A 56,911-nucleotide genomic window follows, 5' to 3' on the forward strand; every position below is an offset into this window, starting at 1 on the left:
CAGCCGCTGCGCATCATCATCGGGGATGATCCCACCCACCAGAACCGGCACATCGGCAAGCCCTGCAGCCCGCATCCGCTCCATCAGCTCCTCGACCAGAGGGATATGGCTGCCCGACAGGATCGAGACGCCCACCACATGCGCGCTTTCTTCCAGCGCGCGGGACACGATCTGTTCCGGCGTCAGGCGGATGCCCTCATAGGTGATATCCATGCCGCAATCGCGGGCGCGGAAAGCAATCTGTTCGGCACCATTGGAATGGCCATCCAGACCCGGCTTGCCCACGACAAACTTGAGCCGCCGCCCGAGTTTGCGCGAAGCCTGATCCACCGCCTCGCGGATATCATCCAGCCCCTCGGTCCGGTTGGAGGGGTTGGCCGCCACCCCCGTCGGGCCACGGTATTCGCCATGAACGGCGCGCATGACGCCCGCCCATTCGCCTGTGGTGACACCGGCCTTGGCGGCCTCGATCGAGGCGGGCATGACGTTTTCCCCTTTGGAGGCAGCTTGCCGCAAAGCCTCAAGCGCCGCGCTCACCCGCGCCTCGTCACGGCTGCTGCGCCAGTCGTTCAGACGCGCCACCTGATCGGCCTCCACCGCCGGATCGACGACCATGATGCCGCCATCGCCCGCCGTCAGCGGCGAGGATTCGCCCTGTTGCCAGCGGTTCACCCCCACCACGATGGTCTCTTCCGCCTCGATGCGGCCGATCCGCGCGGCATTGGCCTCGACCAGACGGGATTTCATATAGTCGATAGAGGCAATCGCCCCGCCCATCGTATCGATCTGCGCCAGTTCCGAACGCGCGCCTTCCTTCAGCGCCTCGACCTTGGCGGCCACTGCAGGGTTGCCGTCAAACAGATCGCCATATTCCAGAAGATCGGTCTCGTAGGCCATGATCTGCTGCATCCTGAGCGACCATTGCTGATCCCACGGGCGCGGCAGACCCAAAGCCTCGTTCCACGCGGGAAGCTGTACCGCACGGGCGCGCGCGTTCTTCGACAGGGTCACGGCCAACATCTCGATCAGGATGCGATAGACGTTGTTTTCCGGCTGCTGCTCGGTCAGGCCAAGGCTGTTGACCTGCACCCCATAGCGGAAGCGGCGGTATTTGGCCTCTTCGATGCCATAGCGGTCGCGGCAGATCTCGTCCCAAAGCTCGGTAAAGGCGCGCATCTTGCATAGCTCGGTTACAAAGCGGATGCCTGCATTCACAAAGAAGGAAATCCGCCCGACCATCGCGGGGAAGGCCGCTTCGGGCACCTTGTTCTTCAGGTCGTCCAGCACGGCAATGGCTGTGGCCAAAGCGAAGGCCAGCTCCTGCTCCGGTGTCGCCCCTGCCTCTTGCAGGTGGTAGGAACAGACATTCATCGGGTTCCATTTGGGCAGATGCTCGCGGGTATAGGCCGCCACATCGGTGATCATCGCAAGGCTGGGCTTCGGCGGGCAGATATAGGTCCCGCGCGAGAGATATTCCTTCACCAGATCATTCTGCACGGTACCCTGCAGCCGCGAGACATCGGCGCCCTGCTCTTCGGCCACCGCGATATACAAAGACAGCAACCAAGGCGCGGTGGCATTGATCGTCATCGAGGTATTCATCTGCTCGAGCGGGATTTCGTCAAACAGCGCGCGCATATCGCCTAAGTGGCAGACCGGCACGCCGACCTTGCCGACCTCGCCGCGCGCCAGAATATGGTCGCTGTCATAGCCCGTCTGGGTCGGCAGGTCGAAGGCCACCGAAAGCCCCGTCTGCCCCTTGGACAGGTTGGTGCGATACAGTTCGTTCGACTTTTTGGCGGTCGAGTGGCCAGCATAGGTCCGAAACAGCCACGGCTTATCGCGCGCGGGCTGAGCAGTTATGGGCAGATCAGATTTCGATACGGTCTCGGTCATGGGTGGCCTCCCCTCCACGAATCCACGGAACAGCAACATAATTCTCAAAAATAAATACAACACGCAATATTATAATAACAAGAAAATTCTGCATCGCAGAGATTTCTTGTGACTGCCGCGCCTTCGCCACGCAATCACAGGATGCATACTGACGGTTAAGCTCTTCTTGCATTTTACCGGAAAGTTACCGCGCCCGCCGCAAATCATGATATAAGACTTTCAGGAAAAGTCAGCCCTGCAAGGCCCGCCTGCACATTATGATAAAATCTTCCGCGCAGAAGACAGATCTTCTGCCCGCAGGAAGACGAATGCGTGAAAATTCAACGCGACACATAATTACAAAAAATAAATCACAATGGTTGCATTGTTGCGCGACCGATTGTAATCATACCCTATAGCCGCGTGATTCTGCGGCGCGGCATCTTAGGAGGAGGAAGATGGGGATGGCATTGGACAGCGAGAGCAACATGGTGCCCTATACGGCAGAAGAGAAAGAGCTCTACGAGATCGGGGAAATCCCGCCCTTGGGCTTTGTTCCGCCGAAAATGTACGCATGGGCAATCCGTCGGGAGCGGCATGGTGCCCCCGAGGAGTCGTTCCAGAAAGAGGTCGTGGATACCTGGGCCATCGACAGCAACGAGGTTCTGGTTCTCGTGATGGCGGCGGGCGTCAACTATAACGGCGTCTGGGCGGGCCTCGGCGTTCCGATCAGCCCCTTCGACGTGCACAAGGCCCCCTATCATATCGCGGGCTCCGATGCCGCAGGCATCGTCTGGGCCGTGGGCGACAAGGTCAAAAACTGGAAAGTGGGCGACGAGGTCGTGATCCACTGTAACCAGGATGATGGCAATGACGAGGAATGCAACGGCGGCGACCCGATGTTCTCGCCCAGCCAGCGGATCTGGGGCTACGAGACCCATGACGGCTCCTTCGCGCAATTCACCCGTGTGCAGGCGCAGCAGTTGATGCCGCGTCCGCAGCATCTGACCTGGGAAGAAAGCGCCTGCTACACGTTGACGCTGGCCACCGCCTACCGGATGCTGTTCGGGCATCACCCGCATGAGCTGAAGCCGGGCCAGAACGTGCTGGTCTGGGGCGCGTCTGGTGGCCTCGGATCCTATGCGATCCAGCTGGCCAATACGGCAGGTGCCAATGCCATTGGCGTGATCTCGGATGAATCCAAGCGGGAATTCGTCATGGCTCAGGGGGCCAAGGGCGTGATCAACCGCAAGGAATTCAAATGCTGGGGCCAACTGCCCACCGTGAACAGCCCCGAATATAACGACTGGCTCAAAGAGGCCCGCAAGTTCGGCAAGGCGATCTGGGATATCACCGGCAAGGGTGTGAATGTCGATATGGTCTTCGAACACCCGGGCGAAAGCACCTTCCCCGTCTCCACCCTCGTGGTGAAAAAAGGCGGCATGGTGGTGATCTGCGCGGGCACCTCGGGGTTCAACTGCACCTTCGACGTGCGCTATATGTGGATGCACCAGAAGCGCCTGCAAGGGTCGCATTTTGCAAACCTCAAACAGGCAGCCTCGGCCAACCGTCTGATGATCGAGCGGCGTCTGGACCCCTGCATGTCGGAAGTTTTCCCGTGGGAAGAAATCCCGCAAGCCCATACCAAAATGCTGCATAACCAGCATAAGCCGGGCAATATGGCTGTTCTGGTGCAAGCGCCTAAAACGGGCCTGCGCACCTTTGCCGATACGCTGGAAGCCAGCGGTCAGGCCTGAAAACCGCCCCGAGGCAGGGGCTAAACGGAAAAGGCCGCCAGAAGGCGGCCTTTTTTACGCGTGACTGGCCCTCTCTGCCCCCCTGTCAGGGCTGCGGCGGATGCCCTGCAAGCTGGCGCGGTGCGACACGCATCTTGCGCATCGACCAGATCTGCCCCCCCGCCTCCAGCGGCGAGACCACGCGGAACATATCGGCCAGCATGGCGGCATCGGCGCGCAGACCCGCCGCCCAACTGCCCAGTTTGGCATGTTTATAGGGGCTGTCGACATCGGGCCATTCGACCACCGCCAGACGGGCCCCTTTACGGATCAGCAGGCGGTTCATATGCACCTCCAGCCCGAAATGCGGCAGCGCCTCCAGCCCGTCCAGCAACCACGCGCGCGGCAATACCCGCTCGCCCGAAATGTAATCCAGCCCGATCATATGCCACAGCGCAGGGGCATTGCGCCGCAGGCTGATCGCCACATCGGCCGCCCCCGAGCGCACGGGGTCGAGTAATTGCGAGACATGCAGCCCCGTAAGCCCCAGAAGATCGCTATCGAGCAGCATGACATGGCTGCCCCGCGCCTCGCGGATCCCACGTGCGACCGCCGCCGTTTTACCGCCGTTCTGTGTCTGTCGGACCAGCTGGACCGATGGCAGCGCGCCCACGATTTCGGGCGTGCCATCCGTCGACCCGTCATCCACCACGATGACCTCCTCCACCGCCGGATGACAGAGCACCGCCTCAAGCACATTGCGAATGCGCGGTGCCTCGTTATAGGCGGGGATCACACAACTGACGCTTAGTCCTGCGGACATGACGATTGCCTCTTGTGATGGATATACCAGCCGATGCCGGCAAGGATCAGCACCCCCAGCAGGATGATGGAACCTTTCGAGATCCAGCCATCAATGCGGGTATAGGCCGAGCCCATGAAATAGCCCAAAGCCATCAGGGCAAGGGTTTTGGGAATGGATGCCAGCAGATTATACAGCAGGAACGGCAGCACCGGCATCCGCGAGATGCCCGCGGCCACCAGAATTGCGGCCCCTGCGGAATGGGTGATCTTGCCAACCAGAAGCGTGCGCCCGCCCTTGGCGCGGAAATGGCGCAGCATCTTGCGCAGGCGCTTGCCATCCAGCCCGAGACGATGGCGCCATTTCGCAGGGATAATCCCCAGCCCGCGCCGCCCAAGATAGTAAAACCCCAGATCGCCGATAAGATCACCCGCCAGCAGCACGAAAAACAGCGGCAGCAGATCGAACAGACCGTTAGAGGCCAGCCATGAGGCCAGCACCGTCACAATCGGCCCTTCGAGAATGGAGAGTGCGCCAACAAGAACCAGCCCGTGAGCGGCCAGCAGGGAAATGATTTGATCCAGTCCGAACATGATCTTTACTTTACGGCTTTCGGTGGGGTTAGGGAACCACCGCGATCCATGGCAGAACCGCGCCATTCAAAGCCGCGCCGCGTCCATGTGACCGCCCATAGCGCGGGCATCAGGATATCGCGCAGCACCATCGCCGCCACGTCGCGCGGGCCGTGCGGCCAGCCTGCAACGCGCGCCAGCCCCCATTCCGCAAGATACCACAGCCCCCAGAGGCCAGGCACCAGCGCCCCCTGCCCCATGCCAAGCAGAAGCAGCGCCGGAAGCCACGGGCCCAACAGGATCTCGGCGGCAAAAATGGCCAGAAACCCGTCACGGCGCACCCGCGCCCATCGCAGCTGGCGGTCCCAGACCGCGCGGAAGCTGCGCCGCCCCACAGGCTGGGTGAAGGGGTGGCGCACAAGACGCACCTTCAGGCCCTGCGCCCGCACCGCCTTGGTCGAGGCCACATCTTCGGCCAGATCCTGCCCCAAGGCCACCAGCCCGCCTGCCGCTGCCAGAACATCGCGCCGCCAGCACAAGGTCTTGCCCTGCGCGAAACCGTTGCCCAGCATATCCGCCGAAATCTGCCAGCGCGCCTGAAAACTGTTGAGGAAGGCCGCCTCGACCGCGCCCCAGAGATTTTCCGCACGCGTGCCGATGGGCGGGCTGGTCACAAGGCCGGTATCGGCCTGCACCACCTCGAGAATACGGGTGAAATAATCGGCAGGCAGCAGCAGGTTGGCATCCGCCATCGCCAGCCACTCTCCAACGGCGCGCTGCACGCCCTTCTCAAGATTGTTGAGCTTGGGATTGCCGGTAATCCGGTCATCGCCGATCAGGATCTGTGCCGGAACATGGGGATATTTCGCCACCAGCCCCTGCAAGACAGCCACGGCGGGGTCCTCCTGCTGCGCGGCACAGAAAATCACCTCGTAATCGGGATAGTCCAGCAAAAAGCTGCTTTCCAGCGTTTCTGCGTCAAAACGGTCCAGCCCGCAAACCGGACGCAGAAGGGTGAATTTCGGCTGCGACACAGGGGCCGAAACCTCTGTGCTTCGATAGCGCCACAGACAAAGCGCCACCGTCACAAGCTCTACGCCCAGCAGCACCGCCACAAGGGCAAGCAGCAAAAAGTCCAATGTCGTCACGCCTGTACCTCGGCCCCCTGCGGAAGCTTGCGGCCCTTGCGCTGCGCAGCGGGGCGCAGTTCAAGCAGTTCGAGCCGCCCGTCTTCGGTCTCAATCATGGCGGTATGGCTGTCAATCCAATCCCCACAGTTGGCGTAAACCACTCCTTCGATGGTGCGCAAGGCCGGCTTGTGGAAATGGCCGCAAATGACGCCATCCACCCCGCGCGAACGGGCCAGCTCGATCAGGCGCGCCTCGAACTTATTGCCCGCCGTCATCAGCATATTGGTTCCGGCGATCATCATCTCGACGAGATTACGCTCGGGGAGGCGATGGAACGACCGCAGCAGAACCCGCCGCGCCCATGCATCCACCTGCCGCAGCCCCGCATCACAACGCGACCCGAGCCGCGTCATGAAATGGAACCGGAACAGCCGCGCATCGCATTGATCGCCATGCAGCACAAGAAACTGCCGCCCGTCGGCGGCACGGTGGACCAGCTCGTCCACCAGTTCCATGCCCTGAAAGCGGCGGCCCAGCCGTTTGCGCAACTCCGCATCATGATTGCCGGGCAGATAGACCACCCGCACACCGGCACGGATGCGGCGGCGCAGCTCGTCCATCACCGCATCATGCGCCGGCGACCAGAACGGCGTGCCGCCATGCCAGATGTCGAGAATATCGCCGACCAGATAGATGGTCTCGGCATCGGTTTTCTTCAGGAATTCAAGAAACCGTCCCGCCTGACTGCCCCAAGCCCCAAGATGCAAATCCGATACGAAAAGCGTTCTGACGCGCCGTTGCCGGACAGGCGGGGCGAAGCTTTCGGTCATACCCTGATCCTCATACATCTCTTATCGTCTTTGGTGCCAAGCGGATACGAAGTTCCAGTGACACATAGATGAAGCATTCGTAACAGCGGACAAGTGCGCCACGATAACAAACGCGGGAACTTGTTCGGGCGCACGGGCGTTAGGCCTTTGATGACGGGTCCCGAACCGGCCCCGCTATGTATCTGTAACTGGAGCCCATGATGAAAAAAGTTCTTCTTGTCCTGCCGATGGTTGCTGCCCTTGCGGCCTGCCAGACCGCCAACCAGACCCGCACGGCTGGCGCGCTGACCGGTGCGGCCCTCGGGGCGAATATCGCGGATAACAACGACACGAATGCAATCTCGGGGGCAGCAGCAGGGGCAGCCGTAGGCCTGATTGCCGGTGAGGTCGTGGCCCAACGCACCAATCCCGATGCCAAAACCTGCCGCTATACGGACCGCTATGGCCGTTCCTATACGGCCGCCTGCCCCGCACGCTGAGCTCTGCGCAGCACTGCCGGTATCAGCCAAGGCCGTCCTTCCGGGGCGGCCTTGATGCATTGGCCGAACCATGCGTCCTATCTGCACGGCCATATGGCGCAGCCCCCCGTGACCACTTGACCAAATCCGTCGAAGGCCAAATCTGGCGAAGGCCAAATCCGGCGAAGGCTTGCGGATACGGCCCGCCGGACGCTATTGGGACCATCCGAAGGAGAGCCCCCGTGCCCATAGTGTCGCCCCGCCCGCCCAAGCTGCACCGCATTCTCGAAAGGGACGGCCTTGCGATCGACTATTGCGCGGGGCAAGGGGCCGATCTGGTGATCTCCTTCTCCTCGATCGGGCATGATCCCTCCCGCCTGCCCGCGCCGGAATTTGTGGCCAGCGCCACAGGACACAGGGCGCAAAGCACCCCCCGCCCTGCGCTGTTTGTCATGGACCACCATCGCAGATGGGGCAACGCGCCCGAATTCTCCACCAGCCTGCGCGATGCCTTTGCCTATGCGCAGACACAGGGACCGGTGCGGCATGTCACGGCGATGGGGCTGTCGATGGGGGCCTATTGCGCGCTGATCGCGACGCAGATCCTGCCGGTGCAGGCCGTGCTGGCCTTCGGCCCGCAAAGCTCGCTCCAACAGGCCGCAACCGGCTGCGCCCGCTGGCGGGACTGGATTGCGCCACTGAAAGACCCGCGCTGGCCGGTCGCTCCGCTGCCCCCTGCGACATGTCACACGGTGCTGGCGCATGGTCTGGAAGACGACCTTGTGCAGGCGCGTGGCTTCGGTCTGCACAGCTCTTGCGACCACCTGCTGTTTCCCACCCAAAGCCATGCCTCCCTTGTGCCCCATCTCAAGGCACGGGGATGCCTTGCAGGCCTTGTCACCGCATTGATTGCCGGAGACAGACGCCGCCTGCTGCGGATCCTGCAAGCGGCAGGTGGCCTGCGCCGCAAGACGGAAGACATCGCCCCACCCACCGCGTGACGGCACAACCGTGCCTGCCATCCGTCCCAGCCCAACTCCAGCCCCAGCCCAGTGCCAGCCACGAACAACCGGCCGCCCCTGCCGGCCCGACCGCCTGTCACAAAAGCAAAAGGGTTTCGCACTATCATCGGCGCATCCCCAAGACGGTCTTGGCAATGCGCAAGGAGACAAGGCATGCCCCAGCCGTGCGACAGCCCAGCATCCGCTGCCCCTCTGATCCGCGCGGCGCAATATGTCCGCATGTCTACGGACCATCAGCGGTATTCGACAGAAAACCAGAGCGAGGCGCTTCAGGCCTATGCAGCGCGGCGCGGGATGGACATCGTGCGCAGCTATACGGATGCGGGCAAAAGCGGCCTGCGCCTTGAAGGACGGGACGCGCTGAAAGCCCTGATCGAGACCATCACCACCGGTCAGGCGGATTTCACGGCCCTGCTGGTTTATGATGTCAGCCGCTGGGGACGCTTTCAGGATGCGGATGAAAGCGCCTATTACGAATATATCTGCCGTCGGTCCGGCGTGTCCATCCACTACTGCGCCGAGCCCTTCGAGAATGACGGCGGACCCATCGCCACCATTGTCAAAAGCGTGAAACGCGCGATGGCGGGCGAATATAGCCGCGAATTGTCCAACAAGGTCTTCACCGGACAATGCCGCCTGATCGAAAAGGGGTTCCGGCAAGGTGGCCCAGCCGGATTCGGCCTGCGCCGTCTGCTGATCGACCAGCACGGCCTACCCAAGGGCCCTTTGGCGCGCGGCGAGCATAAGTGCCTCCAGACCGACCGTGTCATCCTTGTGCCCGGCCCTGCGGAAGAGGTCGAAACGGTGCGCCGCATCTATCGCGATTTCGTTGAAAATGGCCTGAGCGAGACCGATATCGCCACCGCCCTCAACCGTCAGGGCCTAAAGACGGATCTGGGGCGGGCATGGACACGCGGGACCATCCACCAACTGTTGATCAACGAGAAATATATCGGCACGAATGTCTGGAACCGCGTGTCGTTCAAGCTGAAGAAAACCCGCATCCGTAACGATCCACAGCAGTGGGTCCGTGCCCCGAACAGTTTTCCCGCGCTTGTTGAGCCCTCCCAGTTTGCGGCTGCCGCGCACCGGATCGCCGCGCGCAGCGCGCGCCTGTCCGATCAGGACATGCTACAGGCGCTGGAGCGGTTGCTTACGGCACAAGGCGCGCTGTCCGGCCTGATCATTGACGAGGCCGAAGGGCTGCCCTCCAGCCATGCCTATGCCAGCCGGTTCGGCAGCCTGCTCAGGGCGTATCGCCTTGTCGGCTATCACCCGCGCAGGGATTATCGCTATATCGAGATCAACAAACGCCTGCGCGCGATGTATCCCGCGCTCGTCGACGCGATCGTCCAGGGCATCCGCGACGCCGGTGGGCAGATCCATGAAACCGCCGCCGGAGAGCTGCGCCTGAACCATGAACTGACGCTGTCACTGGTGATCGCGCGCTGCCATGCCCTGCCCAGTGGCCGGTTGCGTTGGCGGATACGGTTTGACACCAGCCGGATACCCGATCTGACCCTTGTGATCCGGATGGATCCACGCAACCGCCGCGCTCTGGATTACTTCCTGCTTCCCCTGATCGAGATCGGTACCGCCCAGCTCCGGCTGGAAGAAGAAAACGGCCTCGCTCTGGAGGCTTTTCGCAGCGACACGCCCGCCCCGCTCTTCCAGCTTGCCCGAAGACAGCCCCTAGAGGAGATCGCCTGATGGACACCGCCCCCGCACAGCGCGTGCAGATCATCCCGATCGCACGGATCGAGGTCATGAACCCGCGGGCCAGAAACCGCCAGATCCATCAGGAGATCGTCGAGAATATCGATATGATCGGGTTGAAGCGCCCCATCACGCTACGGCGTGCCGCAACGCAAAGCGACCGCTTCGAGCTGGTCTGCGGCGAGGGTCGTCTGGAGGCGTTCCGGATGCTGGGCCAGACAACGATCCCTGCGGTCATTATCGAAGCCGGTGACGCCGAATGCATGATCATGAGCCTCGTCGAGAATATCGCGCGCCGCCAGCACCGCCCCATCGAGCTGATGAACGAAATCGGCGCGCTGCGGCAGCGGGGCATGTCCGAGGCGGTGATCGCGGCCAAAATCGGCTGCGCCCCGAGCTGGGTACATCTGGTCTGCGCCATGCTGGCGAAAGGCGAAGACCGTCTTGTGGCCGCAGTCGAGACCGGGCTCATTCCGGTCACGCTGGCCGCCGAAATCGCGCAGGCCGAAGGGGACAATGTGCAGAACCTCCTGATGGATGCCTATGCCGAGGGGCATCTCAAGGGGAAGAAACTTGCGCAGATCCGTCGTCTCCTTGCCCAACGCAGCGCCCAGACAAACGCCGCCAAATCGCCGGGGGCCGGCCCCGCCCCTGACGCGAAAAGCCGCAAAAGGCGGCTTACCCAGAGCGACCTGCTGAAACTCTACCAGCGCGAGGCGGACCGCCAGCGGGTTCTGGTGCGCAAATCCGACATGACACAGGCGCGGCTGCTTTTCGTGATGCAGGCCCTGCGCGACCTCCTGTCCGAAACGGCCTTCCATGCGCTTTTGCGCCAGAAGGGCCTGCATGACCTGCCCAAGGCGCTGGCCGAGCGGCTGCAACCGGCCTCCGCACCATGACAGACACCCTACCCCCTCCGACCGTCAAACTCGGCTTCGAGCCGGAGACCCTTCTGCTGCGTCTGGACCAGATACTGACCCTGAAGCCGCTGCGGCCCGAGACCAAGGAGAGCAGCAAATACAAACAGATTCTGGGGTCTGTGAAGGCTGTAGGGCTAGTCGAGGCCCCCGTTGTGGCGCGTCACCCCAAGGATGGAAACCGCTTTTTCCTGCTGGACGGTGCCCTGCGTATCGAAGCCCTGAAAGATCTGGGACAGACCCGCGTTGAATGCCTGATCAGCACCGATGACGAAACCTATACCTATAACAAGCGCATCAATCGTCTGCCCCCGATACAGGAGCATAAGATGATCAAACGGGCCATCGCGCGCGGTGTCCCCGAGGCGGCCATTGCCACAGCACTGGGGCTGGATATCAAGTCGATCCTGCGCCGTTCCCGCCTGCTTGAGGGGATCTGCACAGAGGCGGCCGAGCTGCTACGTGCCGCGTCCTGTCCGATGGCAAGTTTCGATATCCTGCGCAAGATGGTGCCCCTTCGCCAGATCGAGGCGGCTGAACTGATGCTGGGGCAAAACAATTTCAGCTCGGGATTTGCCAAGGCCCTGCTTGCAGCGACGCCTGACCATCATCTGGCCCAGCGCCGCCGCAAGCCTGCGGGCTCCGACGGGCAGGCCATCACAGCAACGGCGCTTGCCCATATGGAACGCGAACTGCTCAATCTGCAAACGAAAATCCGGACATTCGAAGACAGTTTCGGCATGGACACCCTGCATCTGACCCTCGCCCGCGGATATCTGCGCAAGCTGCTGGCCACGCCCGAGATCGTGCAGTGGCTGGCACAGAACCGAAAAGAATATCTAAGCGAATTCCGCACCCTACTCGACGCGAACCGCATCTCGTAAACATAGCCCGCCCGCCACGCCGGACAGCCCTCTCCGGTCCCGGCATTGAGGAATGGGAAGCGGTACAAGGGTCTGTGGATGCCCCCGGACCCAGCCCGAATTGAACATGTGGCCCCTGTGACTTCGGCAGTCTCTCGAGAAGAGGCGCCGCTTTTCCAATGCTCGGAAGCGAACGCCTCGCCCGCAAACCAGACCGAGAGACAAGGCATCGTATGAAAGCGGCCTCAAGCATAAAGATCTCGCACCCATACAACGGTATGCAATCGTGACATGAGACGCAGTTCTTTGCTGGTGGAGATTGGGGGAAACTTCCGCGACAAACGGGTTGAGCGCAGGAAGCGCGTCAGTACGCATCCGGTAGCCTCGAATGCGACCCGGACAGGTAGACCGTATCCTGTCAGAGCCTGTATGAGACGGTCAAAATCTTCCAGCCGATTGAGAACCGTCAATCTTCTGCGGCGCGACTTGGCGATGTCGATTGCGGCCAAAACAGTCTTCGTGTGTGTAATACTCATCGTGGTCATAGTCGGTCTCCCTCGTGGTGTGGTTCGTACAAACCACTGTAGGGACCTGGCGTCGGCTATGATCACCTGCTGCGCGATTTGGGGGCTGCGCAGGCGATCATAGCATCTCCGACCGATGCGTTCCGAAGGTGTTACGGCTTGGTCTTCACCAGCCACCACTTCACAAAAATTGTCCGTAGTTACGGGCTGAAGCAGGAGTTCATAACCCCGCACTGCCCGCAACAGAACGGCATGGTTGAACGCTTCATCAGGACGCTGACGGAGCAATGTGTGCAGCGCCACCGTTTCGAGACAATCCAACACGCAATGCGTGTCATCGCCGACTGGATCGCTTTCTACAACAACCGCCGCCCTCATCAGGCCCTTGCAATGCGCACGCCTGTCGAGGCATTCAGATCAGCGGCTTAACCTGAGCAGATTCAGCTGGGTCAATACACGAGACCGCTACACCATCGGCCAGCAGGCCCTCATGGAGCGTCCGGATCAATTGCCGTCCTCCGTTCGGCAGTGGCCTCGGACCAGTGGCGGCCTACTGCCTCACCATGAGGGCCTGCAGCTTTTTTCGAGCGCGCAGTTCCAGCATCGCCTCACCACAGGCTTCCTGCAGATCCTTCAGCTGCTTCTCGTATTGCTCGCGAATGTCGAGCGGGTTCGCGCGCAGGGAGTTCTCCATGTCCCGCTTTGCATCCTCGACCCAGCCTTCGATCTCGGAAGGCGTCAGGTCGAACGATCGGCTGGCTTCGGCCACCGTCGTTTTGCCTTGAATGATCTCGATGACCAGCGCCGTCTTCCGCTTGGCCGTCCAACGTTTGATGCTGTCGTCCATTGTCATACTCATTGCCACGTTCTCCTTTGTAGCATGAGCAGGATTTCCGTGGGTCAATACACGCCCTGCTTCAGGATGAACGCCTTCTGCGCCTCCGTGAACTTCGATGACTTCATGCGTTTCCGCTCCTCTTCCAGCCAGGAAAATTTAGCGAAAAACTCCAACTTCAATCGATCCAGTTTTCAGGGGGCAGAGCACGTTCTCAGAGACACCCAACAATTTATGGATTCGAAAGCGAAACTTCACCATGGGCACATGTCAGTTCTTTTGATGAATAAAGACTATATACATCTAAATCTTTATCTTTTGATTCATTAATTTGGCCAACCAAATCAACCTTAGAATCGAACAAAAACAGTGAATCGTATACCCCCTCTTCTTTTTCAAATAAGTATGCGGTCCGAGGCTCCAGATACACCTCCAAAACCACATAATAGCCAAGTTGAGAGCAGAAATTAATTTCTCCAGCCCTCTTAACAGTCGTCCTATCAAATCTGTAGTAAGGAGATAGCCCAATACGTTTTTTCTTCGTATTCTTTTTATCAACCACTTCTAAAAAAGAGATGTCATCATCATAATTCGGCATCAAAGATGCCCTTATATTATTCGTCTCTACTTCAGATAACTCATCTGACTGGGTTATTAAGACCTGCCCTTCTCGGAGATCATGAGCGCAGACACAAATGGTGGAACAGATATAGAAAAACAAAATAATAATATATTTCATCTGGGTTCTCTAGCTTTCGCATTGCTTAATAACTTTGAGGTATTGAAGCAGACATCTTTAAAAACGCGCCGACTATAAATTTTATTAACGTTTTGGCGTCGCGGTATCACGTGATTCTTGATACCCTCCTTTTTATCAAACAGACCGCTGTTTATTACTCTAGTGATATCGTCTGTCACGTCATCAGACGCACCTCGGTCTGCTATATCATATAACTTTTTTCGAACCCAAAATGCCAATGCAGACCTAACAGCGTAAATCGGTTGGTCCACTAATTCAGGATTGGCTTCAAAATCTATTTTTTCGCCCCAAATTTTCTCATGGTCTCTGGTGAAATTTCGATAATTATCACGCCCGGTAAGTTGATGTAAGCCACGACCTCTATAGCGCCAACCATCCCCCGGTTGTGTGTTTCCAAGCTCAAATCCAGGTTTTCTATTTTCATCAGCCATCGCATTGTTCGCGATCGCCTCTACGTTGCGTGCATCTCTTTTACAACGATCTCTATGACCATTATAATAAGAATATCTGCTAGTGAATAACCCCTCTTCGTCATAATTCAGATTTTCGGCGAAAGCCAAGCTAGGCCCTGTTTCATGCTTCGCTTGAGCGATAAAATGCGTGAGCCGAAGCTCGTTATCAATTTTCCCATCATTGATATTTATGTTAAGACCTTCAGCAACAATACTTATTCTCTTTGCGTTTCCGTGAGGCCAAACAGCGCGAATCATTGCTTCAGTCACGAGTTGGCAGCATTTGCCGGATAAACACCCTGGATCTTCGCTTGACCCCTGCTGCTCGGCTGCGCGTTCTGCGCTTTTCACCGGGTCATCTTTAACTACAGGATCACTTGAAGCTGTACTTGATGACCCACTCCCCTCCGAAGTTGAGCTTGGCAATGATGCCGCTTTGACAGGTGAAGAGAAAATACTTTCGATTGCACCAGAAATTCCTTGGAAAAATTCCTTACTCATTTCATTTCTTTCCAAAAATTCGCAAAAATATCAAAAACAACAGCTCCGATTTGATGCCGACCTTTTTCAACATTAGGCTGTGCAATCGCCTGGGATGCCCATGGGAATAGCGGGTCGCCACCAAAATTTGATCCGAAATACATCGCAGCGACAACATAAGCAACGAGATCGCTGCCAGACAGGTTGAAGCGGTGTTGCGCCAAGCCGCCGGCTTGGCTAATGAACGCATTGACCTGCTCCACACCAAGGCGTTGACACCGTGTGGGCCAGATATTGCTTAAAATACCTCGAATATGGTCATAGGTCAGCTGATCCGAAGGGCTGGAATAGATCCTCTCGAACCCTAAGAGTATACGCTTGGGGCGCGCCAGATCTTTATGGATATCCGCAACATGCGCACTCACAACCTCGGTCAAGCCCGCCATGTAAGGCGCGTAAGCGCGCTCATTCTCAGAAAACCAGCCAATGGATGTCAAAGTAGTACGATATTGCGAATCATCCTCAAAATAGCATCCCAAAAACGCAACAGCGATCAAATATTTGAATTGGTCCTTCTCAGAAGCAATCCCTTTTGCCTTAGCTTTTTGACTGGCGATGCGGACCACCTGGCGGAGCGAGTCATCCGTTAACGCAGCGGCTTTCTGCGGAAACTGATCTCGGAAGAATGCCATGGCGCGCGTCTCATAGCGATAGGCCCTGAAACGCTCGAAACCGTCAAGTTCCACATCAGACAGCACTGGAATGCCCTTCGCTTTGACACCTACGAGGTTTTCAAAGCAAGGCCGGATCAGCCAAGCATTTTGCGACTCTGGTTGATCGCCTGCAATCAAGGCCACGCGCTGATCATCGCGCATATAGAGCCATTGAACAATCTTCTGGGGAAGATCCCTGATACTGTCAAAATAGCAAGGCGTGATTTGCGGGTCCCAATATCGAAAAAAGACCCATCTCTTGTCCTGCTCAACCTGGAGACGTGTAAATTTTCTTAAATGCGACCAAATTTCATCCATCGATGCAGTGGTTCGTAGCAGTATTCCAACATTCTTGCCCCAGTATTTTCGGAAGAAGTTGCGATGGAACGGCGACCCCGGCGCGGGTTCCTCACCAGACCGGTTCCCCAAGCTCATATCGACCAGATATGGGGCGCTCTTTTTAAGCTCTTCCGCTGCCCCGCCTTTGAACAAGCAGCGATAGGCCAATCCGCTTTGTTCAAGGATTTCTGGCAGATTGGGGACTTTGGCCGCGTCGAGAATAGCATAGGTCTTCAACTGAGGAACGGCATCGAGCGAACCAAATTTCTCGATTTCGGCCTCTGTGGGATCCGATTGACCAAAGAACGGCTCGTAAAGCACATCAGGAACCGTTTTCTTCGGCAATGTCCCGAACTGGCTGTCCAGCGGCTCTACATCTCGGATCTCTTCGATCCTGAGATAAGGCTGCTCTGCATCTGAATTTCCAGCAAAGGCGGGGTCCGCCCCAATGCCCAACCAATAGTCCTCGTCCAAACCGGCCTAACGTCAAAAAACTTGCTCAAAACTGCTGCGGACTATGCGACAGGATTAGGGCAAGAACAAGATCAATGCTATCAAAATGGAAAACAGGAAAGTCAGAGATTCTTCCGAGTTTCATAAGTTTTTTTGCGCTTATCTGGCTCCAAACCGCGGGGGTTATCGCCTTGATAACTACTCAATATAAGGGCGCAAATAATCCATCTCGCACCCCCCGCCACCGAGCTTAAATGGCGACATAACACCTGCCCTGATCTCAGTGCAATCTGGGCGGGAAAATACGCAATCTATGGCTAGGCTGCACGCCCTGAATTTACGACATCAAGAACTTTACAAGCGCGATCAAAACGAGCGTCGCGATCGCACCAACGGGAGCCATATACCAGCGGCTCTGCGCCTGAACGGCCGTGTCGGTTCTTTGAGAAGGTAGAGTGGTCAGGGACACGGTCGCTGAGGTCCAGGCGGCAGAACCACCGATACGCCAGGTTCAGATGCACCTCCTCGCACAGCCGCCGCTCTGACCGGATGCCGAAGCAATACCCTACCAGCAGCATTCGGATCAGCAGCTCTGGATCGACTGAGGGGCGCCCCGTGTGGCTGTAGAAATCGGCAAGGTAGGTTCGGATCCCGGAGAGGTCCACGAACCGATCAATGGAACGCAGCAGGTGGTTCTGCGGGACATGATCCTCCAGAGAAAACTCGTAGAACAGCGCCGGTTGCGCCTCCTGCCGCGGTCCCATCATCGCCGATCCTCCCGTCCCTTGCAGGAATTGAATCAGCCGATGGCCCTTCGATCAAGCACGAGTTTTTCAACAAAATAGGCGGAAAGCAGACATTCGCTGCGCCGCCTAAGAAAGACCTCAAGGGTTCCACGAGCGGACCTTGCCTGATAGGCAGCGCTCGAATGATGTGCGTTTTGAGGCCGACCAACCTGCGCCTAGTGGCGCAACTTGGAAGATTGCTCGTTTCCTCTCAATTGGGTCGTGTTAAACAAAACAGCCATCAATCCGGTTTGCCGCTATAGCGCCGCTTTCATTGCCAAGTACCGCGCGATATCAACCAGTACGCGCCTTTGCTCTTGGGAGATTCAATATGTACCTACAGCGCCTCGAATTAAAGAACACAGGCCCGATAGAGGAAGCCAATATCGAGTGCCGTTTCAATGAAGATCGCACTCCCAAGCCCATTATTTTTGTAGGGCAGAATGGTTCTGGAAAGAGCATTGCCACTGCTCACATCGTTAGCGCTTTGATTGCAGCACATGGAACTGTATTCGATGATTCTGACGTTGAGACTGGCAAAGTGTACAAGCTGCGAAGCCCGTCCTATGTACGAGCTGGCGCGGAATTCTCTGTTGGGGAAGTGTATTTCGATCATAATCTTTTTGTTTCCGAAGCTCAGTTTTTGAGGATGAAAAAAGATCACGCGATTCCCTATCCGGCCTACAGTAAATGGGGGGAGGTCGATGAGAATACAGCGTCGCACTATGATTCAAATTTCGTTAAGCAAAGCGCATATCTCAAAGACGCCTTGAGCAAGGCAACGCATTTGTTCTTTCCTCCAAATAGGTTTGAGGAACCAGCTTGGCTCAATGATCTAAATCTCCGTAACAAGGCAAGTTACGGATCTCTCAAGAAATTCGAAAACCTTTCAAATCGCCCGATAGTAAATTACGCACCAATGCGCGAACTACAAAGCTGGTTGCTTGATCTTGTGTACGATAGCTATGCAATAGAAAAAAAGAGCCAAATAATTCAGGTGCCCGGAGTTGGAGGGGCGCTGGTAAGGCCACAACTTGTTGAGGTGCGAAATGGTCGCGCGACAAGAATACTAGATTCCATTTCTACGTTTCTCACTACTCTATTTGATAAGCCGGGAACCGTTGAATGGAGCGTTGGTGCAAGGAATAATAGACAAATCGGCATCTCGATAAACAATAAGCATATCACCTCAAATCTTTTTCAGCTCTCAACAGGTCAAGCCGTTTTGCTCGATATGTTTTTGACGATTATTCGAGATTTTGACCTGAGCCGTGCGCCACTAAATGAGCTAGGTGATGTTGAAGGCTTAGTGGTGATCGATGAGATCGACCTTCACCTACATACAAATTTACAACACGACCTTTTGCCAAAACTGATAGGCCTCTTTCCAAAGGTGCAGTTTATTCTCACAACGCACTCCCCACTCTTCTTAATCGGCATGGGGAAAGCTTTTCCTATTAACGGGTTTCAAATTATCGAATTACCCAGCGGTCAAGAGATTGAAGTTGAGCGCTTCTCTGAGTTTGAAGTCGCTTACAAGCACATGCAAGAAAGCGCGCGTTTTCAAGAAGACGTTCGCAGCAAGGTCGAGGCTAGTCAGAAGCCGATGCTCTATGTCGAAGGTACAACTGACATAGATTATTTGAACAGGGCAGCAGAGTTACTGGAGAAAAAAGAAGTGCTAGACCAATTTGAGTTGGTCGACGCAGTGGGTATGCCCCACCTGAATATGATCTGGAAAACCTATAATTCGCATCTGAGCAACGTAATTCGGCAAAAGTGGATCCTTTTATATGACTGCGACGCGGACAAGCCGACAGACAATAATGGCAAGTTGTTTCGCCGAACCATTCCCAAACAAGACAGCAGGATCACTTCGGGTGTCGAAAATTTATTCTCAAATGCAACGATGCAACTCGCAATTGACCACAAGGCTGCCTTCGTAGACATTATTGGTGAACATGTAACCTCGGAGCGCGGAGTGCCTTCTACTGTGCCGGAGACTTGGAAAATCAATAAAGATGAAAAACGTAATCTTTGTGACTGGCTCTGTGAACATGGAAACGCGGAGGATTTCGAGCGGTTCAGTGAGGTATTCGAAATCTTGGAAGACGTTTTGGGCTTTGATGAAGCTGTCAGCGCAGAGTGACTTTCACTGAGGTGATCGTTAGCTACTCTCCAAGGATTGCTGAAGCCATCAAAGTGCTTTGAATGCAAACAGCGCGTCCATCGCTTGTTGCTGATTTTTCAATCGGTAGCGCTGAGCAGAGCACGTTCTGTGAGTTCAGCCCAGCATGTATGTCGCAGTTGCGGCGAATGTCCGGAAAACGAACTGCTACCGCAGTATCCCGACGAGGCGCAGGGCGGCGGCAATGGGCCGGAATTGCTGTGTTCGGGCTGCCTTGCTCTCAGCGGCGTCATAGAAGAGATTTAAAGCATGGCATTATCGCAAGTTCAGATTATTCAATCCCTAGCTGAAGCACTTTCTTGGTTTGAGAAAGAACTGAACTGGGGCGTACAGCAAGCCGAGTTGCGCCACTTATCTGGTCGGATCGGGGAGCTTTATGCAGCGATGATCACACGTGGACAAATGGCGTTGGCCGTCAATCAGCACGGGTATGATGTTGTGAGCGCCGATGGGGAGCGTATTTCTGTCAAAACGATCACGACATCATCTCAAGTTTCATTCAATTTGGACACATTCGATCAGGTGGACCGAGTAATTGTTCTTCGCTTGGTCGTCGAAGAAAATGAGGTTTCGATCGAAGAACTGCTCGATTGCACGAGTGCTGCAGCGCGCAGTGAAATGCGCGCTGCAGCGTCTAAATTGGTTTATACGCCTCAAAAGCTGTCCCGAGCGCGCGAACTTTCTGATTTACGCGTTACCGCGCAGGCGGTGTCTAGTGACATTCTCATCAAGCAACTCGAGAACGGCACTATTTTGGTTGAGCGCAACGGACAGCGAGAAACCCCTGCCATACCCGCACTTCGTGAAGTAGCCGTGGCAATCGGAGTCGACATTCTCAACTCCAATGGAAATCCGAAAAATACTCGATCGCTCGGTGCGGATATCTTGACCGTTTTATGCTCTCAATCCGTTTGATAAGAAATATAGATTACATACAGCTGTTAGAGGAGAGGGGTTCTGCGCATTGAGCTTGAACGACCGCTAAGATCGATGTCTATCAAGAATAACCAAACCCCGCCACTGTGCCTGATCCCGGCAGCTAATGTGCCGCATGACTGGCTCGAGCACAGCGGCCAATCATATTCGCAGTAGTTCGATTCCGGATAGTTTGATGCTAGTTGCGCTCAAGCTGTTTGACGATTTCATCCACGACAGCATAACTGGCCCGAGAGAGATGAGGACAAGTTATTAGCTTTCCACCGGTCCAGCCTTGAAGGTGCTTTGCAGCGGGAACACCATGCGCAATGATGACGCGCGGTTCGAATGTCGTCAAAAGGAGATCGAAGGCGTCTGTCGTGCTTGCCGGCATATTAGCCATTTCAGTCGATGGTGTCGCATGAATATTGGTTTCTAACACGCCCGACACCTTTGACGTGAGTCTATCAATACGTCGTCTCGTTGCCGATGGACCCTTACCGCGCGCCGCTCTTTCGGCATCGTAGTCTCGACGCCATAAGCCAAGGTCGAACCCCTTGTCAGACGTCCAGAACCGCCACCAGTTGCCACCAGTAGTCGCCGCGTTGTAACCAACGACCCATATCGAGCAGGTTGACGGATCACCATCGCAGACAAATGGTCTTTGTGATGAGGGTCGACCAATTGTTTCTGCAAGTTTCATTTCGAATTCGGTCATGAGATCATAGTTGCAGGTGATAGCAGGGTGCGCAACGTACTCGTTGCAGCGAATGTCCTCTTCGACGGGCCGCAGTGCAATATGGCCGAAGCTCTACGAAAGTCGGCTGAGGGCCGAACATTTTTCGGCCGCAAGTCGCCGAAACATTCAAATTTCATTGTTTAGAGCTTCAGAAATTCGACCAGGATTAACGTTAAATTCTTGCGCCAAGTCCCGTTGGTGTAGGCTTGGATGTTTTCTAGCATAACGACGAATTTTTTCGGCGAGCTTTGGGGTCAGCTTTACACTTCTGTTTGAAGCTCGCCTGACGGGGGATCGCCTATACATTTCATCCGCAAGGGCATGAAGCTCCTCAAGGCCATGCTCCTCAGCTAGCTCCCTAAGCCTTACGCGGATTTCTGGTATTGATCGCTTGTTTCTCTTCATCTGGCTGGAGACCTCCCTGCACTCCCAAAGCGCGCCATCACGAGAGAGTTTCAAACGTTAGGCAATTCGCGTCCAATGTTTTCCCGCTCAAATCTTCCGGCGTTTGGGCTCGATGAAGTTTGCGGCAGTCGCGATGGAGGTCTGCTTTGGGTTGTTGGGGAGATATGCAGTACCGCGCGCTGACCGGCAGCTAAGGGCCGGTAAATGCCATCACATGAGAAGCTGTTGGATGCGTGGGTGGTGACGTGTGGAATGATGCGCGGTCGCCCATTCTTCGGGCTCGATGGGCTTGCGCTCTTTTTTGGCGTCAGAAATTGCATCGGCGACGGCAGCGCCTGCATCGGCGATGTCAGTCACCGTTTCAATCGCAGCCCGCCGGAGCTGCTTATGGTACCCGACGGCGGTACAGATTACGATACCTGCCGCGAAATGGTGTTCAGGCGGGATGTTGAGTTTGTCGACAAGCCATCGCGAGCCGTAAGCTCCAATCAGGTTCTCGAACAAGGGTGCAAAGCTGAACATCGACTTCCTTCTCGACTTTAGGGAACTTAAGAAGATAGGGGCCTTCAGGTAGCAGTGTTCTAAAAAAAATCAGAGTCGTCGAGTCTTGAAAACGACGAGCCACCCCACCATTTGCTGCCGCACTTGCCTGGCCGACGATGCGCCTATTGTTCCAAGCTGGGCGGCATGCACGAGTGGCAGGCAGGTTTGTATTTGGCATAGTGGTTACTCCCATCCACCACGCCCACCGCGTCCTCGGCAGCTTGCCGACACCCGATCTACCACACTCGCCGCGCTTGAAGGCGATCAAGTCGAACAAAGCCTACTGCGCCGCCGCATGGCGGCTTTGAGCCCATCTTGCGCCTTGATCTCACCCCTGCCAGTAGGTCAACTGAGGGCATGATCATGCCCGAGAAAGCCTGTCCAATTGTGGTTCGTTTGAATTGCGGTCAGCCAGAGGTGTTGGCTTTTGCTCACCCTTCTGCTGGCAAGCAATTCGTCAAGGGCACCATTGAATCCGACGAGGACCCGGATGAAGCCGCGATCAGAGAAACTTGGGAAGAAAGCGGCATTCGCATTGTTAAACCCTTGTTTTATATTGGAGCCCACCAAATCGGGACAACCCGTCAGTGTTGGCATTTCTTCCAGCATCTCTCGTCTGGACTTCCGGAGACTTGGTATCACCACACGGTCAATGATTTCGGCCATACCTTCGCGTTTTTCTGGCATCCGCTGAGAGAACCACTGGATCAAAGTTGGCATTCGATCTTTCATGAAGCCTTTGCGTTTTTTGCGCCGCGTTGCTCACTCGATTGACCGCTTCGTCCCGCACTGCCGACCTTGGCGTGTCAGACCTTTCTGCACGATGCCACGGATGGCCGGTTTGGGGAAGCTGCGATGCAGCCGAGCCAGCCTAGTGAATGACCGTTAATGGGATGTACCGGCTGCTTCACCCAGCAGGTTAGGCTGAGCCTATGTCTGTAAGTTGGAGAAGTAGCATGGATAAGAAGACGTTCGATCAGCTGATGTCCATCGGAGTCGACATTGGCAAGGACACGTTCCACCTCGTCGGGTTTGACCGAGATGGTCAGTTGGTGTTGCGTAAGCAGATCAAGCGATTGGCACTCGTCACGACATTCGAGAAGCTGCCGCGATGCATCGTCGGCATGGAGGCTTGCCTGAGTGCTCATTTCGTCAGTCGGACCCTACGCCAGCTTGGTTTCGAGCCGCGCATCATCCCCGCGATTTATGTGAAGCCTTTCGTCAAGGGGCAGAAGAACGACTACAATGATGCCGAGGCCATCGCGGAAGCGGCGCTGCGCCCGAACTTACCAATCGTGCCGGAGAAGAGCCAGGACCAGCTCGACCTGCAGGCCCTTCACCGGGTGCGCTCGCGTCTGGTGTCGCGCCGGACCGCGACTATCAACCAGATCCGCGCCTTCCTGATCGAGCAAGGCATCACGGTGCGCAAAGGGCTTCGGGCTTTGAAGAACTCCTTCGAGGCCATCCTCGAGGAACGCAAAGACGAGATATCGCCGCGCATGCGGGCCATCCTGATCGGTCTATACGGCGACTGGCTCTGGCTGGATGACCGGATCGACGCGGTCTCAAAAGAGATCGAGCAGATCAGCCGCACCGAGGAGAACTGCGTCAACGTCATGACCATTCCTGGTATCGGACCGATGATTTCGACGGCGATGGTTGCCGCGATTGGCACGGGAGAGGCATTCGGGCGCGGACGGGATTTTGCGGCATGGGTCGGCTTGGTTCCCAGACAATACAGCACGGGTGGCCGAACGGTGCTCGGCCGCATTTCCAAACGTGGCAGTCGATACCTGAGGATGCTCTTCGTTCAGGCCGCCAAGGTCATTCTGATGCGTGCCAATCGATGGCCTGACTTCAGCTTTGGCGATTGGTTGATCCGCGCATCGGAGAGGATGAACAGAAACAAGCTGGCCGTGGCGCTGGCCAACAAACTGGCGCGCATGGCCTGGAGTATCCTCAGACACAGAACCGCGTTTGACGCACCGAGAGACGAGGTCACTGCCGGTATTTAGCCGGGGCGACCCAAAGGAGTTCGCGACAGATCGAAAGCATGGAACGGAACAATTACGCCCCCAGAATCTGACGGCCCTAACGGTCCTTGAGGACCTTTCCGCTAATTAGATCACGGCGCGTGCGTAACCCCAAAAAGGCCACGACCCGCGTGTCGATCAACAGGCCGGATACATATGAGCGACTTCCGAGATCATGCCAGAAATCATTTGCGAACAGCAGCCGGTACATACAAAAGGGCCGAGAGCTACAAGCCCACGTATTTCGCTATCGCCTAAAGAGTAAAACGACTAATCTTCGCTTCGCGCTCGGCCAACAAACCAGACATGACCAAGTCGGCGCGCCAATAGATGCGGCTTAGATCCGGTAGCATAGGAAGCGTTGCCACACCTGCGTTTCTCAAACGCGTGGATAGCGCCCCTGCAGGGCTCTGTGTGTGATCAGCGAGCTCGCCAAGGGACATGAACCTTTGACGGAAGGCCTCAAGGCTTTTGAGAGATATCTGTTGTGCGCCGCTGCGGGCCTCATTGTTGGAAGAGGCAAGGCTTAGAATGCCAGCATGCACTAGATAGCGGACGGTCTTATCAGTGATCCGCAAATAGCCTGACGCGTCAGCGATCAGATAGGCCACAACGCTCAGCTCATCCGCTTCACTCGGGTCTTCATCTGCCTCGGTCTGCTCCCCTAGTTCCCGCCCGAAGGCAGAAAGCATAGTCTCGGTGACAAAGCTTTTAGCGACGACCGTTCCATCCTCTTGCCTATATGCCAGCGCCCTGCGGACAAGCAGCGCTTGCTCTTTAAGGGAGAAACCCTCAATTGACGGAACAAGTGCCTCATTGCGCGCAGCAATACCCTCAGAGGGCACGCCAAAGACCTGAACGCCTTTGCGGATCGAGAAACGAGCAAAGATTTCTCGCCGCATCAAAGCACGTAGCGGCTCGACTTCATCTCCTAGCCCCCTGCCCTGAAGCCATGTCACCAGCGGCCCGTAAATACGCCCGAAGAAGCGCTTCTCGGCATGTTGCTCGGCCAGCTCCTGCAAGCAGGCCAAGAAGCCCAGTTCGCCCCCTTTGAGCACCTGATAACCTGCTTCTCCATACTGTCCCCAATCGTGCTCATCATGACCGCTGAGCGTGGCCTCTGGCCCCTTCTTTAGCAGCAAACCAAGGACCTCGCAGAGGCGCGCTGCGATATTGAGCTCGAACCGGTCGAGCCACGCATCGCCCCGCCCGTTGAGAATACGTCGCAAAAGATAGCGCTCGAATGAGCCCGTCTCTGCGGGAACAATGCCTTGCGACAACACCCAGCCAAAATGCTTACGAACTTGCGCCGCAAAATCCCGTCCATCCTTCGTGAATTTCTCGGGCAGCAATGTCACCAGCAGACAGCCATGATCGGCACAGCTTCGCACAGAGGTAAACTTCCACGGCAGCCTGCGGGGCATCCGCCATGCCTCCTCTGCAGATGGCACCTCTCGGCGCAGGCATACAGGGCAGATGCGTATGCGCGTGCGCTGCAGGCTATGCGTCATCGCGATCTCGTCGCGCAGGCGGAAGCGGCTATGGCCGAGATGACAGATGGAGACCCGTGCCAGTGTAGAAGCGTCACAGCCTGCAAGCTGCGCAAGCTGAGCGATTGCCAGAGGCTCTCCGCGGAACAGAGGGTCGACAGGAAAGGCCAGATCGGCGCAGAACTGGTAGACAGAGGGTGCACCATTGCGTGCTGCCAACCGCGTTAGCAGAGACGAGGCCGGCTCAAAGCGTTCGTGCTGCACGGTCAGCGGCAGCGGCGCGAAATCCGCTTCAGGATCTACAGATCGACTTTTTGCCACGCATGTCTTTCAGGATTGGGCATTGGATTCGCCCCGATCCTACGCCAGCCCAATCAATCGACCAACATGCCAAGAATGAGCCAAAAACACATTCGCGGACATCTATGTGAAAGAAAAGCCAGTTCCGTCTGACATTCGACAACTTCAGAAATGGCGGACCCGGAGCGATTCGAACGCCCGGCCCCTTGATTCGTAGTCAAGTGCTCTATCCAGCTGAGCTACGGGTCCGCAATATCTGCACCTGAATGATCAGGCTATGTCGTATCTGGCAGAGCCAGAAGTAGTGGCGGACCCGGAGCGATTCGAACGCCCGGCCCCTTGATTCGTAGTCAAGTGCTCTATCCAGCTGAGCTACGGGTCCGTCGTGGGGGGCTATCTATTGGGTAAGTCGGGGGGGCGCAAGAGGGAAAATGAAAGTTTTTCATTCCGCCCGCGATTCCCTACGCGACGAACCCCCCAAATGCCTTACATGGAAAGCTCCTGCGGCAGATGCAGCAGGAATTGTGTTCCGGTTTCATCGCTGCGCATCAGCTCCAGCCGCCCACCATGACCACGAATCAGCTCGGCAGAAATCGCCAGCCCCAGACCGGTGCCGCCTTTTCGCGAGCCGCCCGTAAAGGGCTGGAACAGATGCTCGCGGGTTTTCGCAGGCAGGCCCGGACCGGTATCCTGCACGCGGATCCACCACTCGTCACGGGTCTCCCCGGCCCCCACCTCGATCGTGCCATGTTCGCCCGTGGCCTCCAGCGCCTGCCGCGCATTGCGCACAAGATTGGAGATCACACGGTAGAGCTGTTCGCGGTCGGCGCGGATCGTCAGATTCGGCGCGATATCCACGATAAAATCGACAAGCCCCGCCCCTTCCAGCGACTGCTCGCTTTCCACCACCTCGGCCACCAGCGGCGCCAGCATGAAACGCGACAGCGAAGGCGGCGGCTCTTCGGCCTTCCCGAACGCCAGCGTCGTCTCGCAAAGATTGACCGCCCGCCCGATGGAATTGATCAGCTTCGGCGCGGCGCGCTTTACAACCGGATCCTCGGAAAATTCCATACGGTCGGCAAAGAGCTGCGCCGTCGTCAGGATATTGCGCAAATCATGGCTGATCTTGGCCACGGCCTGCCCAAGCTGGGCCAGCCGCTCTTTCTGGCGCAGGGCGGCGGTCAGCTGGGTCTGCATATCCGCCAAGGCATCCTCGGCCACGCGAAGCTCTTGGATGCGGGCATTGGGGGCAATGATACGGCGATTGTCTTCGGGAGCCTCGGAGTAAGACGCCATATGCGCCACCAGCCGCTTGATCGGGGCGACCATCAAACGCTGCACCAAAGCGAACAGAAGCACCGCCGTGATGCCCGATATCACCGCAGACAACGTCAAAAGACGCAGACCATATTCGATCATTCCGATCCGGATCGGACGCGTGTCGAGCGTGATCTCGATCACCTGCCCCCCCTGCTGCACCGGCTCGCCCACCACGCGGATGATATGGTTCTCGGGGTCGATCAGAATCTTCAGCGCATCCCTGATCCGCGTCCAATGCGACGCATCACGAATGTCGTAGGTGCCCGAGATGGCCTCGGGCAGCGGCGAAGACAGCACCAGCTGCCGCACCGCATCGCGGCGCAAAACGACGTTATAGACGCCCGCATTCGCCAGAAGTTCGTTTTCCAGATCCGGATCGATGGTCGACTGGTCGGTCGCCAGCAGCGACAGGGACGCGATCTGGGCGCGCTCCAGCCGTGTCAAAAGATAGTTTTCCCGATAGGTGGCAATCCCCGGCAAGAGAATCAACAACTCTGCCAGGACAACGAAGATCGTCGTCAGGATAAGAAATCGGCCAGAAAGCGAGTTGATCTTCATACCTGTCTCGGGTGACTCCGCGACGATTACACCAGGAAACGTCTGCAAATATTGTTGCTTTCTTGCGATAAATAGGGCGTGATTGCCAAAGACAAAAGAGACCAAGCCCCGAAATCTCGTGATTTCGTCATCAACTTCGCTGCTATCGGCAAAAAACTGCCCCGGGTGAATTGACTTGTGGTCCTATCCTGACTAAAGACCGAGCCTCGAATATGAGCGGCAGCCGAATCCGTTTGGCGTCGTGTTGCCCTACCGTATCAGAACCCGGAGTTAAGCGATGAAACGCACTTTTCAGCCCTCGAACCTCGTTCGCGCCCGTCGCCACGGGTTCCGTGCCCGCATGGCAACCAAAGGTGGCCGCAAGGTCCTGAATGCACGCCGTGCAAAAGGCCGGAAGTCGCTGTCGGCATAAGCCGCAGCGACTGGTAACAGGCTAATCCTATGACACCGTCGGACGCTTCCGTGACAGACCCCTCAGGTCAGCGCGCGGGCACAGCTCCGGCGGTTTCTTCATGCGTAGCCGATGCGCTTACCCCTGTGGCGATCCTGCGCAAACGGGCGGATTTCCTGCGTGCGGCGTCCGCACGGCGGCAGGGCATGGCCGCAGGCCTGCTTCAGGCGCGCGAGCGTGCGGAGGAGCCCGTCTCCCCCCTGTTGGCGCGCGTCGGATTTACCTGCTCCAAAAAGGTCGGCAATTCGGTTGCACGCAACCGCGCCAAGCGCAGGCTGCGCGAGATTGCCCGACTGGTGCTGCCGGTGCATGGCAAGCCCGGCTGGGATTATGTGCTGATCGGGCGTGCGGAAGCCACGGCAACCCATGATTTCCAAGCGATGCAGGACGACCTGATCCGCGCCCTCGCACGGGTCCATGCCGAAGATTACCGCCCGCCCAAGCCGCGTGGCCCGAAGCCCGATATCCCGCGCGGCCCGCGCCGCGGCAAAGGCAGATCCGCCTCCGGCCCGTCGACGACCGGTTCGGACGGATGAGCCCTCTGGCCCATCTCGTGGCGTTGCCGGTACGGGCCTATCGGCTGGTGGCCAGCCCGTGGGTCGGTAATGGCTGCCGGTATCAGCCGACCTGTTCCGCCTATATGCTGGACGCCCTCGCCCTGCATGGCGCGTTCAAGGGCAGCTATCTGGGCATCAGGCGTATCCTGCGCTGCCATCCGTGGGGCGGCTTCGGCTATGACCCCGTGCCGGGCGCTGACCCCGACCATGACGCAAAATGCCATTGTGCAAAGGAGCATGACCATGCTGGACGATGACGACGCCCCGATCCATCCGCTCTTTGCCGACGCCCCCTCGACGACGGCCTTCAAGAAGCTGCGCAAGCGTATCGTGCGCCAGACCCGCGAGGCGATCGAGCAGTACGGGATGATCGAACGCGGCGCACGCTGGCTGGTCTGCCTGTCGGGCGGCAAGGACAGCTACACCCTGCTGGCCGTGCTGCACGAGCTGCAATGGCGCGGGCTTCTGCCGGTCGAGATCCTTGCCTGCAACCTCGATCAGGGACAGCCGGGCTTTCCTGCGACTGTTCTGCCGGAATTCCTTGAAAAAATGGGGGTTCCGCACCGGATCGAATATCAGGACACCTATTCCGTGGTGATGGACAAGGTGCCGCAAGGCAAGACCTATTGCGCCCTGTGCTCGCGCCTGCGTCGCGGAAACCTGTACCGCATCGCGCGCGAGGAAGGCTGCTCGGCCGTTGTGCTGGGCCACCACCGCGACGATATTCTGGAAACCTTCTTCATGAACCTCTTCCACGGCGGGCGCCTTGCGACCATGCCGCCGAAACTGGTCAATGAGGAAGGCGATCTGTTCGTCTACCGCCCTCTGGCCTTTGTCGCCGAAGAGGATTGCGAGAAATTCGCCCGCGATATGAATTACCCGATCATCCCGTGCGACCTCTGCGGAAGTCAGGACGGGCTGCAACGTCAGCAGGTCAAGCAACTCCTTGATAGCTGGGAGAAAAATAGGCCCGGACGGCGTCAGGTGATGTTCCGGTCGTTGATGAATGCGCGCCCTTCCCACCTGCTGGACACGGGGCTTTTCGACTTTGCCGGATTGGCCCTCAAACCGCAGGATGGTTCAAATTTGAACGATAACATCCCCGATTTACGCCACCACGATTAACCGAACACTGACAAAACCGACCTAAGACTATGGCCATTAATTTATGCGCCGTTTGACGAGGTATGGTGATGTCGAAGGAACAGAATCGCAAGTCCGCCCCCAAAGGTGGCCCGATTCTCATGCGACGGGAAATGATGGCCTTTGCTCCGGCTATCCTTCTCGCAGGCTACTGGATCGGGCTTGAAGCGATGGTCCTGCTTGGCGTCACCGCTCTGGCTGTGGGCTGGATGACCCGCCCCATCACGCCCGGCGAGGAGATCGAGATGAACACGCTCGATCCGGCCACCGGCCTGCCGCTCCGCGAACTGGCCCTGCCGATGATGGACAAGATCATGACCGAAGCGCGGCAGAGCAACCGGCTGTCGACCTGCTTCGTGATCTGCGTGGACGAACCGCAAAATCTGGTTGCCAATACCAGCACCCGTGAATTCGACGATGTGATGCGCCGCTCAGCAGAGCGTTTGCGCTCGGTCTTGCGGGATTCGGATTACATCGCCCGCCTTGGCGGCGCGCGTTTCATGGTGATGCTGAAACCCACACCCAATCCGGATCTGGAAAGCATGATCCAGCTTTCGGTGCGCCTGCAAAGCACGCTCGAAGAACCGCTGTCGATTGCCGGTCGCAGCCTGTCACCGACATTCCATCTGGGCTTTTGCCAGATGAACCGCAGTCCCGGATCCGATGCCGTGTCGATCCTGGAAGCGGCCGAAACCGCTGCAGAGGAAGCCTCGCGCAACGGGCCTTCGGCAATCCGTGCCTATTCGAACGAGATCCGTCGCACGGCAGAAATCCGCACGGCTTTGTCGGCAGAGGTCGGGGATGCGCTCGAGAACGGTGAGATCGTTGCCTATTTCCAGCCACAGATCTGCACGGATACCGGCCTGATCTCCGGCATGCAGGCCATGCCGCGCTGGCTGCACCGCGAACGAGGCGTGCTGGGTGAGACCGATATCATGCCCGCCGTCATCGCCGCCAATCTGCGCACGCGCTTTTACGAAGTGATGATGTTTCAGGTGTTCCATGCCCTGAAAGAATGGAATGCCCGCGAGGAACTGGTGGGCATCATCTCCCTGCCGATCAATGAAGAGCTGCTGACCAATCCGAAAATGCCCGAACGCCTGCAATGGGAATTCGACCGTTTCGAACTGCCCGCCGACCAGATCCGTCTGGTGCTAGAACAGGACATCGTCTCGAAGCTCAATGACGACATGATCTCGCATACGCTCAGCGCCTGTCGCAAAATGGGGTGCAAGATCGAACTGGCCGGATTTGGCAATGGCCCCGCCTCGATCAATTCGGTACGCAATGCCTGCGCGGGCCGGATCCGCATCCATCGCAGCTTCGTCGCCCATGTGGATCACGACGCCGAACAGCAACGCCTTGTCGCCGCCATCATTTCGCTGGCCGAGGGGCTGGGCATCCAGACGATTGCCGAGGGTGTCAGTTCGATCGGCGAACATGCGATGCTCTCGCAACTGGGCTGCAACCATGTGCAGGGCCGCGGCATTGCCACCCCCATGCCGCTGGAAGACACCCATGACTGGATCAGTCGTCACATGGCCAAGCTGGAACAGACGCCGCGCCTGAATACCCGACGCGGCAGCTAAAAACCGGTGTCGTCATCACGAATTCCGTCTGGAAGTCACGGAACGGGGGGAAAGGGCTTGACCTTTTGCCCCCCCTTCTGTTGAACCGGAGCGACTTCCCGAAAGGCAGACGGATCCCATCGCCCATGGAAAACCAGAACAAGAACCTCATCATCGCAGCCGTGCTTTCTGCGCTCGTGCTGATCGGCTGGACAGTCTTCTTCCCACCGGAGCAGACGACAAATCCGGAGGGTGGTGAAACCGTCTCGGATCAGGCCGCCTCGGCCACCGCACCGAGCATCGCCCCCACGCCGGAGGCACTGGCGCAAGCGACGCAGGATGCCAATGCCGTGGCCACCGCCACCAGCGACCAGTTGGCCCAGATCCCGCGGATCGCCATCGAGACCCCCGACCTGAAGGGCTCGATCTCGCTGCTGGGTGGTCGTTTCGACGATCTCTCGCTTGAAAAGTATAAAGAAACACTCGACAAGAATTCGCCCGATGTGCGTCTTCTTGCACCGGTTGGCGGCGACGACACCAATGCTGCCAAACCCTATTACGTGGTCTATGGCTGGCTTCCCGCTGGCGGCTATTCCGCAGATAAGGTGCCCGGCCCGCGCACGGTATGGTCCGCTCCGGACGGAGCCAAGCTGACCCCCGAAACGCCTGTGACCCTGACATGGGATAACGGAGCCGGTCTTGTCTTCCACCGCACGATCTCGGTCGACAAGGATTACCTGTTCACCATCCAGCAATCGGTCGAGAACACCACCGATCAGGAGGTGCGTCTGGCGCCCTATGGCATCATCGCCCGCCACGGTCTGCCGCCGTCGAAATCCACCTATGTGCTGCATGAAGGTGCCGTGCGGATGAGCGATGGCAAGCTGGAAGAGATCAAATACAAGAAGTTCAAGGATCTCGAACAGAGCGCCGGTGAAGGTCAGGCAGAGCTGATCTCGGTCGCCGATAACGGCTGGACCGGCTTTACCGACAAATACTGGATGACGACGCTTGCCCCGAAAACCGGTCCTTTCACCTCGGTCGTGAAATATTCCGGCGAGCAGTCCGACATCTACCAGACCGAAACCCGCTTGCCGGTTATGACGGTTGCCGCCGGGGCCACCCAATCGGCAGATACCTATCTCTTTGCGGGCGCAAAGGAATATGAGGTCATCAAGCATTATCAGGACGATCTGGGGATCGTGAAGTTCATCGACTCCATCGATTGGGGCTGGTTCTACTTCCTGACCAAACCGATCTTCTGGCTGCTGCACTGGCTGCATGCCGCGATCGGCAATATGGGCTGGGCGATCATCGCACTGACCTGTATCATCAAGCTGATCGTCTTCCCGCTGGCGCGCAAATCCTACATCTCGATGGCGAAGATGAAGGAACTGCAACCCGAGATGGAAGCCCTGAAAGAGCGCGCAGGCGATGACCGCCAGAAGCTGCAGCAGGGCATGATGGAGCTTTACAAGAAGAACAAGGTCAATCCGGCAGCGGGCTGTCTGCCCATCCTGCTGCAGATCCCGATCTTCTTCTCGCTCTATAAGGTGATCTATGTCACGATCGAGCTGTATCACGCGCCGTGGATCGGCTGGATCCATGACCTCTCGGCCCCCGATCCGACCTCGATCCTGAACCTCTTCGGCCTTCTGCCGTGGGGCACGCCAGAGCCGGGTAACTTCCTCTTCATCCTCAGCCTCGGCATCCTGCCGATCCTCTTGGGCGTGTCGATGTGGTTCCAGCAAAAGCTGAACCCCGCCCCCGCCGACAAGAGCCAGGCGATGATCTTCGCGTGGATGCCGTGGATCTTCATGTTCATGCTGGGCAGCTTTGCCTCGGGCCTCGTGCTCTACTGGATCGCGAACAACACGATCACCTTCATCCAGCAATACACGATCATGTCGATGCACGGGAAACGCCCCGATATCTTCGGCAATATCAAGTCGAGCTTCGCGAAGAAGTCCGGCGGAAAGGCCAAATGATCGGCACTCTAAGCAACATATTCCGCCATCCGATCAAATCGATCGGGGCGGAAGCCATCAGCAGCGCGTCCCTCACCGAGGGGCGCGCTCTGCCTTTGGACAGGGTCTGGGGCGTGCTGCATGAAGGCTCAAAGATCGAGGCCCATGCGGGCCGGACGGATTGGGCGCGGAAGATGAACTTTCTCGTCGGGGTTTCCGCTCCCGATCTGATGGCCGTCACACATGAGACCCTTGAAAACCAGTTCTGCCTGCGCCATCCGGCAAAGCCAGAGATATGTTTCAATCCGGAAACACCCGAAGGACAGGCCGCGTTTCTGGCGTGGATCTCCGATCTCTGGCCCGAGCACCGTCCCCGCCCGACCGTTCTGGCCAAGGCCAAAGACCAGCCGCTGACCGACCAGAGCACGCCCGTGCTCTCGCTGATCGGGACCGCGTCGCTCAGGGAGGTCTCGGAGGCCTGTGGCTGCGATCTGGATATGCGTCGTTTCCGCGCCAATCTCTGGGTGTCGGACTGGGCCCCGATGTATGAGCAAACCCTGATCGGCCAACGGCTGCGCATGGGCGAAGCAGAGCTGGAAGTGGTCGAGCCTGTGGGCCGCTGCCGTGCCCCCGACGGCAATCCTGCAACCGGAGAACGCGACCAGGATCTTCTCAAACTGCTCAAAGACCAGTATGGGCATACCAATCTAGGGGTTTTCGTGCGTGTCACGAAATCCGGTGAAATCGCGACCGGCAGCACAATCGAGGTGATCTGATGCAAATCCAATTCAAGGAAGCCCCCGCCCCCGAGCAATTCGCGGCCGAGCGTGGCCGGTTGATGTTTGCCGCCCCCGTCGAGTTTCTCAAGGGCGTTGTGGCAATGTCGGGCATGCCACCTGCCGACCGGATCGAGGTCTGTTTTGCAGGGCGTTCCAACGTCGGGAAATCGTCTTTGATCAACGCGCTAACGGGTCGTAAGAACCTTGCGCGCGCCTCGAACACGCCGGGCCGGACGCAAGAAATCAACTTCTTCACCACGCAGGACGGCCCCTATCTGGTCGACCTTCCCGGCTATGGGTTCGCGCAAGCGCCGGTGCCGGTCGTGAAGAAATGGCAAGAGCTGCTGCGCGCCTATCTGGCGGGCCGCCCCACCCTGCGCCGCGTCTTCGTGCTGATCGATTCGCGTCATGGGGTGAAAGCGGTGGATGAAGAGATCCTGACGCTTCTGGATAGATCCGCCGTCACCTTCCAAGTGGTGCTGACCAAGGCCGATAAGATCAACGCCAAAGATCATGAGGCCCTGTTCCAACAGGTGTCGGGCGCTTTGGCCAAACATCCGGCGGCTCACCCCGAGATCATCCTGACATCGTCTGACAAAGGCGTGGGCATCGAGACCCTGCGCGCGATCATCGCAGGTCTAGATTAAAACGCGTCCTGCGCGATCTTGTTCAGCATGACTTCCGCCTGCCCGAGGATCGTTTCACGATCTTCGGGCTTTCGTTTGTCCCATGATCGATAAATGACAGCCATACGGGGGTTATTGGCAAATTTCTCTCGGTTTCTGTCGAGAAAGTGCCAATAGAGCAGATTGAACGGGCAAGCCCCCTCGCCCGTTTTTGCCTTCACCGAATAGGCGCAAGACCCGCAATAATCCGACATCCGGTCGACATAGGCGCCCGAGGATACATAGGGTTTGGAGGCAATCACGCCGCCATCGGCAAACTGGCTCATGCCTGCGGTATTGGGCGCCTCGACCCATTCGAACGCATCGATATAGACCGCCAGATACCATTCCTGCACCTGCGCGGGGTCCACCCCTGCCAGAAGCGCGAAATTTCCGGTGACCATAAGCCGCTGGATATGATGGGCATAGGCCAGATCGCGGGTCTGGGCCACGGCATGGGACAGGCAGTTCATCTTGGTTTCGCCGCCCCAATAGGCCCAAGGCAGCTTGCGGTGCTGGTCCAGATGGTTGCGCGAGGTATAATCGGGCCCCTCATGGAAATAAATGCCCCGCACATATTCGCGCCAGCCGATGATCTGCCGGATGAAGCCTTCCGCCGAATTGAGAGGCACTTTGCCGCCCGCATAGGCGCGCGCCGCTGCCTGACAGACCTCCAGCACCCCCAACAGCCCGAGGTTCATATAGGGCGACAGAAGCGAGTGATACAGCAGCGGGTCATCTTCAAGCATCGCATCCTGATAGGTCCCGAAATCCGCCAGATTATGCGCGATGAAATGATCCAGCGCCTCAAGCGCCCCTGCCCGATCCACCGCCCAGTTGAACCCTTCCAGCCGGCCGAAGTTATCCGCAAACTCCCGCGCCACCAGATCAAGCACCTCCTGCGTGGTCTTATCGGGGGCAAACTGCGGCGCCTTCACCCGGAACAGATCGGCCTGTGCGGGCTTGCGGTTCTCGGCGTCGTAATTCCACTTGCCGCCCTCGGGGGCATCGCCTTCCATCAAGAGGCCCGTCTTGCGGCGCATCTCGCGGTAGAAATACTCCATCCGCAGGGACTTGCGACCCTTGGCCCATTCGGCAAACTCGGCTTCGGAACAGAGGAAGCGGTCATCGGGCAGCTGCACCACAGGGATCGGGCCATCCTCCAGCGCCTGCCGCAAACGCCATTCTCCGGGCGCAATCGTCACCGCCGATTTCGCGCCAAACTCGTCGGCGCGGCGCAGAAGCTCGCCCGTGATCGAGCCGGAATTGCCCGCATCCTCCAGCGCCGTATAGGCGACCTGCCAGCCCTCCGCCCGCAGGGTTTCGGCAAAATGGCGCATGGCAGAAAAGACCAGCGCGATCTTCTGTTTGTGGTGGCCGACATAATCGGTCTCGGCGCGGACCTCGGCCATCACGACAACATCGCGCGCCTTGTCGGCGGCACGCAAGGCCGCGCCCTCAAGCGTCAACTGGTCCCCCAGCACCAGAACCAGACGCGGGTTATTCTTCATAGATCATCCGACGCGTCATACCACCATCGACCGGCAGAACCTGCCCTGTCACAAACCCCGCCCCTGCCAGATAGAGCACCGCCTCGGCGATATCGTCGGGCGTGCCCACACGGCCCGCCGGATGCTGCAGATGATCGCGCGCGGACAGAGGCTCGCCCACCGTATCGATCCAGCCCGGTGCGATGGCATTCACCCGCACATCCGGCCCCATGCCGACCGCCAGCGCATGGGTCAGCGCCACAACGCCCCCTTTGGCGGCAGCATAACCATAGGTCTGCGGCTGCGACTGGATGGCACGGGTGGAGGCCATATTCACCACAGCCCCCCGCGCCGCGCGCAAGGCGGGCGCACATTCGCGCACCATCAGGAAGGTGCCTGTCAGATGCGGTTCGATCCAGTGATCCCAATCGGCCAGCGTCATAGTTTCGATCGGGCCGGAAAACGGATCGGCGGGACCACCATTATTCACCAGCAGATCCAGCCGGTCGAACCCCGCCTGCTCCACCGCCGATTTCACCGACGCCTCATCGGCCAGATCGCAGGCAAAATCCCACAGCGCCATCTCATGTGGCAAGGTCGCAAGCGCGGCCTCGTCGATATCCAGCGCCGCAACCTGCCACCCCTCCTTGACCAGACGCAGCGCAATCGCCCGTCCGATCCCCGAGGCCGCCCCTGTCACGATCGCCGTCTTCATATGTTCACCACTCTACTGATTTGCCGGAATAATCCCAGAAACCACCGCTTTGTTCCGGCGTCAAACCCTGAAGCACCGAAAGCAGCCGTTCTGCCGCCTCATCCGGCGAAACCTTATCCATCGTGTAATTGCTGGTGAAGGCCGTGGCGACCGTACCGGGATGCAGCGCCGCCACCACGAGTTCGGGAAATTTGCGCCGCAATTCGATAGAGGCCGTGCGCACAAGCTGGTTAAGCGCCGCTTTGGAGGCACGATAGGAATACCACCCGCCCAGATAGTTATCGCCAATCGAGCCGACCCGCGCCGACAGGACTGCCAGATGGGCGCGACTGTCTTTCGGCAAGAGGCGGGTGACATGTTTCATCACCAAGGCAGGCCCCATCGCATTCACCGCGAAAAGGCGCATCATCTCGTCGGCTTTCAGCGTCGCAAGCGACTTTTCCGGTGTGCCCAGAATGCCCGACGCGATGACCACCATATCGAACGTGCCATCCAGCCCCGATATGACCGCCTCGATCTTGGCCTCTTCCGAGATGTCGAAACCGTCACGGGCGCGCGAAAGGCCCAAGACCTCGTGCCCGCCCCGCTCCAGACGGTCCCGCAGGGCCTCGCCTATCCCGCCCGTATCGCCGATGATCAATGCGCGCATCGCTGCCCCCTACTGCTCCCTACCTGAAATTGCCGCAGTGCAGCATGAATTCAACCCTAAAAAAAGGACCGATACGGCCATTTTTCGCTTTTCAATACGGATCTGATGCCTATAGTCCAGCCCATGATGACATGCAGCGCAAATACTCTCACCTCGCAGGTCGCCCAAGGGCGTGGCCCGACGGTTGGTGCCGGCGCGCTGCGCGGCCTTCTCCTTCTTCTTACGCGCCTCTGAGCGTGCCCTTGGGCGCGACCGCTCGGAGGTAGCCAGCGCCCAAGCCACCCGATGCCCAAGCGGATTGCTGGCCATCGGGGTCCAATCGCGTTAAGAGCCGTTTACGAGGAGACAACCATGGCTGCGAACATGACCGATAATTCCCAAGTTCTGATCTTTGACACCACCCTGCGCGACGGCGAGCAATCGCCGGGTGCGACGATGAGCCATAACGAAAAGCTCGAAATCGCCGGTTTGCTCGATGAAATGGGCGTGGATATTATCGAGGCAGGCTTCCCGATCGCGTCCGAAGGCGATTTCGCCGCTGTCAGCGACATTGCGAAAAACGCCAAGAATTCGGTGATCTGTGGCCTCAGCCGCGCCAATTACAAGGATATCGACCGCTGCTGGGAGGCCGTGAAACACGCCGCCCGCCCCCGTATCCATACCTTCATCGGCACCTCGCCCAGCCACCGCGAGATCACCAAGCTGAACCAGGACGAGATGGTCGAGCGCATCTTCGAGACCGTCACCCATGCCCGCAACCTCTGCGAGGACGTGCAATGGTCGGCGATGGATGCGATCCGCACCGAGCGGGACTATCTCTGCCGCGTGGTCGAAACCGCGATCAAGGCGGGCGCCACCACGATCAACATCCCCGATACCGTGGGCTACACCCTGCCCGACGAATCGGCAGAGATCATCCGCATGCTCTTGGAAAAGGTTCCGGGCGCGTCGGATGTGATCTTTGCGACCCATTGCCACAATGACCTCGGCATGGCGACGGCGAACAGCTTGGCCGCTGTCTCGGCAGGGGCCCGCCAGATCGAATGTACGATCAACGGCTTGGGCGAACGTGCGGGCAATACCGCGCTGGAAGAGGTCGTCATGGCGCTGCGCGTCCGCCGCGACCTGATGCCCTATCAGACCAAGATCGACACCACCAAGATCATGAACCTCTCGCGTCGTGTGAGTCAGGTTTCGGGCTTTGCGGTGCAGTTCAACAAGGCGATCGTCGGCAAGAACGCCTTCTTGCATGAATCGGGCATCCACCAGGATGGCGTGCTGAAAAACGTCGAGACCTTCGAGATCATGAAGCCCGCCGATATCGGCATCACCGAAACCAATATCGCGATGGGCAAGCATTCGGGCCGTGCCGCGCTGCGCTCGAAGCTGAAGGAACTGGGTTACGATCTGGCCGATAACCAGTTGCAGGACGTTTTCGTGCGCTTCAAGGCTTTGGCCGACCGCAAGAAAGAGGTCTATGACGAGGATCTGATCGCGCTGATGACCGATAGCGCCGCCAATACCGGCGAAGACCATCTGCAAGTGAAGAAACTGCGCGTGATCTGCGGGTCGGACGGCCAAGAGGCCGATCTGGTGATGACCGTGAATGGCGTTGAGAAAACCGCGCATTGCCAAGGCGACGGCCCCGTAGATGCCTGCTTCAACGCGGTCAAGCAGATCTTCCCGCATGGCGCGCGCCTGAAGCTCTATCAGGTGCAGGCCGTAACCGATGGCACCGATGCACAGGCCACCGTTTCGGTGCGTCTCGAAGAGGATGGCCGCATCGTGACCGGCTCGGCCGCCGATACCGACACCATTCTGGCCTCGGTCAAAGCCTATGTCGGCGCGCTCAACCGTCTGATCGTGCGCCGCACCAAGACAGCACCGGATGCCGATATGAAAACAGTGTCGTTCAAAGAGTGACCTGACCGATTACAACAACGGATGACGGCGCGGAGCTTTCCGCGCCGTTTGTCTTGCGCCCTAGCCCTCTAAAGCACGGGCACCGCCCGATTGATCCGGCGCAACAGCGGCACAGAGGCCAGAGATAGCGCGATCACCGCCACCCCCTTCGCCAGATAGGGCAGATCCGGCACGATCAGCGCCAGAATATCGATCCACAGCACATGCACCAGATAGATCCCCGTGGACCACGCGGAGGATACCTGCCCCCTTCCGCCCCAATTCCGGCTTTGCAGCGTCAGGAACAGGAACGGGATGAAGGCCGCGCTGGACAGGAAGATATCGAACGGACCAACGGCATTGAACAAAAAGTCGTTTACCCCGACTTCCAGCACGAACAAGCCCGCGGCAGCCCAGAAAATCACGCGTTTTCTTGTCTTTCCCAATCGGGCCCAAGCGCCCGAAAAACGCGCTGTCACATCTCCCAATGCCATGAACGGAAACGCGAAAAACAGGAAGTTACGCGCCAGCGCCCCGTCTGCCGAAATGGGCAAGCTGCCAAAGGCGGGGCTTTGGTCCACCCGCTGCCCATATTGCAGCACCGCCCCCAGCGCCAAAATCGCCAAGGCCAGCGCCAGCAGCATACGGGCGGAAAGCCCCCGCACAAGAGACAGCATGACCGCGCTGATCAGGGCGGCCAACAGATACCAGAGCTGCCAGTAGCCCACCACAAGATTGGTGACGAAAAGCTGCATATTGGCCTGCGGCAACCAGAACGGCATATAGACCAGCGTCCAGATCACATAAAGCCCCGCCATCCGGCGCAGCAATCCCGTGATCCCGCGTGCAACCTGCGTCTGGAAATAGAACCCCGTTACGAAGAAGAAAAAGGGCACACCCAGCCGTGCGAAATTATTCCCGATCAGGATATTCAGCGGGCGGGACAGGTCGGCAAATATCCCCGTATGCAGGCAGACAATCGACAGTGCGAAAGCGATTTTCGCCCATTCAATCGCAGCGATACGTCCGGTGGTGGCGGTGGCGGGCCGGATCTGCGCGGTCCCTGTCCAGATCATGCTATTGGTCATGTCCCCTCCTGCCCGACCCCAACCCGCAGCAAAAGCCCGAGGTCCGACACCATCGCGTGATTTTCAGGCATGTTCGGAAAGTGACAGTTTTCGCGCGGAATCCCGCCCTTTTACCGGCTGAATATCGCGTATAGGCCACTCGCAACCATGTGATGGGCGGATAGGTGCATCATTGCAATGTCGTGAGGGCAATTAGACTTTCCGCCCTCGTCATCCTTGACTATACGGGCTTGGGGGCGACCACCTGAGTCGCCAAGGCATTTACAGGGCAGTGCAGGACGAAACATGGTTAGCTTGGGCGGAATCTTTTCATCGGACATGGCGATCGACCTCGGGACGGCGAATACGCTTGTCTACGTGAAAGGGCGTGGCATCGTACTGAACGAGCCCTCCGTTGTAGCCTATCACGTCAAGGACGGCAAAAAGCAGGTTCTGGCCGTGGGCGAGGATGCCAAGCTGATGCTGGGCCGGACGCCGGGGTCCATTGAAGCCATCCGGCCGATGCGCGAAGGCGTCATTGCCGATTTCGACAGCGCCGAAGAGATGATCAAGTATTTCATCCGCAAGGTGCACCGCCGCTCGACCCTATCCAAACCGAAAATCATCTGCTGTGTGCCCCAAGGTGCAACCCCCGTTGAAAAACGCGCCATCCGTCAGTCGCTGATCTCCGCCGGTGCCCGCCGCGCCGGTCTGATTGCCGAACCGATTGCGGCGGCCATCGGCGCGGGCATGCCGATCACCGATCCCACCGGCTCGATGGTGGTCGATATCGGCGGTGGCACGACCGAAGTCGCAGTGCTCTCGCTGGGCGATATCGTCTATGCCCGCTCGGTGCGTGTGGGCGGCGACCGGATGGATGAGGCGGTCATCGCCTATCTGCGTCGCAATATGAACCTGCTTGTCGGGGAAGCCACCGCAGAGCGGATCAAGACCACCATCGGGTCGGCCCGCATGCCCGATGACGGGCGTGGCGCATCGCTTTCGGTGCGCGGGCGCGACATCCTGAACGGCGTGCCGAAAGAGGTAGAGATCACCCAGGCCCAGATCGCCGAAGCACTGGCCGAGCCGGTGCAGCAGATCTGTGATGCCGTGATGCAGGCGCTGGAGACCACCCCGCCGGATCTGGCAGCCGATATCGTGGACCGTGGCGTCATGCTCACGGGGGGCGGCGCGCTGCTGGGCGAACTGGATCTGGCGCTGCGGGAACAGACCGGCCTGTCGATCTCGATTGCCGACCAGTCGCTGAACTGTGTGGCCCTGGGCACCGGCAAGGCGCTGGAATATGAAAAACAACTGCGTCACGTGATCGACTTCGACAGCTAAGGCTGCCTCGCGTGCGAATGTGATCATGGGCGGGCGTCTGCTGCGTTGAGCGGGGCGCCCGTTTTCGTTATATACCTCGCCTGATCGGCATGAGATACGGCCAAGGCTCACCCAGCTTCCGGAGAAGGACGTGGCAAGACACCGCGACGAAGAGGACTATCTCGGCCCGCTGCGCCGGATTGTCATTGCCATTCTCGCACTCGCCCTTGTGGCGACGGTCATTCTGTGGCGCGTGGATAACCCGCGTGTCGAGCGGCTGCGTTCGGCCTTCATCGACAGATACGTTCCGACCTTTGACTGGGCGATGGTGCCGGTGACCAAGTTTCTGGATATGGTCGAGGGCTTCCAGTCCTACGCACGGCTTTACGACCAGAATCAGGAACTGCGCCGCGAGTTGCAGCAGATGAAGGCGTGGAAAGAGGCCGCCGTCCAGCTCCGGCAGGAAAACGACAAGCTTCTGGCACAGAACAATGTCCGGCTTGATCCAAAGCTGACCTCGGTGTCGGGCGTGGTGCTGGCCGATAGCGGCTCGCCCTTCCGGCAGTCGGTGCTGCTGAATATCGGCTCGCGCGACGGGATCGTGGATGGCTGGGCGACGATGGATGGTCTGGGGCTTGTGGGGCGTATCTCGGGCGTCGGCAAGACCACCTCGCGGGTGGTGCTGCTGACCGATTCCTCCTCGCGCATTCCGGTGACCTTGCAGCCTTCGGGCCAGAGAGCGATCATGTCGGGCGACAACTCGCCTTTCCCGCCGCTTGATTTCCTTGAACATCCCGACCGTATTCAGGCCGGTGACCGCGTGGTCAGCTCGGGCGATGGCGGTGTGTTCCCTGCCGGTCTGCTGGTCGGACAGGTTGTCGAGCGCAACGGTCGGCTGCGCGTCCGGCTGTCTGCCGATTACGAGCGCCTCGAATATCTCAAGGTGCTGCGGTCGCATCCGGCAGAGCAGCTGAAAGGCGTCGGGGCGCTGATCCCGCCCCCGATCGGCAAGATCGACAGCGAACAGCAGGCGCTGCCACCGGCCCCGCAGGCACAGAACGGGCAAAGCAATGGTTGACCCGCTGACCTCGCGGATATGGATGCACCGATGCCTGTTTCTGGTGATCGCCTCGGCCATCATCTTCATCCGGCTGCTGCCCGTTTCGCCCACCTATCACGGCATTCCCGGCCCCGACCTGACCCTTGCCTTCGCTCTGGCATGGGTTCAGCGCCGCCCCGATTATGTGCCCGCCCTGCTGATCATCGCGGTGTTTTTCGTGCAGGATCTGGTGTTCTGGCGGGTGCCGGGGCTGTGGACCCTGATCGTGCTTCTGGCCACCGAATGGCTGCGCAAGCGCGAATTGCGCCTGCGCGAGATGCCCTTTGCCGTCGAAATCGCGATGACTGCGGTTATTCTTGTGGCGATGGTCTTGCTGGAACGTCTGGTCATGACCGTGTTGATGCTTGACCAACCGCCGCTCGGGCGTGTCCTGCTGCAGGCCCTGACCACGCTGATCGCCTATCCGGTCGTGATCGGACTGTCGCGGCTGGCCTTCGGGCTCAAGCGGGCGGTTCCGGGCGAGGTTGATGATCTGGGCCATAGTGTCTAGCCCGCAAGGCCGCCTTCCCCCGGGCACGCGCCCCGTGCCCGCACCGATATTCCTGTCAGGATTTTCTGAAAAGGACAGCGCATGAAACAGACCGAAAAGACGATCCGGGAAAGTCAGGGCCGCATCACACGGCGCGGTCTCATGCTGGGCGGCATCCAGCTTGGTGTGATGGGCATTCTCACCATGCGGATGCGCAAGATGCAGCTGGAGGATTCCGAGAATTACCGGATGCTGGCCGAGGGCAACTCGGTCAAGTTCCGGCTGATCCCCCCCACGCGCGGTCTGATCTACGAACGGAATGGCCTGCTGATTGCCGGAAATGAACAGCTTTACCGGATCTCGATCACGCGCGAGGATGTCGATGACCTTGATCGGGTAATGGCAGATCTGCGCGAGCTGATCCCGATGACCGATGAACAGGTCACGGATATGCTGGCCGAATTGCGCAAACGTCCGCGCACCGTGCCGGTGACCGTGGCCGACCGTGTCAGCTGGCAGGAGTTTTCGCGCGTGGCGGTAAATGCGCCGGCCCTGTCGGGTGTCACCCCCGAGGTGGGGCTGTCGCGCATTTACCCCCGCCACGAGGATTTCGCACATATTCTGGGCTATGTCGGGCCGGTTTCCGACTATGACCTGTCCAAGATCGAGAACCCCGACCCCGTTCTGATGCTGCCGGGCTTCCAGCTTGGCAAACTGGGCGTTGAAGCCAAACTGGAAGACGAATTGCGCGGCAAAGCCGGTCAGCGTCAGGTCGAGGTCAATAGCGCGGGCCGCGAAATGCGCGAGCTTGGCCGCCGCGAGGGCACGCCGGGCGAGAATGTGCAACTGACGCTGGATTACAAATTGCAGAATTTCGCCCTGCAACGGATGGGCGATGAATCCGCCGCCTGCGTGGTGATCGACGTAACCAATGGCGATGTGCTGGCCTGCGCCTCGGCCCCGTCTTTCGATGCCAACCTCTTTGTGCGTGGCATCTCTGTCAATGATTACAAGACCCTGACCCAAGATGACCACCGCCCTCTGGCCGACAAGACCGTGCAGGGCCTCTACCCGCCGGGCTCCACCTACAAGATGGTCACGGCGCTGGCCGCGCTGGAGGCCGGTCTGGTGACGCCGGACGAGAAAATCTATTGCCGCGGCTTTACCGAAATTTCCGGTCGCCGTTTCCACTGCTGGAAACATGCGGGCCACGGCTATCTGAACATGATGCAGAGCCTCGAACAGTCCTGCGACTGCTATTATTACGAACTGGCCCAGCGGGTCGGGATCGACCGGATGTCGGCCATGGCCGAACGGCTTGGCTTCGGGCAGAAACCGGACCTGCCGATGTCGGCCGTCAAAGACGGTATCGCCCCGACGCGCGCCTGGAAACGCGACCGTTTCGGCAAGGACTGGCAGGTGGGCGATTCTGTCAACGCCTCGATCGGTCAGGGCTATGTGCTTGTCTCGCCGATGCAACTGGCCATCATGGCGGCGCGGATCGCCTCGGGCAAGGAAATCACGCCCCATATCATCAAGTCCAAGAACGGCATCGAAGTGCCCCGCCCCGAGCCCGCACATCTGAGCATGCCGGACGCCATGCTCAATAATGTCCGGCGCGGGATGGACGCGGTGGTCAATGGTGTCCATGCCACGGCGGCCAAATCCAAAGTGGTCAAGGCCGAATGGCGTATGGCGGGCAAAACCGGCACCAGTCAGGTGCGGAACATCACCGCCGCCGAACGGGCGCGCGGGGTGATCCGCAATGACCAGCTGCCGTGGAAGCGCCGCGATCACGGGCTGTTCGTATGCTACGCACCGGTCGATAATCCGCGCTATGCGGTCTCGGTGGTGGTCGAACACGGGATGGGCGGCTCGACCGCGGCAGCCCCGATTGCACGCGATGTCATGCTGTTTGCACTGGCAGGTGGCCTGCCGCCGCTGGATGCCTACCCCAAAAGCCAGCGCGCCCAGATCGAAGAGCGGTTCTCGAAGCTGAATCTGGTTGATCCCGATCTGGCCAAACCCTCCGGCACCAGCCGCGCCTGAGATGCGAGGACCATTGCATGAGCTATCTTGAATCCAATCTCAAAACCGTCCCCACGGGTCTGCGCAAGATCCTGTTCATCAACTGGCCGCTGGTGATCCTGCTTTCGGCGGTCGCTTCGGTGGGCTTTCTGATGCTTTATTCCGTGGCGGGCGGGGATATCCACACATGGGCCGAGCCGCAGATGGAACGTTTCGGCATCGGCATCGCGGCGATGTTCATCGTGGGCTTCACGCCGATCTGGTTCTGGCGCAATGTCTCGGCGCTGATCTATCTGGTGGCACTGCTGCTGCTTCTGGCGGTGGAGCTGTTCGGGGCGATCGGCATGGGGGCGCAGCGCTGGCTGGAAATCGGGCCGGTCCGTATCCAGCCTTCCGAGTTGATGAAGATCGCCGCTGTGATGCTGTTGGCGGCCTATTATGACTGGTTGGACGTCAAGAAGGTGTCGCGCCCGATCTGGGTGCTGATCCCCGTGATCCTGATCCTGTTGCCCACCTTTCTGGTGCTGACCCAACCCGATCTGGGCACCGCCGTCCTGCTGGTTGCGGGGGGCGGGCTGGTGATGTTCTGCGCCGGTGTCAGCCTTTGGTATTTCGGCACGGTCATCGCCCTTGTCTGCGCTCTTGTCTTTACCGTCATGGAAAGCCGCGGCACCGACTGGCAGCTTCTGCATGACTACCAGTATAAACGCATCGACACCTTCCTTGATCCGGGTGCCGACCCTCTGGGGGCGGGCTATAATATCATGCAGGCCCAGATTGCGCTGGGGTCGGGCGGGCTGCACGGGCGCGGCTATATGCAGGGCACGCAATCGCGGCTGAACTTCCTGCCCGAGAAACATACCGACTTTATCTTCACCACACTGGCCGAGGAATTCGGCTTTGTCGGTGCTTTCTCCCTGCTATGCCTTTATGCGGGGATCATCGGTTTTTCGGTGCATTCGGCCTTGCGGAACAAGGACAGGTTCTCCTCCTTGCTGACATTGGGGATCGCAGGCACCTTCTTCCTGTTCTTCGCCATCAATATGGCGATGGTGATGGGGCTGATGCCGGTGGTGGGTGTGCCGCTTCCGCTTGTATCTTATGGCGGAACCGCGATGATGATCCTGCTTGCCGCCTTCGGCCTTGTGCAAAGCGCCCATATCCATCGCCCCCGATAGGAGCCTTTCATGCCCCGCATCCTCTTTGCCGCCACCGAAGACGACTGGCACGATTACCGCCACTGCCTTCCGAAAGCCTTGCAGGACAAGGGTCTCCACGCCGAGCTCATCCCCTATCACGAAGGGCTGGACCCTGCTCTGGTGGAGTATATCGTCTATGCGCCCGCAGGCCCTTTGCAGGACTTCAGCCCCTATACCAAGGCCCGCGCCGTGCTATCGCTTTGGGCGGGGGTCGAGAAGATCGTGGGCAATACCACCCTCACACAGCCTCTGTGCCGGATGGTCGATGAGGGGCTGGAAAAGGGTATGGTGGAATGGGTGCTGGGCCATGTGATGCACCACCATCTGGGCTTGGGCTTCTTTGGTGCCCATCAGGATGGCGTCTGGCGCAATGACCGTGCGGCCCCTCTGGCATCAGACCGCAAAGTGACCGTTCTGGGCTTGGGAGCTTTGGGGCAGGCCTGTGCAAGAATGCTGGCGCAGGTGGGCTTTGATGTGACCGGCTGGAGCCGCAGTGCCAAGGCCATTGACGGCCTCACCTGCCTACATGGCGAGGCGGGTCTGACGCAGGCGCTCTCTAGCGCCGAGGTGCTGGTGACGATCCTGCCGCAAACGCCCGAGACCACCAATCTGCTGGATGCCGCGCGTCTGGCGCTTCTGCCCGAGGGGGCGGTGATCCTGAACCCCGGACGCGGCACGGTGCTGGTGGACGACGCCCTTCTGGCCGCGCTGGATGCAGGGCAGATCGGTCATGCGGTGCTGGATGTCTTCCGAGTGGAACCGCTGCCCGAGGCCCATCCCTTCTGGGCGCATCCCCGCGTGACCGTGACCCCGCATATCGCCGCAGCCACCCGCCCCGAGACGGCGTCAAAAATGGTGGCCGAAAACATCGCGCGGGCCGAGGCCGGACAGCCCCTGCTGCATCAGGTCGACCGGACACGCGGCTATTGAAAAAGGCGCCCTAGGGCGCCTTTCCTGTCACAGATCCTGCGTCTCGACCTGTAGCTGCGCCGCAAAGCGGGCGAAATTGTCAGAAACCGAACCCCAGTCCGCCAAGCGGGAGGCAAAGAGCGTTGCCTGCGACTGATGGATCATGCCGTCCGACAGGATCTTCAGGTGATTGGCCCGCAGCGTTTCGCCCGAAGAGGTGATATCGGCAATCGCCTCGGCGGTGAGGTTCTTCACCGTGCCCTCGGTCGCGCCTTGGCTATCGACCAACTGGTAATCCGCCACACCCTCGCGGGTCAGGAATTCGCGCACCAGACGGTGGTATTTCGTGGCAATCCGCAGCCGCATGCCGTGGGTCACGCGGAAAGCATGGGCCACGGCATCAAGGTCTTCCAGCGTATCGACATCGGCCCAGCAATCGGGCACGGCGATGATCAGATCGGCATGGCCAAAGCCCATCGGTGCCAGATCGACCACCTGCTTGTTCCAATCCACCAGCTTGTCGCGCACCAGATCAGAGCCCGTCACACCCAGATGGATACGCCCCGCCGCCAGTTCACGCGGGATCTCGGAGGCCGACAGCAGCACCAGTTCAACGCCCTCGGCCCCTTCGACAGCACCCGCATATTCGCGGTCGGACCCCGTGCGCTTCAGCGTCACGCCGCGTTCCGCGAACCACGCAAAGGTCTTTTCCATCAGCCGCCCCTTGGACGGCACACCCAGCTTGATCATGCTCATCGGCCTGCCTCCAGATCTGCCAATACGCCCGGACGGATGACGCCGCCCACGGCCGGAATCTCGGCACCCTGCCCCAGAATGCGGGTCAGCGCGTCATAGCGCCCGCCGGTGGCCACAGGCGGCATATCGGGGTTCTCGGTGGCAAAGCTGAACACGAAGCCGTCGTAATATTCCATCGTCGAGCGCCCGTGGCTTGCGTCAAAGCGCAAAGCGCCCAGATCAATCCGGCGGGCCTTGAGCGCCGCCAGACGCGTTTCCAGCCGCTCGATCGCCGGAGCAATCGCGGGGATATCAAGCGCACGCAGTGCGGCAGGCGCATCCGCGGCGGCGCAATTCAGCGCAAACAGCGCATCCAGCTTATCCACATCGGCGCGGGAAATTGGCGCGGCCTCGGCCTCTTCCTTCAGCACGGAAATCCGCAGCTCCATCTCGCCCGAAGACCGCAAGCCGATCCAAGGCGCTTCCGAGCGCATGCCACCCAGCGTCTCGCGACGCGTCTCGGGCACGGGCACAAGCCCCGCATAACGCTGAAGCAGTTTCTGGAACCGCGCGGGCCGCCAGATATGACGCGAGAGCGCCGCCTTGCGGGCGGGCATCGTGTCGAGCCCGTCCACCGCCGCGCGCAGAATGCCGAAATCACCGATGGTGGCCGTCAGACCCAGCCGCGACAGAAGCCCGTTGAACAGCGCGAAAACCTCGGCATCGGCGGTTTCTGGGTCCTCGCGGTCGAAAACCTCATAGCCCACCTGCTGGTATTCCACCGCGCGGGCGGACCCAAGATGATCCTGACGGCGGAAAACCTCTCCCAGATAGCAATAGCGCGCAGGCTCGGCGCCGCCTGCCATATGCGCCTGCACCACGGGCACGGTAAAATCGGGGCGCAGCATCATCTCGCCCTGACCGGGATCATGGGTGACATAGGCGCGGGCGCGGATATCTTCGCCGTAAAGGTCCAAGAGCACCTCGGCGGGTTGCAGAATATCGGGCTGGATCTCTTGCGCCCCTGCCGAGAGGAAGGATTGCAGGATGCGCTGGCCGGTGGCGCGGGCCTCGGTCTTGGTCGCCATTATTTCACCTCGTAGCGGGCCAGCATCTTGCGCGTCTCGGCCACCAGATCGGCGCGCGAGACCTCGACCTGAGCGGGCTGCGATTTCCATTCCTCAAGGCTGGCTTCCTGCGCAAGCTTCGCGCCAAGCACCAGATCCTTAAGCTGCAGCACGCCGCGATCCGCCTCATCCGAGCCTTGGATCACAGCCACGGGGCTTTCGCGTTTATCTGCGTATTTCAGCTGGTTACCGAAGTTCTTGGGGTTGCCCAGATAGACTTCGGCGCGGATACCGGCGGCGCGCAGCTCGGCGGCCATCAGCTGGTATTCACCCATCCGGTCGCGGTCCATCACGGTGATGACCACTGGGCCTTGGTGGCTGGCACCGATCCGGCCCTTGGCACGCAGCGCGGCCAGCAGGCGGTCCACGCCAATCGACACGCCCGTTGCAGGCACCTCTTGGCCGGTGAAACGTTTCACCAGATCATCATAGCGCCCGCCGCCCGAGACCGAGCCGAACTGGCGTTTGCGGCCCTTTTCGTCAAGGATTTCAAAGGTGAGTTCGGCTTCAAAAACGGGGCCGGTGTAATAGCCAAGACCGCGCACGACGGACGGATCAATCTCGATGCGGTCCGAGCCAAAGCCCTGAATATCCAGCAGTTCCGCGATCTGTTCGAGTTCATTCACGCCCTCGGTTCCGATCAGCGAGCCGCCGACCAATTCGCGCAGACGCGCCGCGGTGGCGGTGCCAGTCGCGCGTTTGGCGGACATGAAGCCCATCACGATATCGCATTGCTCGGGGGTCAGGCCTGCGCCTTTGGTGAAATCGCCCGAGTCGTCCAGACGCCCCGGCCCCATCAGAAGCCGCACGCCCTCTTCGCCGAATTTGTCGAATTTATCGATGGCGCGCAGGACGGTGCCGCGCTCTTCCTCGAAACGGGTCGGGTCGGAGGGATCCAGCACGCCCGCGACCTCCATCACGCCATTCAGCACCTTGCGGTTATTCACGCGCACAAGGTAGTCGCCGCGTGGAATACCCACAGCTTCGAGCGCGGTGGAGAGCATGCCGCAGATCTCGGCATCGGCGGCCACGGTGCCCGAACCAACCGTATCGGCATCGCATTGATAGAACTGGCGGAAACGGCCCGGGCCGGGTTTTTCATTGCGCCAGACGGGGCCCATCGTATAGCGACGATAGGGGCTGGGCAGGTCATTGCGGAATTGCGCTGCGACCCGCGCCAAGGGGGCGGTCATATCATAGCGCAGTGCCAGCCATTTGCCGTCGTCTTCTTCCTGCCATGCGAAAACGCCAGCATTGGGGCGGTCCACATCGGGAAGGAATTTGCCAAGCGCCTCGACGGTTTCCACAGCCGAGGTTTCCAGCGGGTCGAACCCATGAGAACGATAGACCTCGGCAATGGTTGCGAGCATTTCCTGACGCTCGGTCACTTCCGAACCGAAGTAATCGCGGAAGCCTTTCGGCGCTTCGGCCTTGGGGCGGGGCTGTTTCTTCTGCTTGGCCATGGTCTTTCCCAATACTGGTTGTGGCCAAGGCAATAGCGGCTTGCGCCAAAGGGGGCAAGGCTTTGGGGGGCGGTTGGAATGATGATTTCCCTTCGCGCGCAGGCATGGCATAAGCGCGCCAGACCTTTCGGGTGGCTCGGCCACCCTTGGCAGTGGAGAGCGGAATGGATCGCAGCACGCAACTGGAAGAGAAACTGGCCCATCTGACCCGCATGGTCGAGGACCTGTCGGATGTGGTGGCGCGTCAGGACGGGCAGATCACCAAGCTGGAGCATCGGGTGTCGATGCTTCTGGAGCGCGAGGCGCAGCGCGAATATGACGACAGCAGCGCGATTCCTCTGGCCGACCAGCGCCCCCCGCATTGGTGATTATTTCTGGGGGCCTCGGCGCATCGGGGCATCGAGCCCCTTGCGCCTCGCGAAGACCGCCCCTTTGGGCGGCTTCGGGCGCCCTGTTCAGACGTGCTGGCCGCCATTGACCTCGATCTCGGTGCCCGTGACATAGCTTGAGGCATCCGAACAGAGATAATAGATCAGATCGGCCACTTCGGAAGGCTGACCCAGACGGCGCATCGGGATATTCTCGACGATTTTCTCGGTGCCGGGCGACAGGATCGAGGTCTCGATCTCGCCCGGGGCGATGGCATTGACACGCACCCCCAGAGGCCCGAAATCATGGGCCATTTCACGGGTCAGCGCCTTGAGGGCTGCTTTGGATGTGGCATAGGCCGCCCCCGCAAAGGGATGCACCCGCGAACCCACGATCGAGGTCACATTGACCACCGAGCCTTTCGCCGCGCAGAGTTCCTCCTTCAGCCCGCGTGCCAGCACGATGGAGGCGAAGAAATTCACATGGAACACCTGCCCCCATGTCCGCAGATCGGTTTCCAGCGCGGAAAGCCGCCCGCCCTCTTTGGTTTTGGGCGAAATCCCCGCATTGTTGACCAGCGCATGTAGCTTGCCATCGAGACGGTTATGGATTTCGGCAATGGCATTCATCGTCTGCTGGGGGTCGGCCAGATCCAGCTGGATATGGTCATCCTCGCCGCCCCAGGGACAACGCGGGTCGAAAGGCTGCCGCGAGCAGGTCAGCACCCGCCAGCCTTCACGGTCGAACCGTTTCACGGTGGCATGGCCGATCCCGCGGCTGGCTCCGGTCAGTAGGATCACCTTGCGTTCGTCCATGATACGACTCTCCTGATAGATACAGACAAGACCTAGTAGTTCTGTCGGGAACCGCAAGGCCTCACGTTCTGTCGCATGCTCTTCACACTTCGCGCAGAACGTCCTAACAAGGTTCATCTTCACGGAGACAGCGCATGAGACCCCAGACCATGAAACAAGACTGGCCCGCCGCCGCCCGCACCCTTTCCGAAGCCCTGCCCTATCTGCAGCGCTATTCCGGAGCCGTCGTCGTTGTGAAATTTGGCGGCAACGCCATGGGCGATGATGACGCCATGGCGCAATTCGCCCGCGACATCGTGCTGATGCGACAGGTCGGCGTGAACCCCGTGGTGGTGCATGGCGGTGGTCCGATGATCAACGAGATGCTCGACAAGCTGGGCATCAAATCCGATTGGGTGCGCGGCAAGCGTGTCACCGACAAGGCCACGGTCGAAGTGGTCGAGATGGTGCTGACCGGCCTTGTGAACAAGCGCATCGTTCAGGCGATCATGGATGAGGGCGGCCGTGCCGTAGGGATCTCCGGCAAGGATGACGACCTGATGGTCTGCGAGGCCGATGACCCCGAGTTGGGGTTTGTGGGCCGCCCCGTCGAGATGAATGTGCAGGTGATCCGCGATCTGTATAATGCGGGCATCATTCCGGTGATCGCCCCTGTTGCCACCGGCATGAAGGATAACGAGACCTTCAACGTGAATGGCGATACCGCAGCCGGCGCCATTGCTGGCGCGCTGAAGGCCGACCGCCTGCTTCTGCTAACCGATGTGAAAGGCGTGAAAAACAAGGCCGGTGAGGTCGTCACGCAGATGACCCCCGAGGAAGTGCGGGCCATGATCGCCGATGGCACGATCGCGGGCGGCATGATCCCCAAGACCGAAACCGCGCTGGCCGCCGTGGAGGCAGGTGTGCGGGCGGTGGTCATTCTGGATGGACGTGTGGACAATGCCTGCCTGCTGGAGCTGTTTACCGAAGGCGGCGCCGGATCGATGATCCGCTCCAGCACGCCGCGCGTAAAGCCGCAAACGGCCTGACGCGCCGCGACGGAAATCGCAAGCTCCCTTCCGAGGGGGCTTGCCGCATCAGGGCAGGCTTGGCACAGTGAGCCTGTGATCCGGACTGCCAAGTGATCACAATTTCACCTTAGACAGAAGGGCTTGCCTTATGACGACTCCTGCCGGGTATCGCCGCCTGATCCTGACGCGACATGCCAAGTCCAGCTGGGACGACCCGACCCAAGATGATTTTGACCGGCCCCTCAATCAGCGAGGCCGCTTTGCGGCAACCGAGCTGGGGGATTTTCTGGCCTCGCGCGGGTTGGAGCCGGAAGAAGTGCTCTGCTCGCCTGCGGCGCGCACAAAAGAGACATGGGCGCGGGTCAAAGGCGCGGTTCTGGAGAGCCTGCCAGCCGAGCATTTCATCCCCGAACTCTATCAGGCCAATGCCGCACAGCTACTGGCCACGCTCCGGCAGGCACATATGCCGACGGTCATGATGCTGGCACATAATCCCGGCATTGCGGATTTTGCCGCGAGCCTGCCCGCGCGGGTGCCGCTCTCCTCGGATTTCCGCCGCTATGTGACCTGTGCAACGCTGGTGGTGGATTTCCAGATCGATAGCTGGGCCGAGCTGAAACCGGGCAGCGGGTCGGTGATCGATTTCTTCACCCCCAGCCGCCGCGGCTAAGCTGCCATATCAACTCTTCGGTGACCTCTTCGGGCCTGCAGGCCGAAGCCTCTGTCGCTGGCGGCTTCGGCAGGTTTCGGGGCGCTTTTCTTTCAGGCGATTGCCCGACCGAGATGGATTTACCCGCGGCGCCTGCCGCCTGCTGCCATGAGCGAGGGCATGGAAAAGGGCCGATGGGAACGCGCCCCACGGCCCTGAGGGTATCCGACAATGGGGGCCGGATCGGCCTGGGGCATTGAACCCCAAGCCGATCCGGTCGGGGGCGATGCCCCCTCCGCGCCCTAACCGACGCCAGTCTCAGTGATTGAGGATCTGGCTCAGGAACTGCTTGGTGCGTTCCGACTGCGGGTTGTGGAAGAAGTCATGCGGGTTGTTCTGCTCCACGATCTGACCATCGGCCATGAAGATCACGCGGTCAGCCACGGATTGCGCGAAGCCCATCTCGTGGGTCACGCAGAGCATGGTCATGCCCTCTTCCGCCAGTTCGATCATGGTGTCGAGCACCTCCTTGATCATCTCGGGGTCAAGCGCCGAGGTCGGCTCGTCGAACAGCATGATCTTCGGCATCATGCACAGCGAGCGGGCAATCGCCACACGCTGCTGCTGGCCGCCCGAAAGCATGCCCGGATATTTATGGGCCTGATCGGGGATCTTCACCTTTTCAAGGAAATGCATCGCGGTTTCTTCCGCCTGCTTCTTCGGGATCTTGCGGACCCAGATCGGTGCCAGCGTGCAGTTTTCCAGAATCGTCAGATGCGGGAAGAGGTTGAAGTGCTGGAACACCATCCCGACTTCCGAGCGCACCTTGTCGATGTTCTTCAGGTCATTGGTCAGCTCGGTGCCGTCCACGATGATCTTGCCCGACTGGTGTTCTTCCAGACGGTTGATGCAGCGGATCATGGTGGATTTCCCCGACCCCGAGGGCCCCGCGATCACGATCCGCTCGCCACGGGTGACGGTCAGATTGATGTCGCGCAGAACGTGGAACTGGCCGTACCACTTGTTCATGCCCTCGATACGGATTGCGACCTCGTCGGAAGCCTTCGGATTAGCAGCAGGTGCCATAGTCATATCAGCCATTAGTCTCTGGCCTCCTTATCGGTGGTCACGTTTCAGCTTGCGCTCGAGATACATCGAGTAGCGCGACATGCCGAAGTTGAAGAGGAAGAAAATCACCCCCACGAAGATGAAGGGTTCCCAGTAGATCCCCTTCCATTCGAAGTTGTTGCGGATTGCATCGGGGATGGATTTCAGCGGATCATAGAGGCCCACGAAGGTCACCAGCGTCGTATCCTTGAACATGCCAATGAAGGTCGACACGATACCCGGGATCGAGATCTTCAGCGCCTGCGGCAGGATGATCAGCCGTTGTGCTTTCCAGTAATCCAGACCCAGCGCATCGGCGGCCTCATATTGGCCACGCGGCAAGGCTGCCAGACCGCCACGGATAACCTCTGCGATATAGGCCGCCGAGAAGAGCGTCACCAGGATCATCACCCGCAGGATGATGTCGAAGCTGGTGCCCGGCGGCAGGAAGTAGTTCAGCAGGGTCGAGGCCACGAACAGCAGCGTGATCAGCGGAACGCCACGGATGAACTCGATGAAGATCACCGAGAGCGTCTTGATCAGGAACATATTCGACTGGCGGCCAAGCGCCAGCATGATCCCCAAGGGCAGCGACAGGCCGATGCCCCCTGCCCCGATCACGATGGCCAGCAGGAAGCCCCCGAACTGGTTCGAGCCTACCGGCGTGATGGCGACGGGCAGCACTGCGGACAGCGCGGCATCGACCGGATCGGTGGCATAGAGCCAGAACAGCACCGGCAGCACAATGGCCGCCGCCACCGCCAGGACCTTGTTCAGCGGCGTCACCAGACGCAGCGCGGCAAACCCCAGCGCAAAGCCCACGGCGATCATGATCACCGGCCAGAGAGAGCCGCCCCACAGCAGCCATAGGGCCAGCAGCGGATAGGCCACCGAGAAGGCCAGCAGCATCCGCGGCAACTGCGAGAACAGCACCGGCGCAATCGCGACGAAAAGCAGCACGAAGGTCAGGGTCGGACGCCAGTAGAGATCGCTCGGATAGAAGCCGAAGATGATCTGGTTCCAGCGATGCTTGATCACCGCCCAGCAGGCACCGTTCGCGCCCTCGCCCCATGTATCGGCAATGATCTTGCGACATTGCGACAGGCTATCGGCATTCCAGACGCCATGCAGGAACCACGCATAGAAATGCATGACAAACATATAGACGACGGCCAGCCCCAGAAGGGTCAGGACGGTGTTGCTCCAGCCGGAGAACAGGTTCTCGCGCAGCCATTTCACCGCGCCGGACTGGGCCGAAGGCGGCTCTTGCTGCGGCAACATGGTGTCGCGCACATAGGCCACGGTTTGTGCATGTGTATCGCTCATCTCACCGCTCCTTCAGCTTTACAGACCGGTTATAGAGGTTCATCACGCCGGAAATGGCCAGCGAGACAGCAAGATAGATCAGCATCATCAACAGGATGGCCTCGATCTCGCGACCGGTCTGGTTCATCGTGATCCCGCCCAGCGTTCCGCGCAGGTCCATATAGCCCACGGCAATCGCCAGCGAGGAGTTCTTGGTCAGGTTGAGATACTGCGAGATCAGCGGCGGCACGATCACCCGCAGCGCCTGCGGCAGGATCACCAGCTTCATCGTGCGGTTCGGACGCAGCCCGAGGGCAAATGCCGCCTCGGACTGCCCGCGCGACACCGACATGATGCCCGCACGGACGATTTCCGCGATGAAGGCACCGGTGTAGAGCGTCAGACCCAGCCACAGCGCGACCAGCGCGTTCGACACATCCACCCCGCCGGTAAAGTTGAACCGCTCGAGCACAGGCGGGTTCAGCGTTATGCCGAGCGCCGCCAGCAGGACGATGGCAGGCACGAACAGGATCAGAGCCGATTTCCACCATGTCGCAGGACGCAGACCCGTGGCGCT

The 56,911-nt window shown here is 59.2% G+C and carries 53 protein-coding genes, 2 tRNA genes and 2 pseudogenes (2 of these 57 only partly in view); 29 read left to right on the top strand and 28 right to left on the bottom strand.

Annotated elements, in window-relative coordinates:
* Window positions 1-1,896: the 5' portion of a protein meaA gene (locus WDB88_RS12510; protein WP_339108005.1), read on the bottom strand. Its footprint begins 105 nt before the window's first position; only the first 1,896 of its 2,001 coding nucleotides appear in the window; the start codon lies at window positions 1,894-1,896; its stop codon lies off the left edge, out of view.
* A 443-nt stretch (window positions 1,897-2,339) separates the two neighbouring features.
* Here WDB88_RS12510 and ccrA point away from each other — a divergent pair, with 443 nt between their 5' ends.
* Entirely contained in the window at window positions 2,340-3,632 is a 1,293-nt protein-coding gene (ccrA, locus tag WDB88_RS12515; RefSeq protein ID WP_339109536.1) for a crotonyl-CoA carboxylase/reductase, read from the top strand.
* 85 nt (window positions 3,633-3,717) lie between these two features.
* On the opposite strand, the gene WDB88_RS12520 is transcribed toward ccrA, so the two are convergent.
* Genes WDB88_RS12520 through WDB88_RS12535 form a run of 4 tightly spaced genes read right to left on the bottom strand, consistent with a single transcriptional unit; the run spans window position 3,718 to window position 6,945 of the window.
* On the bottom strand, window positions 3,718-4,434 hold the full coding sequence (locus WDB88_RS12520; RefSeq protein ID WP_339108006.1) for a glycosyltransferase family 2 protein: 717 nt from the start codon (window positions 4,432-4,434) through the stop codon (window positions 3,718-3,720).
* Window positions 4,419-5,006, bottom strand: coding sequence for a VTT domain-containing protein (locus WDB88_RS12525; protein ID WP_339108008.1), 588 nt, complete (start codon window positions 5,004-5,006; stop codon window positions 4,419-4,421). The genes WDB88_RS12520 and WDB88_RS12525 overlap by 16 nt, the downstream gene beginning before the upstream one ends.
* 5 nt (window positions 5,007-5,011) lie before the next feature.
* A complete protein-coding gene (locus tag WDB88_RS12530) occupies window positions 5,012-6,133 on the bottom strand; it encodes a ceramide glucosyltransferase (RefSeq protein ID WP_339108009.1) in 1,122 nt (373 codons plus the stop codon).
* Window positions 6,130-6,945 carry a UDP-2,3-diacylglucosamine diphosphatase gene (locus WDB88_RS12535; protein ID WP_339108010.1) on the bottom strand — a complete coding sequence of 272 codons (816 nt, stop codon included), beginning with the start codon at window positions 6,943-6,945 and terminating at the stop codon, window positions 6,130-6,132. The genes WDB88_RS12530 and WDB88_RS12535 overlap by 4 nt, the downstream gene beginning before the upstream one ends.
* 200 nt (window positions 6,946-7,145) lie before the next feature.
* Here WDB88_RS12535 and WDB88_RS12540 point away from each other — a divergent pair, with 200 nt between their 5' ends.
* The 5 genes from WDB88_RS12540 to WDB88_RS12560 all read left to right on the top strand — a co-directional run bounded on the left by WDB88_RS12540 (window position 7,146) and on the right by WDB88_RS12560 (window position 11,942).
* Window positions 7,146-7,424, top strand: coding sequence for a glycine zipper domain-containing protein (locus WDB88_RS12540; protein ID WP_339108011.1), 279 nt, complete (start codon window positions 7,146-7,148; stop codon window positions 7,422-7,424).
* Window positions 7,425-7,645: 221 nt separating this feature from the next.
* A complete protein-coding gene (locus WDB88_RS12545) occupies window positions 7,646-8,404 on the top strand; it encodes a hypothetical protein (RefSeq protein ID WP_339108012.1) in 759 nt (252 codons plus the stop codon).
* Window positions 8,405-8,578: 174 nt separating this feature from the next.
* Entirely contained in the window at window positions 8,579-10,135 is a 1,557-nt protein-coding gene (locus WDB88_RS12550; RefSeq protein WP_339108013.1) for a recombinase family protein, read from the top strand.
* Window positions 10,135-11,040, top strand: a complete 906-nt coding sequence (locus WDB88_RS12555; protein WP_339108014.1) for a plasmid partitioning protein RepB C-terminal domain-containing protein — start codon at window positions 10,135-10,137, stop codon at window positions 11,038-11,040. Before WDB88_RS12550 ends, WDB88_RS12555 begins: the two co-directional genes overlap by 1 nt.
* Window positions 11,037-11,942, top strand: coding sequence for a plasmid partitioning protein RepB C-terminal domain-containing protein (locus tag WDB88_RS12560; protein WP_339108015.1), 906 nt, complete (start codon window positions 11,037-11,039; stop codon window positions 11,940-11,942). Before WDB88_RS12555 ends, WDB88_RS12560 begins: the two co-directional genes overlap by 4 nt.
* 353 nt (window positions 11,943-12,295) lie before the next feature.
* Here the strand turns inward: WDB88_RS12560 and WDB88_RS12565 are convergent.
* Window positions 12,296-12,466, bottom strand: a pseudogene (locus tag WDB88_RS12565) (IS110 family transposase); the annotation flags it as partial.
* Window positions 12,467-12,604: 138 nt separating this feature from the next.
* Here WDB88_RS12565 and WDB88_RS12570 point away from each other — a divergent pair.
* Window positions 12,605-12,874 carry an integrase core domain-containing protein gene (locus tag WDB88_RS12570; RefSeq protein ID WP_339108016.1) on the top strand — a complete coding sequence of 90 codons (270 nt, stop codon included), beginning with the start codon at window positions 12,605-12,607 and terminating at the stop codon, window positions 12,872-12,874.
* A gap of 121 nt (window positions 12,875-12,995) precedes the next feature.
* Here the strand turns inward: WDB88_RS12570 and WDB88_RS12575 are convergent, their stop codons facing one another.
* From WDB88_RS12575 to WDB88_RS12595, 5 genes and pseudogenes are all read right to left on the bottom strand, one after another.
* A complete protein-coding gene (locus tag WDB88_RS12575) occupies window positions 12,996-13,304 on the bottom strand; it encodes a DUF1153 domain-containing protein (RefSeq protein ID WP_339108017.1) in 309 nt (102 codons plus the stop codon).
* 208 nt (window positions 13,305-13,512) lie between these two features.
* Window positions 13,513-14,019 (bottom strand): hypothetical protein, encoded by a 507-nt coding sequence (locus WDB88_RS12580; RefSeq protein ID WP_339108018.1) that lies wholly within the window; start codon window positions 14,017-14,019, stop codon window positions 13,513-13,515.
* A complete protein-coding gene (locus WDB88_RS12585) occupies window positions 14,016-14,993 on the bottom strand; it encodes a hypothetical protein (RefSeq protein ID WP_339108019.1) in 978 nt (325 codons plus the stop codon). The genes WDB88_RS12580 and WDB88_RS12585 overlap by 4 nt, the downstream gene beginning before the upstream one ends.
* A complete protein-coding gene (locus WDB88_RS12590; RefSeq protein ID WP_339108020.1) occupies window positions 14,990-16,498 on the bottom strand; it encodes a DUF4123 domain-containing protein in 1,509 nt (502 codons plus the stop codon). Before WDB88_RS12590 ends, WDB88_RS12585 begins: the two co-directional genes overlap by 4 nt.
* Window positions 16,499-16,902: 404 nt before the next feature.
* A pseudogene (locus WDB88_RS12595) lies at window positions 16,903-17,244 on the bottom strand (transposase); the annotation flags it as partial.
* Between the two features lie 349 nt (window positions 17,245-17,593).
* Here WDB88_RS12595 and WDB88_RS12600 point away from each other — a divergent pair.
* Complete coding sequence (locus WDB88_RS12600) at window positions 17,594-19,411, top strand: AAA family ATPase (protein WP_339108021.1); 1,818 nt, start codon at window positions 17,594-17,596, stop codon at window positions 19,409-19,411.
* Window positions 19,412-19,699: 288 nt separating this feature from the next.
* Window positions 19,700-20,365: a hypothetical protein gene (locus WDB88_RS12605; RefSeq protein WP_339108022.1), complete on the top strand. Its 666-nt coding sequence runs from the start codon at window positions 19,700-19,702 to the stop codon at window positions 20,363-20,365.
* A gap of 199 nt (window positions 20,366-20,564) precedes the next feature.
* On the opposite strand, the gene WDB88_RS12610 is transcribed toward WDB88_RS12605, so the two are convergent.
* Window positions 20,565-21,083 (bottom strand): hypothetical protein, encoded by a 519-nt coding sequence (locus tag WDB88_RS12610; protein ID WP_339108023.1) that lies wholly within the window; start codon window positions 21,081-21,083, stop codon window positions 20,565-20,567.
* A 636-nt stretch (window positions 21,084-21,719) separates the two neighbouring features.
* Entirely contained in the window at window positions 21,720-22,031 is a 312-nt protein-coding gene (locus tag WDB88_RS12615; protein ID WP_339108024.1) for a hypothetical protein, read from the bottom strand.
* Window positions 22,032-22,415: 384 nt separating this feature from the next.
* Here WDB88_RS12615 and WDB88_RS12620 point away from each other — a divergent pair, with 384 nt between their 5' ends.
* A complete protein-coding gene (locus WDB88_RS12620) occupies window positions 22,416-22,826 on the top strand; it encodes an NUDIX domain-containing protein (protein ID WP_339108025.1) in 411 nt (136 codons plus the stop codon).
* Window positions 22,827-23,008: 182 nt separating this feature from the next.
* Window positions 23,009-24,067: an IS110 family transposase gene (locus WDB88_RS12625; protein ID WP_339106982.1), complete on the top strand. Its 1,059-nt coding sequence runs from the start codon at window positions 23,009-23,011 to the stop codon at window positions 24,065-24,067.
* Between the two features lie 272 nt (window positions 24,068-24,339).
* Here the strand turns inward: WDB88_RS12625 and WDB88_RS12630 are convergent, their stop codons facing one another.
* From WDB88_RS12630 to WDB88_RS12645, 4 genes are all read right to left on the bottom strand, one after another.
* Complete coding sequence (locus WDB88_RS12630; protein ID WP_339108026.1) at window positions 24,340-25,896, bottom strand: TniQ family protein; 1,557 nt, start codon at window positions 25,894-25,896, stop codon at window positions 24,340-24,342.
* Window positions 25,897-26,047: 151 nt separating this feature from the next.
* A tRNA-Arg gene (locus tag WDB88_RS12635) sits at window positions 26,048-26,124 on the bottom strand.
* 56 nt (window positions 26,125-26,180) lie between these two features.
* Window positions 26,181-26,257, bottom strand: a tRNA-Arg gene (locus tag WDB88_RS12640).
* A 104-nt stretch (window positions 26,258-26,361) separates the two neighbouring features.
* The gene (locus WDB88_RS12645) at window positions 26,362-27,753 is read right to left on the bottom strand and encodes a HAMP domain-containing sensor histidine kinase (RefSeq protein WP_339108027.1); all 1,392 of its coding nucleotides are present in this window, start codon (window positions 27,751-27,753) and stop codon (window positions 26,362-26,364) included.
* Window positions 27,754-28,030: 277 nt separating this feature from the next.
* On the opposite strand from WDB88_RS12645, the gene rpmH reads away from it, so the two are divergent.
* The 8 genes from rpmH (at window position 28,031) to yihA (ending at window position 34,865) form a co-directional block, all read left to right on the top strand.
* A complete protein-coding gene (rpmH, locus tag WDB88_RS12650; protein ID WP_339108028.1) occupies window positions 28,031-28,165 on the top strand; it encodes a 50S ribosomal protein L34 in 135 nt (44 codons plus the stop codon).
* Between the two features lie 50 nt (window positions 28,166-28,215).
* Window positions 28,216-28,740: a ribonuclease P protein component gene (gene rnpA / locus WDB88_RS12655; RefSeq protein WP_339108029.1), complete on the top strand. Its 525-nt coding sequence runs from the start codon at window positions 28,216-28,218 to the stop codon at window positions 28,738-28,740.
* Window positions 28,737-29,018 (top strand): membrane protein insertion efficiency factor YidD, encoded by a 282-nt coding sequence (gene yidD / locus WDB88_RS12660; RefSeq protein ID WP_339108030.1) that lies wholly within the window; start codon window positions 28,737-28,739, stop codon window positions 29,016-29,018. The genes rnpA and yidD overlap by 4 nt, the downstream gene beginning before the upstream one ends.
* Window positions 29,005-29,886 (top strand): tRNA 2-thiocytidine(32) synthetase TtcA, encoded by an 882-nt coding sequence (gene ttcA / locus WDB88_RS12665; RefSeq protein WP_339108031.1) that lies wholly within the window; start codon window positions 29,005-29,007, stop codon window positions 29,884-29,886. Before yidD ends, ttcA begins: the two co-directional genes overlap by 14 nt.
* A 119-nt stretch (window positions 29,887-30,005) precedes the next feature.
* Entirely contained in the window at window positions 30,006-31,493 is a 1,488-nt protein-coding gene (locus tag WDB88_RS12670; RefSeq protein ID WP_339108032.1) for a GGDEF domain-containing phosphodiesterase, read from the top strand.
* Between the two features lie 125 nt (window positions 31,494-31,618).
* A complete protein-coding gene (gene yidC, locus WDB88_RS12675) occupies window positions 31,619-33,460 on the top strand; it encodes a membrane protein insertase YidC (protein WP_339108033.1) in 1,842 nt (613 codons plus the stop codon).
* On the top strand, window positions 33,457-34,215 hold the full coding sequence (locus tag WDB88_RS12680; protein WP_339108034.1) for an MOSC domain-containing protein: 759 nt from the start codon (window positions 33,457-33,459) through the stop codon (window positions 34,213-34,215). Before yidC ends, WDB88_RS12680 begins: the two co-directional genes overlap by 4 nt.
* The gene (gene yihA, locus WDB88_RS12685) at window positions 34,215-34,865 is read left to right on the top strand and encodes a ribosome biogenesis GTP-binding protein YihA/YsxC (protein ID WP_339108035.1); all 651 of its coding nucleotides are present in this window, start codon (window positions 34,215-34,217) and stop codon (window positions 34,863-34,865) included. Before WDB88_RS12680 ends, yihA begins: the two co-directional genes overlap by 1 nt.
* Here yihA and WDB88_RS12690 read toward each other — a convergent pair.
* Genes WDB88_RS12690 through WDB88_RS12700 form a run of 3 tightly spaced genes read right to left on the bottom strand, consistent with a single transcriptional unit; the run spans window position 34,862 to window position 37,737 of the window.
* Complete coding sequence (locus tag WDB88_RS12690; protein ID WP_339108036.1) at window positions 34,862-36,394, bottom strand: cryptochrome/photolyase family protein; 1,533 nt, start codon at window positions 36,392-36,394, stop codon at window positions 34,862-34,864. The two genes, yihA and WDB88_RS12690, sit on opposite strands and share 4 nt — an antisense overlap.
* Complete coding sequence (locus WDB88_RS12695) at window positions 36,384-37,088, bottom strand: SDR family oxidoreductase (RefSeq protein ID WP_339108037.1); 705 nt, start codon at window positions 37,086-37,088, stop codon at window positions 36,384-36,386. The genes WDB88_RS12690 and WDB88_RS12695 overlap by 11 nt, the downstream gene beginning before the upstream one ends.
* Window positions 37,089-37,092: 4 nt before the next feature.
* Window positions 37,093-37,737 carry an SDR family NAD(P)-dependent oxidoreductase gene (locus tag WDB88_RS12700; RefSeq protein WP_339108038.1) on the bottom strand — a complete coding sequence of 215 codons (645 nt, stop codon included), beginning with the start codon at window positions 37,735-37,737 and terminating at the stop codon, window positions 37,093-37,095.
* Window positions 37,738-38,100: 363 nt separating this feature from the next.
* On the opposite strand from WDB88_RS12700, the gene WDB88_RS12705 reads away from it, so the two are divergent.
* Window positions 38,101-39,660, top strand: a complete 1,560-nt coding sequence (locus WDB88_RS12705; protein WP_339109537.1) for a 2-isopropylmalate synthase — start codon at window positions 38,101-38,103, stop codon at window positions 39,658-39,660.
* Between the two features lie 68 nt (window positions 39,661-39,728).
* Here WDB88_RS12705 and WDB88_RS12710 read toward each other — a convergent pair whose 3' ends face one another.
* Window positions 39,729-40,727, bottom strand: coding sequence for an acyltransferase family protein (locus WDB88_RS12710; protein ID WP_339108039.1), 999 nt, complete (start codon window positions 40,725-40,727; stop codon window positions 39,729-39,731).
* Window positions 40,728-41,012: 285 nt separating this feature from the next.
* Here WDB88_RS12710 and WDB88_RS12715 point away from each other — a divergent pair, with 285 nt between their 5' ends.
* The 6 genes from WDB88_RS12715 (at window position 41,013) to WDB88_RS12740 (ending at window position 47,775) form a co-directional block, all read left to right on the top strand.
* A complete protein-coding gene (locus tag WDB88_RS12715; protein ID WP_339108040.1) occupies window positions 41,013-42,050 on the top strand; it encodes a rod shape-determining protein in 1,038 nt (345 codons plus the stop codon).
* Window positions 42,051-42,180: 130 nt separating this feature from the next.
* Window positions 42,181-43,107 carry a rod shape-determining protein MreC gene (gene mreC, locus WDB88_RS12720; protein WP_339108041.1) on the top strand — a complete coding sequence of 309 codons (927 nt, stop codon included), beginning with the start codon at window positions 42,181-42,183 and terminating at the stop codon, window positions 43,105-43,107.
* Complete coding sequence (locus WDB88_RS12725; RefSeq protein ID WP_339108042.1) at window positions 43,100-43,639, top strand: rod shape-determining protein MreD; 540 nt, start codon at window positions 43,100-43,102, stop codon at window positions 43,637-43,639. Before mreC ends, WDB88_RS12725 begins: the two co-directional genes overlap by 8 nt.
* Window positions 43,640-43,720: 81 nt before the next feature.
* Window positions 43,721-45,667: a penicillin-binding protein 2 gene (mrdA, locus tag WDB88_RS12730; protein ID WP_339108043.1), complete on the top strand. Its 1,947-nt coding sequence runs from the start codon at window positions 43,721-43,723 to the stop codon at window positions 45,665-45,667.
* A gap of 17 nt (window positions 45,668-45,684) precedes the next feature.
* Window positions 45,685-46,824: a rod shape-determining protein RodA gene (gene rodA / locus WDB88_RS12735; protein ID WP_339108044.1), complete on the top strand. Its 1,140-nt coding sequence runs from the start codon at window positions 45,685-45,687 to the stop codon at window positions 46,822-46,824.
* A 9-nt stretch (window positions 46,825-46,833) separates the two neighbouring features.
* Complete coding sequence (locus WDB88_RS12740; protein ID WP_339108045.1) at window positions 46,834-47,775, top strand: glyoxylate/hydroxypyruvate reductase A; 942 nt, start codon at window positions 46,834-46,836, stop codon at window positions 47,773-47,775.
* A 27-nt stretch (window positions 47,776-47,802) separates the two neighbouring features.
* Here WDB88_RS12740 and hisG read toward each other — a convergent pair whose 3' ends face one another.
* The 3 genes from hisG to hisS are packed head-to-tail and all read right to left on the bottom strand — an operon-like array spanning window position 47,803 to window position 51,079.
* Window positions 47,803-48,510: an ATP phosphoribosyltransferase gene (gene hisG / locus WDB88_RS12745; RefSeq protein WP_339108046.1), complete on the bottom strand. Its 708-nt coding sequence runs from the start codon at window positions 48,508-48,510 to the stop codon at window positions 47,803-47,805.
* The gene (locus WDB88_RS12750) at window positions 48,507-49,577 is read right to left on the bottom strand and encodes an ATP phosphoribosyltransferase regulatory subunit (RefSeq protein WP_339108047.1); all 1,071 of its coding nucleotides are present in this window, start codon (window positions 49,575-49,577) and stop codon (window positions 48,507-48,509) included. The genes hisG and WDB88_RS12750 overlap by 4 nt, the downstream gene beginning before the upstream one ends.
* The gene (gene hisS, locus WDB88_RS12755; RefSeq protein ID WP_339108048.1) at window positions 49,577-51,079 is read right to left on the bottom strand and encodes a histidine--tRNA ligase; all 1,503 of its coding nucleotides are present in this window, start codon (window positions 51,077-51,079) and stop codon (window positions 49,577-49,579) included. Before hisS ends, WDB88_RS12750 begins: the two co-directional genes overlap by 1 nt.
* A gap of 164 nt (window positions 51,080-51,243) precedes the next feature.
* Between hisS and WDB88_RS12760 the strand changes: the two genes are divergently transcribed.
* On the top strand, window positions 51,244-51,447 hold the full coding sequence (locus WDB88_RS12760; protein ID WP_339108049.1) for a SlyX family protein: 204 nt from the start codon (window positions 51,244-51,246) through the stop codon (window positions 51,445-51,447).
* A gap of 87 nt (window positions 51,448-51,534) precedes the next feature.
* Here WDB88_RS12760 and WDB88_RS12765 read toward each other — a convergent pair whose 3' ends face one another.
* Window positions 51,535-52,263, bottom strand: coding sequence for an SDR family oxidoreductase (locus tag WDB88_RS12765; RefSeq protein ID WP_339108050.1), 729 nt, complete (start codon window positions 52,261-52,263; stop codon window positions 51,535-51,537).
* Window positions 52,264-52,412: 149 nt separating this feature from the next.
* Here WDB88_RS12765 and argB point away from each other — a divergent pair, with 149 nt between their 5' ends.
* A complete protein-coding gene (gene argB, locus WDB88_RS12770) occupies window positions 52,413-53,291 on the top strand; it encodes an acetylglutamate kinase (RefSeq protein ID WP_339109538.1) in 879 nt (292 codons plus the stop codon).
* A gap of 130 nt (window positions 53,292-53,421) precedes the next feature.
* A complete protein-coding gene (locus WDB88_RS12775; RefSeq protein ID WP_339108051.1) occupies window positions 53,422-53,943 on the top strand; it encodes a histidine phosphatase family protein in 522 nt (173 codons plus the stop codon).
* Between the two features lie 297 nt (window positions 53,944-54,240).
* Here the strand turns inward: WDB88_RS12775 and WDB88_RS12780 are convergent, their stop codons facing one another.
* The 3 genes in view from WDB88_RS12780 to WDB88_RS12790 are tightly spaced (at most 15 nt apart) and all read right to left on the bottom strand, a layout consistent with a single transcriptional unit that may run on beyond the window.
* Entirely contained in the window at window positions 54,241-55,023 is a 783-nt protein-coding gene (locus WDB88_RS12780; RefSeq protein ID WP_339108052.1) for an amino acid ABC transporter ATP-binding protein, read from the bottom strand.
* Window positions 55,024-55,038: 15 nt separating this feature from the next.
* Window positions 55,039-56,355: an amino acid ABC transporter permease gene (locus WDB88_RS12785; RefSeq protein WP_339108053.1), complete on the bottom strand. Its 1,317-nt coding sequence runs from the start codon at window positions 56,353-56,355 to the stop codon at window positions 55,039-55,041.
* A gap of 1 nt (window position 56,356) precedes the next feature.
* Window positions 56,357-56,911, bottom strand: the 3' end of a protein-coding gene (locus WDB88_RS12790) for an ABC transporter permease subunit (RefSeq protein ID WP_339108054.1). 699 nt of this gene lie beyond the right edge of the window; the window shows 555 of its 1,254 coding nt (coding positions 700-1,254); its start codon lies beyond the right edge, outside the window — the gene reads right to left on this strand; it ends in the stop codon at window positions 56,357-56,359.

Source organism: Thioclava sp. GXIMD4216 (assembly GCF_037949285.1).
In the GTDB taxonomy this organism is placed as follows: Bacteria; Pseudomonadota; Alphaproteobacteria; order Rhodobacterales; family Rhodobacteraceae; genus Thioclava; species Thioclava litoralis.

Coding starts and splice junctions, on each gene's coding strand:
- ccrA (WP_339109536.1), top strand. CDS start 2,340: ATGGCATTGGACAGCGAGAGCAACATGGTGCCCTATACGGCAGAAGAG.
- WDB88_RS12520 (WP_339108006.1), bottom strand. CDS start 4,434: ATGTCCGCAGGACTAAGCGTCAGTTGTGTGATCCCCGCCTATAACGAG.
- WDB88_RS12525 (WP_339108008.1), bottom strand. CDS start 5,006: ATGTTCGGACTGGATCAAATCATTTCCCTGCTGGCCGCTCACGGGCTG.
- WDB88_RS12535 (WP_339108010.1), bottom strand. CDS start 6,945: ATGACCGAAAGCTTCGCCCCGCCTGTCCGGCAACGGCGCGTCAGAACG.
- WDB88_RS12540 (WP_339108011.1), top strand. CDS start 7,146: ATGAAAAAAGTTCTTCTTGTCCTGCCGATGGTTGCTGCCCTTGCGGCC.
- WDB88_RS12550 (WP_339108013.1), top strand. CDS start 8,579: ATGCCCCAGCCGTGCGACAGCCCAGCATCCGCTGCCCCTCTGATCCGC.
- WDB88_RS12555 (WP_339108014.1), top strand. CDS start 10,135: ATGGACACCGCCCCCGCACAGCGCGTGCAGATCATCCCGATCGCACGG.
- WDB88_RS12560 (WP_339108015.1), top strand. CDS start 11,037: ATGACAGACACCCTACCCCCTCCGACCGTCAAACTCGGCTTCGAGCCG.
- WDB88_RS12575 (WP_339108017.1), bottom strand. CDS start 13,304: ATGAGTATGACAATGGACGACAGCATCAAACGTTGGACGGCCAAGCGG.
- WDB88_RS12580 (WP_339108018.1), bottom strand. CDS start 14,019: ATGAAATATATTATTATTTTGTTTTTCTATATCTGTTCCACCATTTGT.
- WDB88_RS12585 (WP_339108019.1), bottom strand. CDS start 14,993: ATGAGTAAGGAATTTTTCCAAGGAATTTCTGGTGCAATCGAAAGTATT.
- WDB88_RS12600 (WP_339108021.1), top strand. CDS start 17,594: ATGTACCTACAGCGCCTCGAATTAAAGAACACAGGCCCGATAGAGGAA.
- WDB88_RS12605 (WP_339108022.1), top strand. CDS start 19,700: ATGGCATTATCGCAAGTTCAGATTATTCAATCCCTAGCTGAAGCACTT.
- WDB88_RS12610 (WP_339108023.1), bottom strand. CDS start 21,083: ATGACCGAATTCGAAATGAAACTTGCAGAAACAATTGGTCGACCCTCA.
- WDB88_RS12615 (WP_339108024.1), bottom strand. CDS start 22,031: ATGTTCAGCTTTGCACCCTTGTTCGAGAACCTGATTGGAGCTTACGGC.
- WDB88_RS12620 (WP_339108025.1), top strand. CDS start 22,416: ATGCCCGAGAAAGCCTGTCCAATTGTGGTTCGTTTGAATTGCGGTCAG.
- WDB88_RS12625 (WP_339106982.1), top strand. CDS start 23,009: ATGGATAAGAAGACGTTCGATCAGCTGATGTCCATCGGAGTCGACATT.
- WDB88_RS12645 (WP_339108027.1), bottom strand. CDS start 27,753: ATGAAGATCAACTCGCTTTCTGGCCGATTTCTTATCCTGACGACGATC.
- rpmH (WP_339108028.1), top strand. CDS start 28,031: ATGAAACGCACTTTTCAGCCCTCGAACCTCGTTCGCGCCCGTCGCCAC.
- yidD (WP_339108030.1), top strand. CDS start 28,737: ATGAGCCCTCTGGCCCATCTCGTGGCGTTGCCGGTACGGGCCTATCGG.
- ttcA (WP_339108031.1), top strand. CDS start 29,005: ATGCTGGACGATGACGACGCCCCGATCCATCCGCTCTTTGCCGACGCC.
- WDB88_RS12670 (WP_339108032.1), top strand. CDS start 30,006: ATGCGACGGGAAATGATGGCCTTTGCTCCGGCTATCCTTCTCGCAGGC.
- yidC (WP_339108033.1), top strand. CDS start 31,619: ATGGAAAACCAGAACAAGAACCTCATCATCGCAGCCGTGCTTTCTGCG.
- WDB88_RS12680 (WP_339108034.1), top strand. CDS start 33,457: ATGATCGGCACTCTAAGCAACATATTCCGCCATCCGATCAAATCGATC.
- yihA (WP_339108035.1), top strand. CDS start 34,215: ATGCAAATCCAATTCAAGGAAGCCCCCGCCCCCGAGCAATTCGCGGCC.
- WDB88_RS12690 (WP_339108036.1), bottom strand. CDS start 36,394: ATGAAGAATAACCCGCGTCTGGTTCTGGTGCTGGGGGACCAGTTGACG.
- WDB88_RS12695 (WP_339108037.1), bottom strand. CDS start 37,088: ATGAAGACGGCGATCGTGACAGGGGCGGCCTCGGGGATCGGACGGGCG.
- WDB88_RS12700 (WP_339108038.1), bottom strand. CDS start 37,737: ATGCGCGCATTGATCATCGGCGATACGGGCGGGATAGGCGAGGCCCTG.
- WDB88_RS12705 (WP_339109537.1), top strand. CDS start 38,101: ATGACCGATAATTCCCAAGTTCTGATCTTTGACACCACCCTGCGCGAC.
- WDB88_RS12710 (WP_339108039.1), bottom strand. CDS start 40,727: ATGACCAATAGCATGATCTGGACAGGGACCGCGCAGATCCGGCCCGCC.
- WDB88_RS12715 (WP_339108040.1), top strand. CDS start 41,013: ATGGTTAGCTTGGGCGGAATCTTTTCATCGGACATGGCGATCGACCTC.
- WDB88_RS12725 (WP_339108042.1), top strand. CDS start 43,100: ATGGTTGACCCGCTGACCTCGCGGATATGGATGCACCGATGCCTGTTT.
- mrdA (WP_339108043.1), top strand. CDS start 43,721: ATGAAACAGACCGAAAAGACGATCCGGGAAAGTCAGGGCCGCATCACA.
- rodA (WP_339108044.1), top strand. CDS start 45,685: ATGAGCTATCTTGAATCCAATCTCAAAACCGTCCCCACGGGTCTGCGC.
- WDB88_RS12740 (WP_339108045.1), top strand. CDS start 46,834: ATGCCCCGCATCCTCTTTGCCGCCACCGAAGACGACTGGCACGATTAC.
- hisG (WP_339108046.1), bottom strand. CDS start 48,510: ATGAGCATGATCAAGCTGGGTGTGCCGTCCAAGGGGCGGCTGATGGAA.
- WDB88_RS12750 (WP_339108047.1), bottom strand. CDS start 49,577: ATGGCGACCAAGACCGAGGCCCGCGCCACCGGCCAGCGCATCCTGCAA.
- hisS (WP_339108048.1), bottom strand. CDS start 51,079: ATGGCCAAGCAGAAGAAACAGCCCCGCCCCAAGGCCGAAGCGCCGAAA.
- WDB88_RS12760 (WP_339108049.1), top strand. CDS start 51,244: ATGGATCGCAGCACGCAACTGGAAGAGAAACTGGCCCATCTGACCCGC.
- WDB88_RS12765 (WP_339108050.1), bottom strand. CDS start 52,263: ATGGACGAACGCAAGGTGATCCTACTGACCGGAGCCAGCCGCGGGATC.
- argB (WP_339109538.1), top strand. CDS start 52,413: ATGAAACAAGACTGGCCCGCCGCCGCCCGCACCCTTTCCGAAGCCCTG.
- WDB88_RS12775 (WP_339108051.1), top strand. CDS start 53,422: ATGACGACTCCTGCCGGGTATCGCCGCCTGATCCTGACGCGACATGCC.
- WDB88_RS12780 (WP_339108052.1), bottom strand. CDS start 55,023: ATGGCTGATATGACTATGGCACCTGCTGCTAATCCGAAGGCTTCCGAC.
- WDB88_RS12785 (WP_339108053.1), bottom strand. CDS start 56,355: ATGAGCGATACACATGCACAAACCGTGGCCTATGTGCGCGACACCATG.